Source organism: Geodermatophilus sp. SYSU D00700 (assembly GCF_054050255.1).
In genome coordinates this window covers 1-46,979 of record NZ_JBJGZA010000036.1, presented here as the reverse complement: position 1 = coordinate 46,979, position 46,979 = coordinate 1, and the positions used below count along the sequence as shown (strand labels likewise).

General features: G+C 76.4%; 43 protein-coding genes and 1 pseudogene. 26 read left to right on the top strand and 18 right to left on the bottom strand.

What is annotated here, in order from left to right; all coding sequences use genetic code 11:
- Positions 1-121: 121 nt before the first annotated feature.
- Positions 122-2,851, bottom strand: a complete 2,730-nt coding sequence (locus tag ACI79V_RS19940; protein ID WP_456892035.1) for a SpoIIE family protein phosphatase — start codon at positions 2,849-2,851, stop codon at positions 122-124.
- Between the two features lie 174 nt (positions 2,852-3,025).
- Here ACI79V_RS19940 and ACI79V_RS19935 point away from each other — a divergent pair, with 174 nt between their 5' ends.
- Positions 3,026-4,120, top strand: coding sequence for an EAL domain-containing protein (locus ACI79V_RS19935; protein WP_456892033.1), 1,095 nt, complete (start codon positions 3,026-3,028; stop codon positions 4,118-4,120).
- A 78-nt stretch (positions 4,121-4,198) separates the two neighbouring features.
- Here the strand turns inward: ACI79V_RS19935 and ACI79V_RS19930 are convergent, their stop codons facing one another.
- A complete protein-coding gene (locus tag ACI79V_RS19930; protein WP_456892031.1) occupies positions 4,199-5,122 on the bottom strand; it encodes an aldo/keto reductase in 924 nt (307 codons plus the stop codon).
- A gap of 236 nt (positions 5,123-5,358) precedes the next feature.
- Here ACI79V_RS19930 and ACI79V_RS19925 point away from each other — a divergent pair.
- Positions 5,359-5,664, top strand: a pseudogene (locus tag ACI79V_RS19925) (HU family DNA-binding protein); the annotation flags it as partial.
- A gap of 207 nt (positions 5,665-5,871) precedes the next feature.
- Positions 5,872-7,128, top strand: a complete 1,257-nt coding sequence (locus tag ACI79V_RS19920; protein WP_456892029.1) for a serine hydrolase domain-containing protein — start codon at positions 5,872-5,874, stop codon at positions 7,126-7,128.
- Between the two features lie 51 nt (positions 7,129-7,179).
- Here the strand turns inward: ACI79V_RS19920 and ACI79V_RS19915 are convergent, their stop codons facing one another.
- The gene (locus tag ACI79V_RS19915; protein WP_456876209.1) at positions 7,180-7,641 is read right to left on the bottom strand and encodes a MaoC family dehydratase; all 462 of its coding nucleotides are present in this window, start codon (positions 7,639-7,641) and stop codon (positions 7,180-7,182) included.
- Between the two features lie 74 nt (positions 7,642-7,715).
- Here ACI79V_RS19915 and folP point away from each other — a divergent pair, with 74 nt between their 5' ends.
- The 4 genes from folP to ACI79V_RS19895 all read left to right on the top strand — a co-directional run bounded on the left by folP (position 7,716) and on the right by ACI79V_RS19895 (position 11,527).
- Positions 7,716-8,576 (top strand): dihydropteroate synthase, encoded by an 861-nt coding sequence (folP, locus tag ACI79V_RS19910; RefSeq protein WP_456892027.1) that lies wholly within the window; start codon positions 7,716-7,718, stop codon positions 8,574-8,576.
- A 238-nt stretch (positions 8,577-8,814) separates the two neighbouring features.
- On the top strand, positions 8,815-9,393 hold the full coding sequence (locus tag ACI79V_RS19905; RefSeq protein WP_456892025.1) for a universal stress protein: 579 nt from the start codon (positions 8,815-8,817) through the stop codon (positions 9,391-9,393).
- Between the two features lie 27 nt (positions 9,394-9,420).
- Positions 9,421-9,843, top strand: a complete 423-nt coding sequence (locus ACI79V_RS19900) for a PaaI family thioesterase (protein ID WP_456892023.1) — start codon at positions 9,421-9,423, stop codon at positions 9,841-9,843.
- 85 nt (positions 9,844-9,928) lie between these two features.
- Entirely contained in the window at positions 9,929-11,527 is a 1,599-nt protein-coding gene (locus ACI79V_RS19895) for a 4-coumarate--CoA ligase family protein (RefSeq protein ID WP_456876827.1), read from the top strand.
- 43 nt (positions 11,528-11,570) lie between these two features.
- Here the strand turns inward: ACI79V_RS19895 and ACI79V_RS19890 are convergent, their stop codons facing one another.
- The gene (locus ACI79V_RS19890; protein ID WP_456892021.1) at positions 11,571-12,188 is read right to left on the bottom strand and encodes a hypothetical protein; all 618 of its coding nucleotides are present in this window, start codon (positions 12,186-12,188) and stop codon (positions 11,571-11,573) included.
- A 71-nt stretch (positions 12,189-12,259) separates the two neighbouring features.
- Positions 12,260-13,243 carry an AraC family transcriptional regulator gene (locus ACI79V_RS19885; protein WP_456892019.1) on the bottom strand — a complete coding sequence of 328 codons (984 nt, stop codon included), beginning with the start codon at positions 13,241-13,243 and terminating at the stop codon, positions 12,260-12,262.
- Positions 13,244-13,404: 161 nt separating this feature from the next.
- Between ACI79V_RS19885 and ACI79V_RS19880 the strand changes: the two genes are divergently transcribed.
- Positions 13,405-14,097 (top strand): NAD(P)-dependent oxidoreductase, encoded by a 693-nt coding sequence (locus ACI79V_RS19880; RefSeq protein ID WP_456892017.1) that lies wholly within the window; start codon positions 13,405-13,407, stop codon positions 14,095-14,097.
- A gap of 10 nt (positions 14,098-14,107) precedes the next feature.
- A complete protein-coding gene (locus ACI79V_RS19875) occupies positions 14,108-15,100 on the top strand; it encodes an NAD(P)H-quinone oxidoreductase (RefSeq protein WP_456892015.1) in 993 nt (330 codons plus the stop codon).
- Positions 15,101-15,115: 15 nt separating this feature from the next.
- Here the strand turns inward: ACI79V_RS19875 and ACI79V_RS19870 are convergent, their stop codons facing one another.
- A complete protein-coding gene (locus tag ACI79V_RS19870) occupies positions 15,116-16,342 on the bottom strand; it encodes a cysteine desulfurase-like protein (RefSeq protein WP_456892013.1) in 1,227 nt (408 codons plus the stop codon).
- Positions 16,343-16,441: 99 nt separating this feature from the next.
- Here ACI79V_RS19870 and ACI79V_RS19865 point away from each other — a divergent pair, with 99 nt between their 5' ends.
- Both ACI79V_RS19865 and ACI79V_RS19860 read left to right on the top strand, forming a co-directional pair.
- Positions 16,442-16,981, top strand: a complete 540-nt coding sequence (locus ACI79V_RS19865) for a bacterial proteasome activator family protein (protein WP_456892011.1) — start codon at positions 16,442-16,444, stop codon at positions 16,979-16,981.
- A gap of 155 nt (positions 16,982-17,136) precedes the next feature.
- A complete protein-coding gene (locus ACI79V_RS19860; RefSeq protein WP_456892009.1) occupies positions 17,137-18,144 on the top strand; it encodes a hypothetical protein in 1,008 nt (335 codons plus the stop codon).
- Between the two features lie 117 nt (positions 18,145-18,261).
- Here the strand turns inward: ACI79V_RS19860 and ACI79V_RS19855 are convergent, their stop codons facing one another.
- The 4 genes from ACI79V_RS19855 to serS form a co-directional block, all read right to left on the bottom strand.
- Complete coding sequence (locus ACI79V_RS19855) at positions 18,262-19,881, bottom strand: methyl-accepting chemotaxis protein (RefSeq protein ID WP_456892007.1); 1,620 nt, start codon at positions 19,879-19,881, stop codon at positions 18,262-18,264.
- 71 nt (positions 19,882-19,952) lie between these two features.
- Positions 19,953-20,756, bottom strand: a complete 804-nt coding sequence (locus tag ACI79V_RS19850) for an HAD-IIB family hydrolase (protein ID WP_456892005.1) — start codon at positions 20,754-20,756, stop codon at positions 19,953-19,955.
- Positions 20,749-21,663 (bottom strand): HAD family hydrolase, encoded by a 915-nt coding sequence (locus tag ACI79V_RS19845; RefSeq protein ID WP_456876818.1) that lies wholly within the window; start codon positions 21,661-21,663, stop codon positions 20,749-20,751. The genes ACI79V_RS19850 and ACI79V_RS19845 overlap by 8 nt, the downstream gene beginning before the upstream one ends.
- Complete coding sequence (gene serS, locus ACI79V_RS19840) at positions 21,660-22,961, bottom strand: serine--tRNA ligase (protein WP_456892003.1); 1,302 nt, start codon at positions 22,959-22,961, stop codon at positions 21,660-21,662. Before serS ends, ACI79V_RS19845 begins: the two co-directional genes overlap by 4 nt.
- Positions 22,962-23,077: 116 nt before the next feature.
- Here serS and ACI79V_RS19835 point away from each other — a divergent pair, with 116 nt between their 5' ends.
- The 4 genes from ACI79V_RS19835 (at position 23,078) to ACI79V_RS19820 (ending at position 26,075) form a co-directional block, all read left to right on the top strand.
- Positions 23,078-23,809, top strand: a complete 732-nt coding sequence (locus ACI79V_RS19835; protein ID WP_456892001.1) for a hypothetical protein — start codon at positions 23,078-23,080, stop codon at positions 23,807-23,809.
- Between the two features lie 67 nt (positions 23,810-23,876).
- Positions 23,877-25,307, top strand: coding sequence for a GuaB1 family IMP dehydrogenase-related protein (locus tag ACI79V_RS19830; protein WP_456891999.1), 1,431 nt, complete (start codon positions 23,877-23,879; stop codon positions 25,305-25,307).
- Positions 25,304-25,651 carry a metallopeptidase family protein gene (locus ACI79V_RS19825; RefSeq protein WP_456891998.1) on the top strand — a complete coding sequence of 116 codons (348 nt, stop codon included), beginning with the start codon at positions 25,304-25,306 and terminating at the stop codon, positions 25,649-25,651. The genes ACI79V_RS19830 and ACI79V_RS19825 overlap by 4 nt, the downstream gene beginning before the upstream one ends.
- 88 nt (positions 25,652-25,739) lie before the next feature.
- On the top strand, positions 25,740-26,075 hold the full coding sequence (locus ACI79V_RS19820; protein WP_456876813.1) for a GroES family chaperonin: 336 nt from the start codon (positions 25,740-25,742) through the stop codon (positions 26,073-26,075).
- 76 nt (positions 26,076-26,151) lie between these two features.
- On the opposite strand, the gene ACI79V_RS19815 is transcribed toward ACI79V_RS19820, so the two are convergent.
- Positions 26,152-26,604 carry a MarR family winged helix-turn-helix transcriptional regulator gene (locus tag ACI79V_RS19815; protein ID WP_456876812.1) on the bottom strand — a complete coding sequence of 151 codons (453 nt, stop codon included), beginning with the start codon at positions 26,602-26,604 and terminating at the stop codon, positions 26,152-26,154.
- 57 nt (positions 26,605-26,661) lie between these two features.
- On the opposite strand from ACI79V_RS19815, the gene ACI79V_RS19810 reads away from it, so the two are divergent.
- Positions 26,662-28,770, top strand: a complete 2,109-nt coding sequence (locus tag ACI79V_RS19810) for an MMPL family transporter (RefSeq protein ID WP_456891996.1) — start codon at positions 26,662-26,664, stop codon at positions 28,768-28,770.
- Between the two features lie 78 nt (positions 28,771-28,848).
- On the opposite strand, the gene pheA is transcribed toward ACI79V_RS19810, so the two are convergent.
- Positions 28,849-29,784 (bottom strand): prephenate dehydratase, encoded by a 936-nt coding sequence (gene pheA, locus ACI79V_RS19805; RefSeq protein ID WP_456891994.1) that lies wholly within the window; start codon positions 29,782-29,784, stop codon positions 28,849-28,851.
- A 109-nt stretch (positions 29,785-29,893) separates the two neighbouring features.
- On the opposite strand from pheA, the gene ACI79V_RS19800 reads away from it, so the two are divergent.
- The 3 genes from ACI79V_RS19800 (at position 29,894) to yczE (ending at position 35,071) form a co-directional block, all read left to right on the top strand.
- The gene (locus ACI79V_RS19800; protein WP_456891992.1) at positions 29,894-31,597 is read left to right on the top strand and encodes a diguanylate cyclase; all 1,704 of its coding nucleotides are present in this window, start codon (positions 29,894-29,896) and stop codon (positions 31,595-31,597) included.
- A gap of 113 nt (positions 31,598-31,710) precedes the next feature.
- Complete coding sequence (locus ACI79V_RS19795) at positions 31,711-34,305, top strand: diguanylate cyclase domain-containing protein (RefSeq protein WP_456891990.1); 2,595 nt, start codon at positions 31,711-31,713, stop codon at positions 34,303-34,305.
- 154 nt (positions 34,306-34,459) lie between these two features.
- Entirely contained in the window at positions 34,460-35,071 is a 612-nt protein-coding gene (gene yczE / locus ACI79V_RS19790; protein WP_456891989.1) for a membrane protein YczE, read from the top strand.
- A gap of 14 nt (positions 35,072-35,085) precedes the next feature.
- Here the strand turns inward: yczE and ACI79V_RS19785 are convergent, their stop codons facing one another.
- Complete coding sequence (locus ACI79V_RS19785) at positions 35,086-36,201, bottom strand: MFS transporter (RefSeq protein ID WP_456891987.1); 1,116 nt, start codon at positions 36,199-36,201, stop codon at positions 35,086-35,088.
- Positions 36,202-36,520: 319 nt separating this feature from the next.
- Between ACI79V_RS19785 and ACI79V_RS19780 the strand changes: the two genes are divergently transcribed.
- Positions 36,521-37,120, top strand: coding sequence for a TMEM165/GDT1 family protein (locus ACI79V_RS19780; protein ID WP_456876806.1), 600 nt, complete (start codon positions 36,521-36,523; stop codon positions 37,118-37,120).
- Between the two features lie 61 nt (positions 37,121-37,181).
- On the top strand, positions 37,182-38,636 hold the full coding sequence (locus ACI79V_RS19775; protein ID WP_456891986.1) for a diguanylate cyclase domain-containing protein: 1,455 nt from the start codon (positions 37,182-37,184) through the stop codon (positions 38,634-38,636).
- On the opposite strand, the gene ACI79V_RS19770 is transcribed toward ACI79V_RS19775, so the two are convergent.
- On the bottom strand, positions 38,617-39,186 hold the full coding sequence (locus tag ACI79V_RS19770; protein ID WP_456891984.1) for a TetR/AcrR family transcriptional regulator: 570 nt from the start codon (positions 39,184-39,186) through the stop codon (positions 38,617-38,619). The genes ACI79V_RS19775 and ACI79V_RS19770 overlap by 20 nt on opposite strands.
- Before the next feature lie 76 nt (positions 39,187-39,262).
- Here ACI79V_RS19770 and ACI79V_RS19765 point away from each other — a divergent pair, with 76 nt between their 5' ends.
- From ACI79V_RS19765 to ACI79V_RS19755, 3 genes are read left to right on the top strand one after another with little or no spacing between them, the layout of a single operon-like run.
- Positions 39,263-39,652, top strand: a complete 390-nt coding sequence (locus ACI79V_RS19765; RefSeq protein WP_456891983.1) for an antibiotic biosynthesis monooxygenase family protein — start codon at positions 39,263-39,265, stop codon at positions 39,650-39,652.
- 42 nt (positions 39,653-39,694) lie between these two features.
- Positions 39,695-40,663, top strand: coding sequence for an ABC transporter ATP-binding protein (locus tag ACI79V_RS19760; protein ID WP_456876802.1), 969 nt, complete (start codon positions 39,695-39,697; stop codon positions 40,661-40,663).
- Positions 40,660-41,490, top strand: coding sequence for an ABC transporter permease (locus ACI79V_RS19755; protein WP_456891982.1), 831 nt, complete (start codon positions 40,660-40,662; stop codon positions 41,488-41,490). The genes ACI79V_RS19760 and ACI79V_RS19755 overlap by 4 nt, the downstream gene beginning before the upstream one ends.
- On the opposite strand, the gene ACI79V_RS19750 is transcribed toward ACI79V_RS19755, so the two are convergent.
- Both ACI79V_RS19750 and ACI79V_RS19745 read right to left on the bottom strand, forming a co-directional pair.
- On the bottom strand, positions 41,487-42,161 hold the full coding sequence (locus ACI79V_RS19750) for a response regulator transcription factor (RefSeq protein ID WP_456891980.1): 675 nt from the start codon (positions 42,159-42,161) through the stop codon (positions 41,487-41,489). The two genes, ACI79V_RS19755 and ACI79V_RS19750, sit on opposite strands and share 4 nt — an antisense overlap.
- Positions 42,152-43,903 (bottom strand): sensor histidine kinase, encoded by a 1,752-nt coding sequence (locus ACI79V_RS19745; RefSeq protein WP_456891979.1) that lies wholly within the window; start codon positions 43,901-43,903, stop codon positions 42,152-42,154. Before ACI79V_RS19745 ends, ACI79V_RS19750 begins: the two co-directional genes overlap by 10 nt.
- Positions 43,904-44,037: 134 nt before the next feature.
- On the opposite strand from ACI79V_RS19745, the gene ACI79V_RS19740 reads away from it, so the two are divergent.
- On the top strand, positions 44,038-44,511 hold the full coding sequence (locus ACI79V_RS19740) for a hypothetical protein (RefSeq protein WP_456891976.1): 474 nt from the start codon (positions 44,038-44,040) through the stop codon (positions 44,509-44,511).
- A gap of 25 nt (positions 44,512-44,536) precedes the next feature.
- Here ACI79V_RS19740 and ACI79V_RS19735 read toward each other — a convergent pair whose 3' ends face one another.
- A complete protein-coding gene (locus ACI79V_RS19735) occupies positions 44,537-45,022 on the bottom strand; it encodes a VOC family protein (protein WP_456891974.1) in 486 nt (161 codons plus the stop codon).
- A 52-nt stretch (positions 45,023-45,074) separates the two neighbouring features.
- Positions 45,075-45,965 carry a haloalkane dehalogenase gene (locus tag ACI79V_RS19730; protein ID WP_456891973.1) on the bottom strand — a complete coding sequence of 297 codons (891 nt, stop codon included), beginning with the start codon at positions 45,963-45,965 and terminating at the stop codon, positions 45,075-45,077.
- Between the two features lie 107 nt (positions 45,966-46,072).
- Between ACI79V_RS19730 and ACI79V_RS19725 the strand changes: the two genes are divergently transcribed.
- Entirely contained in the window at positions 46,073-46,825 is a 753-nt protein-coding gene (locus ACI79V_RS19725; RefSeq protein WP_456891971.1) for a MerR family transcriptional regulator, read from the top strand.
- The last annotated feature ends 154 nt before the right edge of the window (positions 46,826-46,979 follow it).

Here is a 46,979-nt window from a genome sequence, read left to right as displayed (position 1 = left end):
CCCCCCCGCCGCGCCGCCCGCGCCCCGCGCCCCCCCCGCCCCCCCCCCCCCCCCCCCCCCCCCGCCCCCGCCCCCCCCCCCCCCCCCCCCGCCCCCCCCCCCCCCCCCCCCCGGACGGGTGTCACGACACGCGGACGGCGAGCAGGGCGACGTCGTCCTCGGCGTCGGGGAGGAACAGCCGCTGCAGCACCCGGTCGCACAGCCGCTCGAGCGGCAGGCCCGCGGTACCCCGCAGCACGTCGAGCAGCTGCTCGGTACCGGCCTGCAGGTCCCGGTCGCGTCGCTCGACCAGCCCGTCGGTGTGCAGCAGCACCGTGCTGCCCGCGGCCAGGGCGGCGGTGTGGTCGGTGCGCGGGCGGTCGGGGTCCACGCCGAGCAGCAGGTCGGCCGGCTCGGACCGCAGCACCCGCACGCTCCCGTCGGGGTCCACGACCACCGGCGGCGGGTGGCCGGCGCTCGACCAGTGCAGCACGGCCCCGTCGGCGCCGGTGCGGTCCAGCCGCGCCACCAGCGCGGTGGCCATGGCACCCAGCGCCAGGCCGTCGGCCGCGCGGTCGAGCTGGCCGAGGATCGCGGCCGGTCCGGCACCGCTGGCGTGGCTGATGCCCCGCAGCAGCCCGCGGAGCTGGCCCATCACCGCGGCGGCATTGCGGTCGTGCCCGACGACGTCGCCGATGACGAGCACCGTGCCGCCCAGCACCCCGGGGAAGGCGTCGTACCAGTCCCCGCCCACCTCGGCGCCCTCCGACGCCGGGACGTAGCGGACGACGATGTCGAGCCCCTCCGGCCGCGGCGGCGCGGTGAGCATGCTGCGCTGCAGGGCGTGCGCCAGCCCGCGCTGCTGCTCGAACAGCCGCGCGGTCTGCAGCGCCAGGCCGGCCCGGCGGCCCACCTCGGCGGCGGTCTCGACCTCCCCCGGCGTGTGCGGGCCGCGCTCGGCGTCGTTGGCCGTGCCGAGGGCGCCGATGACCTCCCCGCGTGCCACGAGCGGCACGATCAGGGCCGCGTGCGGCGCCAGCCGCAGCAGCGCCTCCTGGGCCACGGGGTCGTGCAGCGCCCGCCTGATGCGCTCGACGTCGACCTCGGGCACCACCAGCGGCCGGCCGGTCCGGGTCACCACCCGCGCGGCGTGCTCGTCGGTCATCCCGTGCACCATGGCCCCGACGTACTCGGCCACGTCCGCCCGGCGGGCGGGGTCGCGGTGGGACCAGGCCATCTCGTGCAGCCGGCCCTGCTCGTCGGTGACCACGATCCAGCACCAGTCCGCGAGGGCCGGCACCACCAGGTCGGCCAGCCGGCCCAGCTGCTCGGTGATCTCCAGGCTCCCGGACAGCACCCGCCCGGCGTCGGCGAGCAGCTGCAGCCGCTGGTTGGCCTCGGCCATCGCGGCGACGGCGGCGGCGCGCTCGTCGTCGGCCCGCAGCCGGGACACGCTCAGGGCGATCTGCGCGGTCAGCGCGTCGAGGAGCTCGACGTCGGCGTCCTCGAAGGCGTGCTCGGTGTCCCAGACGACGACGAAGCTGCCGAGCAGCCCGGCCTCCACCCGCAGTGGCAGGGCGGCCATGGCGCGCAGGCCCAGGGCCGGGCCGACCTCGGCCATCTGCGGGAAGCGGGCGACGGCCTCGTCGAGGTCGGTGAGCAGCACGCGCTCGCCGTGGCGGGCCGCGTACTGGGTGGGCAGCGCGTCGTCGAGCTCGATGGCCAGCCCCTCGGGCGGGGCCTCCACCTCGGCCTCGGCGGCGGCCGCGGCGACGGTGTCGGCGAGCTGCCGGGCGAGGTAGATCCGCAGCACCCCCTCGCCGTCGAAGGCGGCCAGCGCGCTGGAGGACGCGCCGAGCAGCCGGGCGCCCCGCAGCGTGATGTCGGCCAGCTGCGACAGCGCGGTCGCGTTGGCCAGCTCCGCGGCGACCTCGGCGACGGCGGCGGCGCGCTGCACCGCGGCCATCCGGCGGGCGGCCTGCTCGCGGGCGTCGGTGACGTCGACGACGGTGCCGAGCACCCGCACCGCGTCGCCCCAGGAGTCGCGCACCACGCGGCCGCGCGAGACCGTCCAGCGGGTCGAGCCGTCGGTGTGCATCGCCCGCGCCTCGACCACGTACTCCCCCGTGCCGGCCAGCGCGTCGGTCATGGCCGAGCGGACGGCGGCGTGGTCGTCGGGGTGGATCCGGGCGGCGATCATCGCGTCGACGTCGGTGATCACGAGGGGGCCGGACAGGCCGTGGATGGCCGCGCAGCGCTCGTCCCAGTGCAGGACGCGGGTGCGCAGGTCGTGGTCCCAGATGCCGATCGCCCCGGCCTCGAGGGCGACCTCGAGGCGGACCCGGGAGGCGCCGATCGCCGACCGGGCCGCGGCGAGCTCGAGCTCGGCGACCACCGAGGCGGCCAGGTGCTCCAGCAGCGCGACGTCGTCGTCCTGCCACGTGCGCCGCCGGCCGTCGTAGACGGCGAGGACGCCGATCACGTGCCCCGAGGCGGAGACCAGGGGGCTGCCGAGGTAGGCGACCACCTCCCCGGACACGACGGCGGGGAGGGCGGACACCCGCGCGTCGGCGGGGGCGTCGGGGACCACCAGGGGGCGGCCCTCCCGGACGACGCAGGCGGAGAACTCCCCGGTGAGCTGCGCGCGACCGCCGACGACGCCGGGCGGCAGGCCGTGCCCGCCGACGACGGTGTCCTGGTCGGTGAACACGGTGACCTTGGCGTGCCCCGCGTCGAGCAGGCGCGCGGCGAGTCCGGAGAGCCGGTCGTAGGCCGCGGGCCCGGACACCTCGAGCAACAGCCGGCGCGCGGCGGCGACGCGGTGGGCGTCGTGCAGCACGTCGGCGGCAGGCGACGGCGCGGGGACGGACACGGCCCTCCTCGGCCAGGCGCGGCCCGGGCGGCCGCAGCCGACCATGCTGCCACGCTCCGCGCGGAACGGAATCGACCGTCCGCGCTCCTCCCCCCGGACGGGTCGTCCCCCGGGCGGGTGAGCCCCGCCGGGCGCCCGGTGGAGCGGCTCCCGGACCGGGCCGATGGACCGCGCATGACGGGGATGCTGACGCGGGCGCTGCCGGACTGCCGGCCGCTGCTCGCCCACCCGGACGACCTGACCCTGGTCTTCCAGCCGATCGTCGACCTCGCGCGCGCCCGGGTCGCCGGCTACGAGGCCCTGGCCCGCTTCCCCGGTACCGCCGGCCCCGACGTGTGGTTCGCCGCGGCCGCCGACGCCGGGGTCGCCGCCGAGCTCCAGGCCCTCGCGGTCGGCAAGGCGCTGGCCGCGGTGCCGGACCTGCCCGCGGACACCTTCCTCGCCGTCAACGTCGGCCCGCACCTGCTCGGCACCCGGCCGGTGCAGCAGGCGCTGGCCACCCGCCCGGACCTGCGCCGCGTCGTCGTCGAGCTGACCGAGCAGGGGCCGGTGCCCGACGTCGCCGCGCTGCGCGTGGAGGTCGCGGCGCTGCGGGCCCGGGGTGCGCTGGTGGCCCTCGACGACACCGGCTCGGGCTGGTCGGGCCTGCGCCGGCTCGCGGCGCTGCGGCCCCAGCTGGTGAAGCTGGACCGGTCGCTGGTGGCCGGCGCCGACACCGACCCGGTGTGCACGGCCGTGGTGGAGATGGTCGGCGGGTTCGCCGGCCGCATCGACGCCTGGCTGGTCGCCGAGGGGATCGAGACGCGCGGCGAGCTGACCGCCGCCTGCCGGCTCGGGGTGCCGCTGGCCCAGGGCTGGCTGCTCGGCCGCCCGGCACCCGGCTTCGGCGGGCTGTCCCCCGAGGTGGTCGGGCTCGTGCGCGGCTGCACCGCCCGCGCCCGGCAGCGGGCGACCGTGGCGGGCCTGCTGCGCCCGGTCCGCCAGGTCGAGGTGAGCGAGCCGCAGCCGGGCCTGCCCCCGGTGGTCCTCGTCGGGCCGGACGGCGAGCCGCTGGCGCTGCGACTGGCCGATCCCCGCACCGGCGCCGCGCACACCGCACCGGTGTCGCTGCGGGTCGGCCCGGCCGACGACGTCGTCGCGACGCTGCACACGGCCCTGACCCGCCCGCCGGCGCACCGCTTCGACCCCGTCGTCTGCACCGACGCCACCGGCACCGTGCTCGGGCTGGTGCGGGTCGAGGACCTCGCCTCCGCGGCCGCCGCCCGCTGAGGTGCCTTCATCGCTACAAGGGCACCCCTCCGGACGTCGGTGAGGTGCCTTCATCGCTACAAAGGCACCTCGGAGGGGCTACTCGGAGGCGGCGGTGAGGGCGGCGCGCTCGTCGTCGGTGAGCACGAGGTCCTGCACCGGCAGCAGGTCGGCGAGCTGGTCGACGTCGCGGGCGCTGGCGATCGGCGCGGTGACCGTGGGCTGGTCGGCCAGCCACCGCAGGGCGACGGCGGCCTGGCTCACCCCGTGCGCGGACGCCACCTCGGCCAGCGCCGCGAGCACCCGGTCGCCGCGCTCGCCGAGGTAGGCGCTCGCCCGCTCGGCGCGCGGCGAGTCGACCCGCTCGCCGGCGCGGTACTTGCCGGTCAGGAAGCCCCGGGCCAGGCCGAAGTAGGGCAGGCAGCCCAGCCCGTGCGCCGCGACGACGTCGCGCAGCCCGTCCTCGTAGGCGGGCCGCTCGAGGAGGTTGTAGAGCGGCTGCAGCGCCACGTACCGCGTGGTCCCGAGCCGCTCGGAGGTCTCCAGCGCCTCGGTCAGCCGCGCCGGCGAGTAGTTCGACGCCGCCACGTGCAGCACCTTGCCGGAGCGAACCAGCTCGTCGAACGCCGTGAGCGTCTCCTCCAGCGGCGTCGTCTCGTCGTCGTAGTGCGCGTAGTAGAGGTCGATCCGGTCGGTCCGCAGGTTCCGCAGCGACCGCTCCGCGGCGGCCCGGATCTCGCCCGCCGCCAGCGGGTGCGCCTTCTGCTGCGGCGAGGCCTTGGTGGCCACCACCAGCCGGTCGCGCAGGCCGCGCTCGGCCATCCAGCCGCCGAGGATCTGCTCGGAGCGGCCGTCGCCGTACATCTCGGCGGTGTCGACGAAGGGCCGCTGGGTGCTGGGGACGGCGTCTACGAAGCGGTCGAGGACGGCCTGCGACGTCGCCGCGTCGGCGGTCCAGCCGAAGACGTTGCCGCCCAGGCACAGGTCGCTGACGACCAGGTCGGTCCCGGAGAGCTGTGGCACCCCCTCACGCTAGGTCGGCCCGCGCCCACCCGCCTGCGCTGGGACGGGTGGTACCGGCGGGTCGGCTGCATGCGATCGTGGCCCTGGACTGGCCAGATCCCCCGCTGTCGTGACACGGTGCCCCGGGCCGGGGCCCCCGCGGGGGGACCGGTCCGTCCCGGACGACCGTCCGGGAGCCGGCCGCGCGCTGCGGCCGGCGCCGTCACCGGCGGCCCGCCGAGACCCGGGCGGGCGCCGACACCCACGAGAGGATCCCCGTGAACAAGGCCGAACTCGTCACCGCCATCTCCAAGCGCGCGGACGTGCCCAGCGCCACCGTGGACGCCGTCCTGGCCGGCCTGCAGGAGGAGCTCGTCGACGCGATCACCCGCGGCGAGAAGGTCGCCGTCTCCGGTCTGCTGACCGTCGAGCGGACCCAGCGCTCGGCCCGGACCGGCCGCAACCCGCAGACCGGCGAGTCGATCGACATCCCCGCCGCCAACACCGTCAAGGTCACCGCTGGCTCGAACCTGAAGAAGGCCGCCAGCAACGTCCCGGTCTGATCCGCCGGGCCCTCGCGACGTCCCAGTCTGATCCGCCGGGTCCCCGCGACGTCCGGTCCGACCGGCGCGTCCCCCGGACGTGACCGCGGGACCCACGCGGTCGCCCGCCGGGGCGGCGCCTGCCTCCTGTGACCCGCCGCACCGGCATGGGTCAGGATGCGCAGGGCAGGCGCCGCCCGAGGGGACGGCACCGGGACGGAGGCACGCGTGACGAGCGGACTGACCCAGGACACCGATCCCGCCGAGGTCGGCCTCGACGGCACCCGGCTGGAGCGCCTCGACCGGCGGCTGGCCCGCTGGGTCGACGACGGGCAGCTCCCCGGCTTCCTCGTCACCGTGTCGCGGCACGGCCGGCTGGCGCACGTCGGCCGCTACGGCTCCCGCGACGTCGAGAACGGCCGGCCGGTCGAGGAGGACACCCGCTGGCGGATCTTCTCGATGACCAAGCCGGTGACCTCGGTGGCGGCGATGATGCTGTACGAGGAGGGCGCCTTCGAGCTCGGCGACCCGATCCAGCGGTGGCTGCCGGAGTTCGCCGAGACCCGCGTCTACGTGGCGGGGTCGGCCCAGAAGCCGGTCACCCAGCCGCAGGTCGAGCCGATCCGCATCCGGCACCTGCTGACCCACACCTCCGGGCTCACCTACGGCTTCCATCACGCCCACCCGGTCGACGCGATGTACCGCGCGATGGGCCACGAGTGGAGCACCCCGCCGGGCACCGACTCCGCCGAGGCCTGCCGGCAGTGGGCCTCGGTGCCGCTGGTGTTCCAGCCCGGCGCGGAGTGGAACTACGGCGTGTCCACCGACGTCCTGGGGCGGCTGGTCGAGGTGGTGTCCGGCCAGACGCTCGACGTCTTCTTCCAGGAGCGCGTGTTCGGCCCGCTCGGGATGACCGACACGTCCTTCGGCCTGCGCGAGGACGACGACGTCGACTCGCTGGCCCGGCTCTACGCCGCCGTCCCCGGGCAGCCCGGCGGCGCGTCCACCGGGTTCGCGCCGATCGACGCCATGGGGCAGGCGGCGCACCACCGGCCGACGTTCCTGTCCGGCGGCGGCGGGCTGGTCTCGACCGCGGGTGACTACCTGCGCTTCTGCGAGATGCTGCGCCGCGGCGGCTCCTACGACGGCGGCCGGCTGCTCGGCCCGCGCACGCTGGCGCACATGGTGCGCAACCACCTGCCCGGCAACGCCGACCTGGAGACCTTCGGCCGGCCGCTGTTCGCCGAGACGCCGCTGCGCGGGGTGGGCTTCGGCCTGGGCTTCTCGATGGTGATCGACCCGGCGCGCTACGGCGTCCTGTCCAACGAGGGCGACTACAGCTGGGGCGGGGCGGCGTCGACGGCGTTCTACGTCGACCCGGTCGAGGACGTCGTCGTCACCTTCTACACGCAGCTGCTGCCCTCGAGCACGCTGCCGATCCGCGCCTACCTGCGGACGCTGGTCAACCAGGCGATCGTGGTCTGACCGTGCACCTCCGCGGATGTGCAGCGGGCACATCCGCGGAGGTGCACGGGGTCAGACGTAGCGGCGGAAGAGGATCGCGGCCACCATCGCCGGCTTGCTCTGGCCCTCGATCTCCATCGTGACGCCGAGGTTCATCTGCACGCCGCCCTCGAACGGCTTGGCCTCGTCGAGGGTGGCCGAGGCGCGGATGCGCGCACCGACCGGCACCGGCGACATGAAGCGGATCTTCTCGGCGCCGTAGTTGACGCCCATCCGGAAGCCCTTCGCCTCGATGATCTGCGCGGCCAGCGCCGAGACCAGCGACAGCGTCAGGTAGCCGTGCGCGATCGGGCCGCCAAAGGGGCTCTCCCGCTTCGCGCGCTCGACGTCGACGTGGATCCACTGGTGGTCGTGGGTGGCCTCGGCGAACTTGTCCACCTGCTCCTGGGTGATCTCCAGCCAGTCGCTGTGCCCGAGGGGCTGGCCGACCTTCGCCAGCACGCCGTCGATGCCCTCCACGGTGGTCTGCGCCATCGCCTGTCCTCCTGTGTGCGGGGTGGTCTGGTTGGCTGACTCCACCACACCGGCGACGGGGACGGAGACGACGGGTGCTGCGACTGGGCCGGCTGGACGTCCCCGACGGCGGCCTGCTGGTGATGGCCATCGTGAACCGCACGCCCGACTCGTTCTACGACCGCGGCGCCACCTACGAGCTGGCGGCCGCCGTCGAGCGGGTGCACCGGGTGGTGGCCGAGGGCGCGGACCTGGTGGACGTCGGCGGGGTCAAGGCCGCACCCGGCGAGGAGGTCGACGCCGCCGAGGAGATCCGCCGCACCGTCGACCTGGTCGCCGCCGTCCGCGCCGCGCACCCCGACCTGCCGATCTCGATCGACACCTGGCGGGCCGAGGTCGCGCGCGAGGCGCTCGCCGCCGGGGCCGACGTCGTCAACGACGCGTGGGGCGGCGTCGACCCGGAGCTGGCGCACGTCGCGGCCGCGGCGGGTGCGGGGATCGTGTGCACCCACGCCGGCGGGCTGCCCCCACGCACCCGGCCGCACCGGGTGCGGTACGACGACGTCGTCGCCGACGTCGTCGCGCGCACGACGGCGCTGGCCGAGGCGGCCGTGGCCGCGGGCGTGGACCCCGAGCGGGTGCTGGTCGACCCCGGTCACGACTTCGGCAAGAACACCCGCCACTCGCTGGAGGCCACCCGCCGGCTCGGCGAGCTCGTGGCCACCGGGTGGCCGGTGCTGGTGGCGCTGTCGAACAAGGACTTCGTCGGCGAGACACTCGACGTCCCGCTGGAGGAGCGGCTCACCGGCACCCTCGCGGCGACGGCGGTCAGCGCGTGGCTGGGCGCCCGGGTGTTCCGCGCGCACGACGTCGCGGCGACCCGGCAGACGCTGGACATGGTGGCCTCGATCCGCGGGGACCGTCCCCCGGCGCGCACCACCCGCGGCCTGGCCTGAGCGGTCGGAGCCGCCGGGGTCCACGCGGTCCGCTCGCCCGGCGCCGTCCCCGCCCCGTGGTGCCCGACCTCACCCCACAGCGCGAGGTCGGGCACCGCACCGCGAGGGCCGAGGGCCGAGGGCCGGTGGGCCCGGGCGGGCGCGACTCAGGACCCTTCCCCCGGCGCGCCGGACGGATCATGCTCAGGACGCCCGCCGGGGCACCCGGTCCCGCGGGGACGGTGCCGAGGAGGCCGTCATGATCGAGCAGCCCGTGCGCGCCGACGAGTCGCAGGCGCGCGGACCCCGGGTGGTGGTGGGCGTCGACGGGTCGGCGGGGGCGCGGGCCGCGCTGCGGTTCGCCGTCGAGGACGCCGCCCGCCGGGGGGTGCCCGTCGAGGCGGTGGTCGCCCACCGCCCGCCCGAGACGTGGATGGACTTCGACGTCGTCGGCGACCGCACCTACGACGAGGCCGAGGCCGCGGCGGTCGCCCGGACCGAGGCCTTCGTCGCCGAGGTGCTCCACGAGGTCCCGGAGCCGCACCCGGTGATCCACGTGACGGCCGTCCTCGGCTCGGCCGCGGACGCGCTCATCCGGGAGTCGGCCGGCGCGGACCTGCTGGTGGTCGGCAGCCGGGGGCACGGCGGGTTCTCCAGCATGCTGCTGGGGTCGACGGGCATGCAGTGCGTCCTGCACGCGCCGTGCCCGGTGACCGTCGTCCACTCGGCCGAGGCACACCGGGAGCGGCTGCACCTGCGCCGTCGCGACGGCGCCGAGCGGGTGCGCACCCAACGCCGGCGCTTCCGGGGCACGAGGGCCGACGCCGCCTCCCGGTGACCCGCGCCGGCGCTACGGTTCCCGCCCGTGGCCGCCACCGGGTTCCTCACCGCCGACGAGCTCAACACGCTCCTGCCGGGCACGCTGCCGGGACTGCTGGGCCTGACGGTCGCCGCGCACGAGCCCGGTCGCCTGGAGGCGGGCCTCGACGTCCGCCCCGACCTGCTCGCGCCCAACGGCTACCTGCACGCGGCGACCGTGGTCGCGCTGGCCGACACCGCCTGCGGCCTGGCGACCCGCGCGCTGCTGCCCGAGGGCGCGACCGGCTTCACCACCATCGAGCTGAAGAGCAACTTCCTCGGCACCGTCCGCGAGGGCCGCATCCAGACGGTGGCCACCAACGCGCACGCCGGCCGCTCCACCCAGGTCTGGGACGCCGTCGTCACCTCCGGCGCCGGGCGGACGCTCGCGCTGTTCCGGTGCACCCAGTCGGTGCTGTGGCCCCGATGAGGTGACCGGCGAGTAACCCCCGTGTCCTGCGACACACCCGGGGTGTGAGACTGGCGCCACTACGCCCCCAACGAGGAGGAGCCCCGTGCCCCTGGCCAGTCGTTACCCCGACGTCGAGATCCCGGACCTCTCGGTCCCCGACTTCGTCCTCGCCGCGGGGCGGGAGAAGCCCGACGCGCCCGCGCTCGTCGACGGCCTGACCGGCGACTCGATCAGCCACGGCCAGCTGGCGACCTACGTCGACCGGGTCGCGGCCGCGCTCGCCGCGCGCGGGCTGCGCAAGGGCGACGTCGTCGCGGTGCTGTGCCCGAACACCATGTGGTACCCGGTGGTGTTCCACGGCATCGCCAAGGCCGGCTGCGTGATGAGCCCGATCAACTCCCTGTACACCGCCCACGAGGTCGCCTTCCAGCTGAAGGACTCCGGCGCGAAGGTGCTCGTCACCGTCTCGCCCTTCCTCGACCGGGCGCTGGAGGCCACCGCGCAGACGCCGGTGGACGAGGTCATCGTCATGGACGGCGCCGAGGGCCACGCCTCGCTGCTCGACCTGATCAGCAGCGACGCGCCGTCGGTGCAGGTCGACATCGACCCGGCGAACGACCTGGTGACGCTCCCCTACTCCAGCGGCACCACCGGCCTGCCCAAGGGCGTCATGCTCACCCACCGCAACCTGGTGGCCAACGTCGCCCAGTGCCGCCCGCTCATCCAGCTGGGCGCGGACGAGCGGATCATCGCCGTCCTGCCGTTCTTCCACATCTACGGCCTGACCGTGCTGATGAACCAGGGGCTGGCCTGGGGCGGCGCCGTCGTCACGCTGCCGCGGTTCGACCTCGAGCAGTTCCTGCGCACCATCCAGGACCAGAGGATCACCCGCGCCTTCGTGGCCCCGCCGATCCTGCTGGCGCTGGCCAAGCACCCGATGGTCGACCAGTTCGACCTGTCCTCGCTGACCTCGATCCTCTCGGGCGCGGCGCCGCTGGACGAGGCGCTGGCTCAGGCGGCGGAGGCGCGGCTGCGCCGGGGCGCCGACACCGGCGTCACGGTGGGCCAGGGCTACGGCATGACCGAGCTGTCGCCGGTCTCGCACACCACGCCCGACCGCGGCGGCGAGCCGGAGGGCTTCTCCGGCGAGGTGCCCAAGGGCTCGGTGGGCCTGGCGATCCCCAACACCGAGTGCCGGCTGGTCGACTCCTCCACGGGCGAGGACGCCGCCCCCGGCGAGCGCGGCGAGCTGTGGGTGCGCGGCCCCCAGGTGATGAAGGGCTACCTCAACAACGCGGAGGCCACCGCCGAGACCCTCGACGCTGAGGGCTGGCTGCACACCGGGGACGTGGCGGTCGTCGACGAGAACGGCTGCTACACCGTCGTCGACCGGGTCAAGGAGCTGATCAAGTACAAGGGCTACCAGGTGGCCCCGGCCGAGCTCGAGGCCGTGCTGGTCGGCAACCCGCAGATCGCCGACGCCGCCGTCATCGGGGTCAAGGACGAGGAGAGCGGCGAGGAGCTGCCCAAGGCGTTCGTCGTGCGGGCCCCGGGCTCGGAGATCACCGAGGACGAGGTCATGGAGTTCGTGGCCTCCCGGGTGGCGCCGCACAAGAAGGTCCGCGCGGTGGAGTTCATCGAGCAGGTGCCCAAGTCCGCCGCCGGCAAGATCCTGCGCAAGGACCTCAAGGCCCGGGCCTGACGGCGGATCCCGTCCCGCGCTGACGCCGTCCTCGCACCGCCGCTCACCCGGCGGGGCCGAGGACGGCGTCGCGCGTCCCGGCGTAGCGCCGGGCGCCGAGCCGCAGGACCAGCAGCTCACCGCGGGACGCGTTCCGCAGCACGTCCGGCAGCTCGGCCGGGTGGCAGGCGTCGAGCAGCCACGGCAGCGCGAACAGGGCCTGGCGGACGGTCCGCCGGCCGGCGGGTGCCGCCGGCCGCGTCCACGCGTCCAGCCGGGCCGCGACCAGGTCGGCGAGGTCGGCCAGGGCCGGCGCGAGCAGCGGCGCGCCGGCGCCCAGCTCGCGGGCGAACAGCGCCAGCGCCCGGTCGGTCCGTGCGAGGACGGCGTCGAGGGCGACGTCCCCGTCGCGTCCGGCGAGCGCCCCGTGCGCGCGGACCTCGGCCACCACGCCCGCGGTCCAGCGCACCAGCTCGCGCTGCCGGCCGGCGCAGCAGGGGTCGTCGAAGGCGATGCCGGTGACCGCGTCCGCGGCCAGCCGGGTCCCCGAACGCAGCGCCCGGGCCGCCAGCGCCGGGGCGTCGAGGAAGGCCACCCGGGTGCGGGCCGGCGCGGTCGGCAGCGTGTCGTGGTCCGGCGTGCGCGGCGCGGGTATGCGGACGGGGGACGTCGTCGTCGTCATGACCGTGACGGTGCCGCCGGGCTCCTGCGACGGGCTTGTGAGCTGCTTGGACGGGTCTCGCAGGTCGCCGGTCAGCCCGCGGACCCCGACGGCACCGGCTCGCCCGCCGCGGTCGGCGGCACGCCGACGACGCGCTTGTAGGCACGGGAGAAGGCGGCCTCCGACTCGTAGCCCAGCCGCCCGGCCAGCTCACCGACCCGCGCGCCCTGCCCGAGGGCGACCGTGGCCAGGTGCATGCGCCAGCGGGCCAGGTAGTGCATCACCGGTTCCCCGGCCAGGTCGGTGAAGCGGGCGGCGAACGACGACCGCGACATCCGGGCCTCCCGCGCCAGCCGGGTCAGGGTCCACGCCGTGCCGGGCTCGCGGTGCAGGAGCGCGACCGCCCGACCCACCTGCGGGTCGCGCAGGGCCCGCAGCCAACCCGGACCCGTCGCCGCGGTGTCCAGCCACGCGCGGACGGCCTGGAGGACGACGACGTCGGCGAGCCGGGTGACCACGGCCTCGGCGCCGGGCCGGTCCTCGGCCGCCTCGTCGGCGAGGACCCGCAGCAGCATCGGCAGCCAGCCGCCGCGGGCCCCGTCACCCCCGTCGACGACCAGCACCGGCGGCAGGAGGCCGAGCAGGTGGGCCGCCCCGGGCCGGTCGGGTTCGACCACCCCGCAGACCATCCCCGTCGCGGCACCGCCGCCGTCGAGCCGCAGGACGGAGTAGTGGTCCCCCAGGTACTGCTGGGGCAGCAGGTCGGCACGGCCGGAGACCGGCGCCTCCGAGGCGCTGCGCAGCAGGTGACCGCGGCCGTGCGGGACCAGGGCCAGGTCGCCGACGCGGAGCTCGCGCCGGTCGCCGTCGACCTCCAGGACGCAGCTGCCCCGGGTGACGACGTGGAAGCTCATGCACCCGGCGAGCGCCGGCATCTCGAGGCCCCAGGGCGCGGTCGCCTCCGCCCGGCAGTAGAAGGTGCCGCGGATCCGCAGGTCGGCGAGCACCCCGCCGAGCGGGTCGACCGGCGTCCACGGCCGGCCGGGGTCCGCGTGGGTCTCCTCGCTCGCGTGCACGGCTCCAGCCTGCTGACCGCCGCACCGGGCGTCCAGGTCCGCCGGACGAACGGGCACGGACGGCGGACGCGCGGTCATGGGCCCGAACCGGCCGGCCCGCCAGTCTCGACGGCGACCGGCCACGAGGGTCGGCGGGACCGGAGGGGTGAGGAGACGTGCGCGTGCTGGTGGTGGGAGCGACGGGTGGGTCCGGACGGGCGGCGGTCGAGGCGCTGACCGCCCGGGGACACGAGGTGACGGCCTTTGCCCGGCGGGCGTCGGCCGCCCGTGCGGGGCGTCCGGGCGTCCGGGCCGTGGACGGCGACGCCACGGTGCCGGCCGACGTCGCGCGGGCGGTCCGCGGGCAGGACGCGGTGGTGGTGACCCTCGGTATCAGCGAGCACCCGCTGCGGGTGCGGCTGCGAGGCAGCCGGGGCACGCCACCGGACGTGCGGTCGCGCGGCACGGCCGCGGTGGTCGCGGCCATGCGCGAGCAGGGCGTGTCGCGGCTGGTCGTGCAGTCGTCCTACGGCGTCGGGGAGACGCGGGACCGGCTGCCGCTGTCGGCCCGGCTGGTGTTCGCGCTGCTGCTGCGCCCTCAGATCGACGACCACGAGCGGCAGGAGCGGCTGGTCCGGGACAGCGGCCTGGACTGGACGATCGTCCAGCCGGTGTACCTCACCGACGGCGACGAGCCGGCCACGACCTCGCCGACCGGGGAGACCGCGGGGATGCACGTCTCCCGGCGCGCGGTGGGCGAGGTGCTGGCCGACCTGGTCGCCGCGGAGGGTGGCGGCAGGTGCGTCACCGTCTCCGGCGCGGTGGCGTCCCCGGCTCTCGCACCGAGCACCCGAGCGGGCGTCCGGCCCTCCTAGGGTCGGGGGCATGCGTGCGGTGACGACCAGCGGACCCGGCGGCCCCGAGGTGCTCGGCTGGGGTGAGGTCCCCGATCCCGTGGCCGGCCCCGGCGAAGTCGTCGTCGACGTCGCGGCCACCGCCGTCAACCGCGCCGACCTGCTGCAGCGGGCCGGGTTCTACCCGCCTCCCAAGGGTGCCAGCGACGTCCTGGGCCTGGAGTGCAGCGGGATCGTCAGCGAGGTCGGCGAGGGCGTCGTCGGCTGGTCGGTGGGCGACGAGGTGTGCGCGCTGCTGGCCGGCGGCGGCTACGCCGAGCGGGTCGCCGTACCGGCCGGGCAGCTCCTGCCCCGCCCCGCCGGGGTCGAGCTGGCCACCGCCGCGGCGCTGCCCGAGGTGACCTGCACGGTGTGGTCCAACGTCTTCCAGCTCGCCGGCCTGCGCCGCGGGGACACCTTCCTCGTGCACGGTGGGTCCAGCGGCATCGGGACGATGGCCATCCAGCTCGCCGTCCGGGCCGGTGCGCGGGTGTTCACCACCGCCGGGAGCGCGGCCAAGCTCGAGTTCTGCCGCGAGCTCGGCGCCGAGGTGACCATCGGCTACCGGGACGAGGACTTCGTCGAGCGGGTGCGCGAGGAGACCGACGGCGCCGGGGTCGACGTCGTCCTCGACAACATGGGCGCGAAGTACCTGGCCCGCAACGTCGACGCGCTCGCCGTCGGTGGGCGGCTGGTGGTCATCGGCCTGCAGGGCGGCGCCAAGGCGGAGCTCGACCTGGGGAAGCTGCTGGCCAAGCGGGCGTCGGTGGCGGCGACGGCGCTGCGCTCGCGGCCGCTGACCGGGCCCGGCGGGAAGGACGCGATCGTCGCGGCGGTGCGCGCCGAGGTCTGGCCCGACGTCGAGCGCGGCGTGGTGCGCCCCATCGTCGACCGCCGGCTGCCGATGTCGCGCGCGGCCGAGGCGCACCGCGTCGTCGAGGCCAGCGAGCACATCGGGAAGGTGCTGCTGCTCCCCGGCACCTGACTACAGCGCGACTGACTACAGCGCGCCCCGCAGCGCGGCCACGGAGTCGATCACGTAGCCGACCTCCTCGGCGGTGTTGTAGTGCGCCAGGCCGAGGCGGACCGCGCCGCCGGCCTCGTTGACGCCCAGCGCGTCGAACAGCTCGCGGGCGTAGAAGTCGCCGTCCCAGGCGCAGATGCCCCGGCGGGACAGCTCGGCGGCCACCTGGCGCGGGCGCATGCCGGGCACGGTGAACGACAGCGTCGGCGTCGTGTGCTCCGGGAAGCCGACCACCTGCACGTGCCGCATGGCGCGCAGGGCCTGGTCGAGCCACTCGAACAGGCCGCCCTCGTACGCGGTGACGGCGGTCATGGAGTCGCGCAGCCGGTCGCGGCGGCTGCCGGCGGTGCTCTCGCACAGGCCGGCCAGGTGGTCGACGGCGGCGGTCACCCCGGCGTAGAGCTCGAACGGCGGGGTGCCGGCCTCGAAGCGGTCGGGCACCCGGTCGGGCGTGGGCAGCAGCCGGTCGGGGTCGAGCTCGCCCAGCAGCGCGGGGTCGGCCACCACGGCGCCGACGTGCGGTCCGCACCAGGTGTAGGCCGAGACGGCGAGGAAGTCCGCGCCCAGGGCGGCCCGGTCGAGGAAGACGTGCGGCGCGGCCTGCACGGCGTCGACGTAGACCAGCGCCCCCACGGCGTGCGCGCGGGCGGCGATCGAGGCGACGTCGGGCCGCGTGCCGATGGCGTTGCTGGCGGCGGTGACCGCCACCAGCCGGGTGCGCGGGGTGATGAGGTCGTCGTACTGCCAGGCCGGCAGCTCGCCGGTCTCGATGTCCACCTCCGCCCACCGGACGACGGCGCCGACCTGGGCGGCCGCGGTGATCCAGGGCCGGATGTTGGCGTCGTGGTCGAGGCGGCTGACGACGACCTCGTCGCCGCGGCGCCAGGTGCGGGCCAGCGCGCGGGCGACGGCGTAGGTGAGCGCGGTCATGCTGGACCCGAGTACGACGCCGGTGGAGACACCGCCGACCAGGTCGGCCACCGCGGCCCGGGCGCTGGCCACCAGGCCCTCGGTCCGCGAGGACGACGGGAACACCCCGCCGCGGTTGGCCACCGGCACCCGCATCGCGGAGGAGACCGCGTGCACGACGCTCTCGGGCAGCAGGGTGCCGCCCGGCGCGTCGGTGTGCACGAAGCCGTCGGAGAGGCCCGGGAACTGCCCGCGGACGCGCGCGACGTCCAGCCGTGGCTCCCCCGGGTGCATGCGGGCGACCCTAGTTGGCCGCCCCGGGCCGCCGTGCCGCCGCACCGGGCGCCCCGTGCCCGGCGTTCCCCCCGCGACCGCGAGGGGCAGGATGGAGACATGACGGCACCCGGCAACGGCAGTGAGCGCCCGCAGCAGGTCCTCGTCGTGGGCCCGGACGGGCGCCCGGTCGGCGCGATGCCCGTGCCGGCCCCCGGCCCGGCCGACGGCGACGGCCCGCCCGGCGTCGGCGAGATGATCGAGCAGCCGGCCAAGGTCATGCGGATCGGCACGATGATCAAACAGCTGCTCGAGGAGGTGCGGGCGGCGCCCCTCGACGAGGCCAGCCGCGCCCGGCTGCGCGACATCCACGCCTCGTCGATCCGCGAGCTCGAGCAGGGCCTCGCGCCCGAGCTCAGTGAGGAGCTGCGGCGCATCACCTCGCCGTTCAGCGAGGGCGAGACGCCGTCGGACGCCGAGCTGCGGATCGCCCAGGCCCAGCTCGTCGGCTGGCTCGAGGGCGTGTTCCAGGGCATCCAGACGGCGCTGGTCGCCCAGCAGATGGCCGCCCGGGCGCAGCTCGAGGAGATCCGCCGGCGCGCCCTGCCCGGGGGTCCCACCACCGGCGAACCCCGCCCCGGCGGCGGCCAGTACCTGTAGCGCGGGGCTCCGCCGGGATCAGGTGACCTGATCCTCGGGCGTCCTCCCTCACGGCAGACGGTGCGGGAGGACGCGCTGCGGTGAGGGAGGACCTCGTCGTCCACAGTTCCGGCCGGGCCGTTCCCCCGGGCGGTGCCCGTCCCGAGACTGACCGCGTGTCCCCCGCTCTCGAGGCCGCGGCGCGACGACGCGGCGGCGTCTTCACCGTCCACGACGCCCGGCGTGCCGGCTACCTCCCCGACGACGTCCGCGGCGCCGTGCGCACCCGGGCCTGGCACCGCCTGCGCCGCGGCGTGTACGTGTCGACGGCGCGGTGGCTGGCGACGGCCGAGGACCCCCGCGCGCGCCACCTGCTGCTGTGCGCCGCCGCGCTCGCCGTCCTGGGGCCCGGTCCGGTGCTGAGCCACACGTCGGCGGCCCGTTTCCACCGCCTCGTCCTACCGCGCGGGGTCGACGACGACGTGCGCCTCACGCAGCCCGACGAGTGGCGGTGCGGGCGGGGCTACCGGATCGCGGCGGCCGCCCTGCCACCGGAGGACGTCGTGGACGCCGGGGCGGTCCGGGCGACCACCGCGGCGCGCACGCTCGTCGACTGTGCGCGCGACTGGCCCCTCGTCGACGCCGTGGTCGCCATGGACGCGGCGATGCAGGGACGGCAGGTGGCACGGGACGCCATAGAGGCCGCCGTCCTGCGACAGACGCACTGGGTGGGCATCGGGGCCGCCGCCCGTGCGGTCGGCCTCGCTGACGGCCGCGCCGAGTCGCCCCTGGAGACGCGGGGGCGGCTGGCGCTGCTGCAGGCGGGACTCCCGCGGCCCGAGTTGCAGGTGGAGCTGCACGGCCCCCGCGGCCTCCTCGGCCGGGTCGACGCCTGGTACGAGGAGGCGGCGCTGGCCATCGAGTTCGACGGCCGCGTGAAGTACGCCGCGCCGCGCGACGGCCGCACGCCGGAGGCGGTGCTGTGGGACGAGAAGCGGCGTGAGGACCGGATCCGCGAGCACGACGTCCGCGTCGTCCGCGTCACGCAGGAGGACCTCGGTCCCTCCAGCCCGGTGCTCGCGCGGGTGGCCCGGCTGCTCGCCCAGCCGCTGGCCGGCCCACGGTCGTTCCGGGTGCACCGGCGCCCCGAGCCGGGACCCGACCCCGAGGACGCCGTCGCCTGAGCGGCCGCGCCACGACGCGCGGACGACGTCCTCCCTCACCGCCGGGCGTCCTCCCTCACGGTGGGCGGTGAGGGAGGACGCCCGATGATCAGGTCACCTGATCCCGGCGGGGACCGCCTACACGGAGAAGCGGCGGACGGCGTCCTGCAGCTCCCCGCTCATCCGGGCGAGCTCCGCCGCGGCCCGGCGGGCGTCGTCGACGCGGGCGCTGGTCTGCTGGGTGCCGTCGGCCAGGCCGGTGATCGCCGCGGCGATCTGGCGGGTGCCGCCGGCGGCCTCGGCCACGTTGCGGTTCATCTCGTTGGTGGTCGCCGTCTGCTCCTCGACCGCCGCCGCGATGGTCGCCTGGAAGTCGTTGATCTCGCCGATCACGGAGCTGATCCGGCTGATCGCCTCGACGGCGCCCGCGGTGTCGGCCTGGATGGCCTCGACCCGGCGGGAGATGTCCTCGGTGGCGCGCGCGGTCTCCTGCGCGAGCTCCTTGACCTCGCTGGCCACGACGGCGAAGCCCTTGCCCGCCTCCCCGGCCCGCGCCGCCTCGATGGTGGCGTTGAGGGCCAGCAGGTTGGTCTGCTCGGCGATGCCGTTGATGAGCTTGACCACGGTGGCGATCTCCTGCGAGGAGTCGCCGAGCTTGCCGACGGTCCGGGTCGTGGTCTCCGCGACGCCCACCGCCTGACCGGCCACGCGGGCGGCCTCGGCGGCGTTGTGCGCGATCTCGCGGATCGCGCTCTCCATCTGCGACGAGCCGGTGGCCACGGTGTCGACGCTGGCGGCGACCTCGCCGGCCGAGGCGACGACGACGCCGGTCTGGTCGGACGCGGCGCGGGAGACCTCGGCGATGCCGCCGGCCGCGGCGTCGAGCTGGGTGGAGGCGCCCTGCAGCCGGTCGGCGGACCCGCGGACCAGCGTGAGCACGCCGCCGAGGGCGTCGAGGGTCTCGTCCAGCGAGCGGGCCACCTCGCCCAGCTCGCCGCCGCCGGTGGCCCCGGCGCGCACCGTCAGGTCACCGCCGGCGACCTCGGCGAGCACCTCGCGGATCCGCTGCACCGGCCGGGTCACGCTGCGCGCCACCAGCAGCGCGAGCACGACGGAGACGACCAGGCCGAGCCCGACGACGACGAGCGTGAGGGTGCGGGCGGCGGCGTAGGCGTCCTCGGCCTCGGTGACCGTCTCCCCGGCGGACGCGGCGGCCGCCGCCGTGGCCGCGGTCAGCGACTCCTCGATCACGTCCTCGTTCTGCGACATGGTCTGCAGCAGCGGCAGCGCGCTCGGCGAGGTCGGCGGCAGGGCCTGCAGCTGCGCCAGCGCGGTCAGGTAGGTCTCCGACGCGGTCCGGTACTCCTCGAACCCGGCGCGGGCCTCCCCGGACAGCGGCATCCCGGCCACGGCCTCGGCGTCGGTGACCATCGCCTCGCCCGCGGCGGCCGCGGACTCCCGCGCCTCCTGGACGGTCGCCGCCGGCAGCGTCGGGATGTTGGCCCGGGCGGTGTGCGCCGACAGCTCCCACCAGTCGACCTGCAGCCGGCGCAGGCCGTCGAGCGGCACGGCGCCCTCGTCGTGGACCTGGTCGGCCTTGTCCGCGAGGACCGACATGCGCTGGATGCCGAACAGCCCGACACCCAGGGTGGTCAGCGCGACGACGAGGATCGCGCCGAGCAGCCTCGTGTGCAGGCTCCACCCGGAGGAGGTGGGCTCGGCGGGCGTCGTCGGGACGCGGGCAGGGGTCTGGCTCATCGATCGCCTTCCGTGGCGGGGTGCCGGTCGCTCCGACACATCGGCAGGGAAGGGCCGATCTCAAGCCGGGGCTACAGAGCTGAGAGGAAGGTCGCGACGCCGTCGTCGTCGTTGCCGACGGTGACGTCGGTGGCGGCGGCGAGCAGGTCCGGGTGGGCGTGGGCCATGGCCACGGCCCGCCCGCCGGCCTCCCGCACCCAGTCGAAGGCGGCGATGTCGTTGGGCATGTCCCCGAAGACGACGACGTCCTCGGGACCGACGCCGTGCCGGGCGGCGACCCGGGCCAGCCCGCTGGCCTTGGTGACCCCGTGCGCGGAGATCTCGGCGAGGGCGTCGGAGGAGGAGTTGGTGACCGTCGCCCGGTCACCCACCACGCGCTCCACCAGCGCGACGAAGGAGTCGCGGTCCATGTCCTCGTGCCGGGCCAGCAGCTTCGCCGCGGGCGCCGCGACCATCTCCTCCAGCGGGGCCTCGGCGACGCCGGGCGCGTCGACGTCCCACCGCGGCCGGTACACCGGCTCGTGACGGAACTCCAGGCCGTACTCGACGGCGAACCAGGTGTCCGGCTGCTCGGCACGCAGCCCGGCGGTGATCTCGGCCAGCACCGCCGGGGGCAGCGCCTCCTCCTCGAGGATCTCGAAGCGCCCGAGGTCGAGCAGCACCGCTCCGTTGCAGCAGACGGCGGTGCCGGTCGTGACGACCTGCCGGATTCGGTGCATCCAGCGGGGCGGCCGGCCGGTGGCGAGGACGACGGGGACGCCGTCGTCCTGCCAGCGGCGCAGCTCGGCGACCGTGGCGTCGCTGACGGTGTCGTCGGAGCGCAGCAGCGTGCCGTCCATGTCGCTGGCGATCAGCCGGGGGCGCCAGTCAGACACCGGCGAGCACCGCCTCGAGGTAGGAGGCGACGCCGTCGGCGTCGTGCCCGCCGGTGAGCGCGCCGGCCGCCGCCCGGACGGCGGGGTGGGCGTTGGCCACCGCGACCGCGCGGCCGCCGGCCTCGGTGACCGCGGTGATCATCGGCAGGTCGTTGGGCATGTCGCCGAAGACGAGCACGTCGGCGAGCCCGACGCCGTGGTGGTCGAGCGCGACGGCCAGCCCGGTGGCCTTGGTGACACCCGGTGGCAGCACCTCGATGAAGCCCAGCCCGGCGTGGGTGACCTCGGCCTCGGCCGGGTCGACCACCCGCCGGGCGCGGGCCAGCAGCTCGTCCTGGCCGAGGGAGGACGAGCGCAGGAACACCTTGAGCACCGCGCCCTCGGGGATCACCGCGTGCCGCGGCAGCAGGTGCGCCGGCTCGGGATAGGGCCAGTCGAAGCCGTGCTGCACCCGCAGCGGCGCGAGCGCCTCGGCCTGCTCGGCGGCGTCCTCCACGGCCAGGATCAGGTCGCCGGCGACCGCCTCGATGCGCGCGATGACGGCCTCGGCCTGCGAGCGCGGCAGCCCGACGGTGCGCAGCACCTCGTCGCGCTCGAGGTCGACGACGTAGCCGCCCTGCGCGAGCACCGCGATGCCCCGACCGTCGAGCGCCGTGCGGACGCTGTCGAGCAGCCGCGGCCCGCGCCCGGTGACGCCGACGACCGGGATGCCGGCGGCCCAGCAGGCGTCCAGCGCGGCGCGGGTGCGCGGGCTGACCACGCCGGCGGAGGTGAGCAGGGTGCCGTCGAGGTCGGTGGCCACCAGCCGCGGGCGCCAGCTCCCGAGGTCGCCGGGCTCGACGACCCGGTCGGCGTCCGGGGAGGGGACGTGCCCGGAGAGGACGGCGCGGGGCGCGGGCCCGCTCATGCGGCCGCCGGCGGCACCGGTGCGGCCAGCGTCATGCCGGGTGTGAGCACCTCGTGCCCGCCGAGCCAGGGCCGCAGCGCCACCGGGACGTGCACCGACCCGTCGGCGCGCTGGTGCACCTCGAGCAGGCAGGCGATGGTGCGGGCGATCGCGCACAGCGTGCCGTTGAGCGTGGCGGCCGGCTGCGGCCTCCCGTCGGCGTCGCGGTGGCGGATGGCCAGCCGGCGGGCCTGGAAGGTGGTGCAGTCCGACGTGCTGGTCAGCTCCCGGTAGGTGCCCTGGCTGGGGAACCACGCCTCGATGTCGTACTTGCGGGCGGCGCTGGTGCCGAGGTCGCCGGCGGCGATGTCGACGACGCGGTAGGGCAGTTCGAGCGCCTGGAGGAACTCCTCCTCCCAGGCCAGCAGCCGCAGGTGCTCGGCGGCGCTGTCCTCGGGGCGGCAGAAGCTGAACATCTCGACCTTGTCGAACCAGTGCACGCGGATGATCCCGCGGGTGTCCTTGCCGTAGGAGCCGGCCTCGCGGCGGAAGCAGGACGACCAGCCGGCGTAGCGGCGGGGGCCGGAGGAGAGGTCGAGCACCTCGTCGGCGTGCATGCCGGCCAGCGCGACCTCGGAGGTGCCCACGAGGTAGAGGTCGTCGCGCTCGATCCGGTAGACCTCCTCGTCGTGCTCGCCGAGGAAGCCGGTGCCCTCCATGGCGTGCGGCTTGACCAGCGCCGGGGCGACGACGGGGGTGAAGCCGGCGGCCACCGCGCGGGTGATCGCCAGCTGGGCGAGCGCGAACTCCAGCAGCGCCCCCGGGCCGGTGAGGAAGTAGAAGCGGGCCCCGGAGACCTTCGCACCGCGCTCCACGTCGATGGCGCCGAGGGCCTCGCCGACCTGCAGGTGGTCGCGGACCTCGAAGTCGTAGCGGGGCACCTCGCCGACGGTGCGCAGCGTCACCGCGTCGTCCTCGCCGCCGGGCGGGACGCCGTCGGCGACCACGTTCGGGATGGCCAGGTGCGCCTCGCGCAGCGCGGCGTCGGCCGCGCGCTGGGCCTCCTCGGCCTCCTTGACCTGCGCCGCGAGCGCCTTGGCGCGCTCCAGGACGGCGGGCCGCTCCTCCTTGCTGGCGCCGCGCACCGCCTGGGAGGCCGCCTTCTGCTCGGCCCGCAGGTCGTCGGCGCGCCGGACCGCCTCGCGGCGGGCGGCGTCGGCGGCCAGGAGCGCGTCGACCCGGGACTCGTCGGCGCCGCGGGCGCGCTGGCTGGCACGGACGACGTCGGGGTGCTCGCGCACCAGGCGCAGGTCGATCACCCCCCGATCGTAGGAGCGCACCGCGGCGGGCACCCCGGCGGCGCGGGGCGGCCTCCCGCATCCGGGTGGGTCCGCGCGGCCGAACACCGGGTACAGGCGTCCGGGAGGAGGTCTCCGTGGCCCGACCCGCGCCCGGCAGCCGGGGACGCTGGCTGCTGCTGGCCACCGCCGTCGCCCAGGCGGCCGCCCCGCCGCTGGCCGGCTTCGAGCAGGGCTCGGGCAGCGACCCGGTGCTGGTGCCGCCCGGACCGTTCTTCGCCATCTGGGGGCCGGTCGTCCTCGGCTGCCTGGCCGCGGCGGTGTACGGCCTCCCGCTGCGGCGCGCGACGGCGGACCCCTGGCGCCGCGTGCAGGTGCCGCTGTCGCTGGCGCAGGTCGGCTTCGTGCTGTGGCTGGTAGCCGCGGCGGCGGCGCCCGCCCTGACCGTCCCCGTCTTCGCGGCGATGCTCGCGGCGCTGCTGGTCTGCCTGCGGACGGTCGTCGCGACGCCGGCCGACCGGACCACCCGCCTGCTGCTCGGCGGCACCGTCGGCCTCTACGCCGGGTGGACCAGCGCCGCGGTCTGGGTGAACACGGCCACCGTCCTGCCCGGGCGGCTGGTCGACGGCACCGTAGTCCCCGCGCTGTTGCTGGCCGGCGCCGCGGCGACCGCTGCCGCCGTCGCCTGGCGGGTGCACGGGCAGCCCGCCTACGTGGTCGCCGCGAGCTGGGCGCTGCTCGGCGCGCTCGTCTCCACCCTCGGCGCCGGGGCGACGGCGCTCGGGCTGGTCGCCGGGACCGGGCTGGCCGTGGTGGTCGCGGTCGCGCTGGTGTCCGCCCGCCGTCCCGCGCCGCGGGCCGGGCGCTGAGCAGCGCGGTCCCGGGAGACACGCGGAGGGACCTCGCCCGCGCGGCCGCTGCGGGACAATGGGGTCCATGCGCTTCATCGGCGGCAACCGCCCGGCCACCGACCTCACCTATGCCGACGTCTTCATGGTGCCCAACCACAGCACCGTGGGCTCGCGGCTCGAGGTCGACCTGACCACGCCGGACCGGGTGGGCACCACCATCCCGGTCGTCGTCGCCAACATGACGGCGATCAGCGGCCGCCGGATGGCCGAGACGATCGCCCGCCGCGGCGGCCTGGCGGTGCTCCCGCAGGACATCCCGGTCGACGTCGTGACCGAGGTCGTCTCCTGGGTGCACGCCCGCCACCCGGTCTACGACACCGCGATCACGCTGGCCCCGACGTCGACCGTCGGCGAGGCGCTGTCGCTGATGACCAAGCGGGCGCACGGCATCGTCGTGGTGGTCGACGACGGCGTGCCGGTGGGCGTGGTCACCGACGGCGCCTGCCGCGGCGTGGACCGGTTCAGCCAGCTCGGCCAGGTCATGGCCGAGCACCCGCTGACCATCCCCGCGGGCACCGACCTGCCCAAGGTGTTCGACGTGCTCTCCGGTGAGCGGGTCAGCGCCGCGCCGGTGGTGGAGGGCGACCGGCTGGTCGGCGTCATCACCCGCAAGGGCGCGCTGCGCTCGACGCTCTACACCCCGGCGGTCAACGCGACCGGGCAGCTGCTCACCTCGGCCGCCGTCGGCATCAACGGCGACGTCGCCGGCAAGGCGTCGGCGCTGCTGGCCGCCGGTGTCGACGTGCTCGTCGTCGACACCGCGCACGGCCACCAGGAGAAGGCGGTCGAGGCGGTGCGCGCGGTGCGCGCGGTGGCCGGGTCGACGCCGGTCGTGGCGGGCAACGTGGTCACCGCCGAGGGCACCCGCGACCTCGTCCAGGCCGGCGCCGACGTCGTCAAGGTCGGCGTCGGGCCGGGCGCCATGTGCACCACCCGGATGATGACCGGCGTCGGGCGGCCGCAGTTCTCCGCCGTCGAGGAGTGCGCCGCCGAGGCCCGCCGGCTCGGCCGGCACGTGTGGGCCGACGGCGGGGTGCGCCACCCGCGCGACGTCGCGCTGGCCCTGGCCGCGGGCGCGGCCAACGTGATGGTCGGTTCGTGGTTCGCCGGCACCTACGAGAGCGCCGGCGACATCCACGACGACGGCGGCCGGCTGTACAAGGAGTCCTTCGGCATGGCGTCGGCGCGCGCGGTCAAGGCGCGGACGGCGGCGCAGAGCGGCTTCGAGCGGGCCCGCGCCGGGCTGTTCGAGGAGGGGATCAGCTCCTCGCGCATGTACCTCGACCCGGCCCGGCCCGGCGTGGAGGACCTGGTCGACGGCATCGTCGCGGGGGTGCGCTCGTCGTGCACCTACGCCGGTGCCCGCACCATCGACGAGCTGCACGAGCGGGCCGTGGTGGGGGTGCAGAGCGCGGCCGGCTACGAGGAGGGCCGCCCGCTGCCGACCAGCTGGTGAGGCCGCTCCCCCGCGAGGTCTTCGAGTCGCTGGTCGCCGATGCCCTCGACGCGGTCCCGGCCGAGCTCATGGCGCTGCTGGACAACGTCGTCGTCCTGGTCGAGGACCGCAACGAGGACGAGCCCGACCTGCTGGGCCTCTACGAGGGCTACGCGCTCACCGAGCGCGGCTGGCAGTACGGCGGGACGCTGCCCGACCGGATCATGGTCTACCGCGAGGCCATCTGCGACATCTGCGAGACCGCCGAGGAGGTGGTCGAGGAGGTGACGGTGACCGTCGTCCACGAGATCGCCCACCACTTCGGCATCAGCGACGAGCGGCTGCACGAGCTCGGGTGGGGGTGAAGGACCTCCTCGCCCCCCACCGCTCGCGAGCTCGCGGCGGGCCCCTGCGAGGGAGCCGTTCCAGTACGTCACCACGTACGGTGACCGCGTGCCATCCGACGTCGCCAAGGGCAGCGGACTGCCGATCAAGATGCTGCACGACCGGATCCTCGTGTCGCTGCGCAGGGAGGACGGCGAGCGGCGCTCGACCGGCGGCATCCTCATCCCGGCGACCGCGCAGGTGGCCAAGCGGCTGGTGTGGGGCGAGGCGCGCGGGGTCGGCTCGAGCGTGCGGCAGGTGAAGGTCGGCGACCAGGTGCTCTTCTCCCCCGAGGACCAGCACGAGGTCGAGGTGCACGGCGAGGAGCTGGTCATCCTCCGCGAGCGCGACGTGCACGCCGTCGCCGCCGAGCGGATCGAGGAGTCCACCGGCCTGTACCTGTAACGCCGAGGCATAGGAGGCTTTCCGCACGTCTCGGGCGCCGAGACGTGCGGAGAGCTTCCTATGCCTGGAGAAGCGCTCAGCGGTGGGCCACCACCACCTCGGTCACCGCCGTGAGGAACCGGCGGACCACCGCGACCTCGGCGTCGGACATGTCCGCCATCGCCCCCACCACGTCGCGCTGCAGGCCGCCGAAGAACGCGGCGCCGGCGGCCATGGTCGGCTCGCTCATGTGCAGGACGACGCGGCGCCGGTCCTCGGGGTCGCGCACGCGGTGCACGTGCCCGGCCCGCTCGAGCCGGTCGACCAGCGCGGTCACCGACGCCGAGCTCAGGCCCACCGCCGCGCCGAGCGCGCCGGCCGTGAGCGGCTCCCCGCGGCGGGTGGCGTCCAGGATGGCCACCACGGCCCGCACGTCGGTGCGGCCCAGACCGTGCGCGTCGGCGAACCGCTGCCCGACTGCATCCACCTCCACGGTGAGACGCCGAAGGAGGAGTGCGACCTCCACCCGCTGGCCGTCGTTGCGCTCCATGTCCCACCCCCGTAATGTCTCGAACGTCTAGATTATCGCTGGTCGAGAGGAATGACCATGGCCCGTCGGGTCCGCTGGCTGCTCCCCCTGCTCGTCGTCCTCGCCTGGCTCGGCGCGGCCGCCCCCCTCGGTTCCCTCAGCGGCCAGCTGACCGGGCTCCAGGAGAACGACACCGCCGCCTTCCTCCCCGACAGCGCCGAGTCCACCCGGGTCGCGGAGCTCGCCCAGGCCTTCTCCCCCACCGAGGCCATCCCGGCGATCCTGCTCTGGGAGGGCGACGGGCCGCTCGACCAGGCCACGCTCGGCGCGGTCGGCGAGGCGGTGCAGGAGGCCACGGCCGTCGCCGACGAGGCCGGCGCCCTGGTGGCGCCCGCCTCCCCGCCGATCCCGTCGGAGGACGGCGAGGCGGTGCAAGCGGTGCTGCCGCTCAGCCCGGAGCTCGGCGACGAGATCGTGACCGTGGTCGAGGACATCCGCGCGGCGATCGCCGTCGACGGCACCGACTCCTTCGTCACCGGGCCGGGCGGCATCTTCGCCGACTTCGCCAACGGCTTCGCCGGCATCGACGGGCTGCTGCTGCTCGCGGCGTTCGGCGTGGTCCTGCTCATCCTGCTGGTGGTCTACCGCAGCCCGATCCTGCCGTTCCTGGTCATCGGCACCGCGGGCCTGGCGCTCACCGCGGGCAACGCCGTCGCCTACCTCCTGGCCGACGCCGACCTGATCACCGTCAACGGCCAGAGCCAGGGCATCGCGGCGATCCTGGTCGTCGGCGCGGCCACCGACTACGGCCTGCTGCTCGTCGCCCGCTTCCGCGAGGAACTGCAGCGCGAGCACTCCCGGTTCACCGCGATCCGGGTGGCCCTGCGCCGCTCGTGGGAGCCGATCGTGGCCTCGGGCGCGACCGTGGTCCTCGGCGTCCTCTGCCTGCTGTTCTCCGACCTGGCGTCCAACCGCGGGCTCGGGCCGATCTCGGCGGTCAGCGTCTCGCTCGCCGTCGTCGCGGCGCTGACCTTCCTGCCGGCCGCGCTGGCGCTGCTCGGCCGCGCCGCCTTCTGGCCCTTCCGCCCGCACGTCGGCCAGCGCCCGCGCGAGGGCCGTGGCTGGCAGCGGGTCGCGGCGCTGGTCGGCCGCCGGCCGCGGCGGGTCCTGGCCCTGAGCACGCTGGCGCTGGTGGCCGCGGCCGTCTTCGCGCCCACCTACGACGCGGACGGCATCACCTTCAGCGACGCCATCCGCGGCGAGTCCAACGGCGTCGACGGGCAGGAGGCGCTGGCCCGCCACTTCGACGCCGGCTCCGGCAGCCCCACCGTCGTCATCACCCCGGAGGGCAGCTGGCAGGAGGTGGCCGAGACGGCGGCCGCCGTGGAGGGCGTGGCCTCGGTCGCGCCGTTCACCGGCACCGACGGGCCGCCGCAGCCCGGTGCCGACCCGGCCGTCGTCGACGGGCAGGTCCGCCTCGACGTGACCCTCGCCGTGGCCGCCGACAGCACCGAGGCGATCGACGTCGTCCAGGAGCTGCGGACGGCGCTCGACGACGCCGACCCGGCCGCCCTGGTCGGCGGGGACACCGCGGCCAACCTCGACGCCCGCGAGACCGCGGCCCGCGACCTGCGGGTGATCGTGCCCAGCGTGCTGGTGGTCATCACCGTGGTGCTGGCCCTGCTGCTGCGCTCGCTGGTGGCCCCGCTGCTGCTGCTGGCCAGCGTCGTGCTCAGCGTCGGGGCGACGGTCGGCGTGGCCGCGCTGCTCTTCGACAGCGTGTTCGGCTTCCCCGGCAGCGACCCCGGCATCCTGCTCATCGGGTTCGTGTTCCTCGTCGCCCTGGGGATCGACTACAACATCTTCCTCATGACACGGGCTCGCGAGGAGTCCGAGAAGCACGGCACCCGCGACGGCGTCCTGCGGGCCCTGGCAGTGACCGGCGGGGTCATCACGTCGGCCGGGATGGTGCTGGCGGCCACCTTCGGGGCGCTGGCGGTGCTGCCGCTGCTGTTCCTGACCCAGCTGTCCTTCCTCGTCGGCTTCGGCGTCCTGCTCGACACCTTCGTCGTCCGCTCGCTGGTGGTGCCCTCGGCGGTGCACCTGCTGGGCGACCGCACGTGGTGGCCCAGCGCGCTGTCCCGCCGGCGCGCGCCCGAGCCGGAGCGCGAGCTGGAACCGGCCTGACGAAGGACCCTCCTGCCCCCCGCCACTCGCACGCTCGCGGCGGGCCCCTGCAGGAGGGCCGATCGCACGGGCCTTCGCCTACACCTCACCGTTTCGCACACGGGCCAGCCACTGCCCGGCCTCGGTGAAGGCCGCGTCGGCCGACTCGTCGGGGACCGGGCGGTTGGTGCGGCCGTCGGCCCGCGGGTAGGAGCCGAGGAAGCGCACGTCCTCGCACACCCGGTGCAGCGCGGCCAGCGCCTCGCCCACCCGGGCCTCGGCGACGTGGCCCTCGCAGTCGAGGGAGAAGGAGTAGACCCACAGCCGGTCGCGGGTGGGCCGCGACTCGATGCGGGTGAGGCTGATCCCGCGGACGGCGAACTCGCGCAGCACGTCGAGCAGGGCGCCGGTGCGGTCGGTGACGACGACCACCAGCGAGGTCTTGTCGTTGCCCGTCGGCGCCGGCAGCGCGCCGGGCCGGGAGACCAGCACGAAACGGGTGACCGCGCCCGGGTGGTCGGCGACGTCCTCGGCCAGCGGCACCAGCCCGTAGCGCTCGGCCGCGATCGGCGCGCAGACGGCGGCGTCGTGCTCGCCCTCGGCCACGGCGCGTGCGGCGGCCGCCGTCGAGGAGGCCGGGAGGGTCGGGACGCCGGGCAGCAGGCCGGCCACCGTGCGCGCGGTCTGGGCGAGCGCGTGCGGGTGGCTGACCACGCTGCGCACCCGGTCGGGGGTGGTGCCCGGGCGCACGGCGAGGACGAAGGAGACGGTCAGGAACACCTCGCGGACGACCACCAGCGGGTCGCCCTCGGCCAGGCCGTCCATCGTCGCGGGGACCGAGCCCTCGACCGAGTTCTCCAGCGGCACGAGGGCGGCGTCGGCCTCGCCGGCGCGCACCGCGGCCAGCGCCGCCGGGACACTCGCCGCCGGCTGCCGGACCCCCTCGCCAGGGGCGACGGCCCTGCTGAGCGCGGCTTCGGCGAAGGTACCCTCGGGCCCGAGATAGGCGAACCGCGTCGGAGGGGTCTGCAGCACCCGACGAGGGTAGTGCGGTCGGACGGGGATCCCCGGTCCCGTCCGGGGAGGACCGCCTCGCCGCCGGTCGAGCCGTGGCCGGACGTCCGGTGTCGAGGAGGAGGGATGCGTGCCCCCCAGCCCTGCTGCCCTCACCGACGGTGACCTCGACGCTGCGCTCCGACGCCTCCTGGCGGCCAGCTCGCGGGAGGACGCCGACGCGTTCCGCGCCGAGCTCGACGACGCCGAGGCCGCGCTGGCCGCCGTCGGGGACCCCGGCTGGGCGGCCTGGCGCGGGGCGCTCGCGGCCCGTCGCGGGCTGGTCGACGGCGACCGGGACGCCGTCGCGGCCGGCACCGCTGCCGCCCGCGAGGCCCTCGGCGCGTGCCCGGCCTCGGCGTCGACGGCCCTGGTGCTGGCCTACCTCGCCCACGTCGAGGCCGCGGCCGACCACCTCGACACCGCGATGCTGCTGGCCGTCGACGCCAGCCTGCTGACCGAGCAGGTCACCGCCGCCGACCCCGCTCCCGGTGAGCCGCCGCGCGCGCTGCACCAGGCCCACCTGTGGCTTTCGCTCACCCTCACCGCGCTCGACCTCGAGGAGCTCGCCGTCGCCCAGGCCGAGCAGGGCCACGCCGTCGCGGCCCGGCTGCCCGACCTCGTCGACCGCTGGCAGCTGCTGCGGCTGTGCGCGCAGCAGAACGTCGAGCTGGCGCAGACGCTGCGCCGCCGGGGGCAGGCCGGGCGGGCCCGCGAGCTGGCCGGCACCGCGATCGCCGCGGCGCAGGACGCCCGGGCGCTGGCCGTCGAGCCCGAGCCCGGCGACCAGGACCTGCTCGACGTCGTCCAGGCGTGGGCGCTGTCCTGCCACGACGATCTCGACGACGCCCTCGGCCCGCTGCGGTCGGTGCACCGGCGGGTCCACCGCACCGGCAGCACGTGGCTGCGCGGCTTCGCCGACCTCGCGCTGGCCCGGCTGCTGACCCGGCTCTCCCAGGCCAACACCGGCGGCGGGGGCGGCGAGGAGGCCGCCGACCTGCTCGTCGACGCCTCCGGCGCGTTCGCCGCCTCCGCCGACCGCCGCCGCTACCGGCAGTGCCTGCTCGAGCTCGGCCAGGCCACCGCGGCGATGGGCCGCCCCGCCGAGGCGCTGTACTGGCTGGAGGCCTACCGCGCCGACACCGGCCGGGCGCACGCGCGCAGCCGGGAGCTGTGGGCGGAGATGTTCGTGCGGCGCAGCCGGCTGCGCGAGACCGAGCGGCAGGCCGCCGTCCTGCGCCGGCACGCCCTGGAGGACCCGCTCACCGGGCTGGGCAACCGGCGCAGCGCCGAGCGCCGTCTCGCGGGGCTGCGGCCGGGCGCCGAGCCGCTGTCGCTGGCCGTCGTCGACGTCGACCGGTTCAAGGAGGTCAACGACGACACCTCCCACACGCACGGCGACGAGGTGCTGCGGCGGGTCGCGGCGCTGCTCCGCGACCACAGCCGGGCCGGTGACGAGGTCTACCGGTGGGCCGGGGACGAGTTCCTCGTGGTGCTGCCGTCGTCGACCCCGGCGCAGGCGCTGGCCGCGGCCGAGCGGCTGCGGGCCGCCGTCGCCGACGCCGACTGGGGCGACCTGCCGCTGTCCGAGCCGATCACCGTGAGCATCGGGGTGGCCACGGCGCCCGCCGACGACCGCGCCGCGCCGGCCGGCTGGCGCGCGCTGTTCGACACCGCCGACCTGCACCTGTTCTCCGCCAAGCGCGGCGGGCGCAACCGGGTGCGCGCGCCGGGCCTCGTCGACGACCCCGACGGCAGCGCCGACCTCGACGACCTCGACGGGGCGTCGGCGTGACGCAGCGGCCCGCCTGGGGCGCCAGTGACGGGACGGACGACCGCGTGGACGGCCCCCGGCGCGCCGGTGCCCCAGCGCTCGACTCCCCCGCGGACGACGTGCACAGTGCGCTGGTGCCACCGGGAGCCCTGCACCACCGGGTGACCGCCGCCCTCGCCAACTGGCAGCTCGACGACGCCGAGCGGCTGCTCTCGGTCGCCGACCCCTCCTCGCCCTACGCGGCGCCCTCGGACACCCCCGACGGCGACACGTCCGGCCTGGGCCGCGCCTGGGCCGACACCCTCCGCGCCGAGCTGCTGGTCCGCCGGCTGCGGGTCGCCGGGTTCACGCTGGTCGGCGAGCCCCTCGACGCGCCGGGGGTCACCGAGTCGCTCGACCTGCACGCCGGCGTCGCCGACGTGCTCGACCGCGGGGTGGGCGCGGCGGCCGGGCCGGGCGGCGGGGACGGCGACCCGCGGTCGGAGTCGGCCGCGCACGCCGCCCTCGCGATCGCCCTGGTGCGCTCGGCCAAGGCCGCCTTCGACGCCAGCGACGACGACCTGCAGCGCGCCGCGGGGCTGGCCCGGCACGCCCGCATCGAGCTGCTCTCCCGCCGGATCGACGCCGCGATGGACGAGGCGGTCGAGGCCGCGAGCCTGCTCGACGCGGGGCTGCCGCCGAGCGCCCTGCTGGTCGACACGCTGGGCACGCTCGCCGGCGTCCTGGCCGACCTCGAGCTGATGCCGCTGGCGCTGGACTACCAGCGCCGCGCCCTGGAGACGGCGACCGCGGCCGCCGGGGCCGGCGTCCTCGGTCCCGACGACCCCGACGTGCTCGTCGCGCGTGCGGCCACCTGCCTGGGCGAGCTGTGCGCCGAGTTGGGCGAGGCCCTCCTCGACGACGGCGACCCCGCGTCCGCGCAGCCGCGCTTCGCCGAGGCGCGCGAGCTCGCCGAGCTGGCGCTGGCCCAGCTGCCGCCGGACGCCGCGGGCGTCGTCGCCGCTCAGGTGGTGCACGGCTGGGCGCTGGTCGGCCTGGGCGAGCACGCCGCGGCCACCGGCCCGCTGCGCGCCGCCGTCCGCACCGCCAGCGCCCGGGGCGACCGCGCGTTGCTGGCCTCGGCGATGCTGGCGCTGGGCCGCGCGCTGCGGCGGCAGGGCGACGGCCGGGGCGCCGACCGGCAGCTGGCCAAGGCGCTGGCGCTGGCCACCGAGCACGGCCTGCCGCGGCTGCGGCGGGCGGCGCTGCGCGAGCTGTGCACGCTGCACGCCGAGCTCGACGACGCCGGCCGGGCGCTGCCCTACCTGCAGGCCTACCTCGCCGACGAGCTCGACCGGGTCGACGAGCGGCGCACCCGCTGGGTGGAGCTGTTCGGCCGGCGCAAGAGCCTGCTGGAGAACGAGCGGGCCGCCGGCCAGCTGCGCCGCCAGGCCTACGAGGACCCCCTCACCCACCTGCCCAACCGCCGCTACGCCGAGGCGCGCCTCGACGGGCTGCTCAGCGCGGGCACCACGCCGGCGCTGGCGGTGGTCGACGTCGACCGGTTCAAGGCGATCAACGACGCCGTCGGGCACCCCGGCGGGGACGCGGTGCTGCGCGCGGTGGCCGACCTGCTGCTGGCCGGCTGCCGCGACACCGACGAGGTGTGCCGGTGGGCCGGCGACGAGTTCGTCGTGCTGCTGCCCGACACCACCGCCGAGCAGGCCGAGCACGCGCTGGAGCGGGTCCGCCGCGCCGTGGCCGCCCACGACTGGGCCGCGCTGGGCCTGCGCGTGCCGGTGACCATCAGTGTCGGCATCGCCTCGGCCACCCGCGGTGACGACCGCCGCACGCTGTTCGCCGCGGCCGACGGCGTGCTGTACGACGCCAAGCGCAGCGGACGCGACCGCGTCGTGGCGCTGTCCGCGCTCACCCAGACCCGCGCTCCCGGCACCGCGCCCGACGAGGCGCCGCCCGCGGCGGCGCGGCCGGTCCCGGCGGCGAGCTCGCCGCTGGACCCCGTCGGCGGCTTCTCGCCGCTGCTGGCCGACCCCCCGCTGTCCCTGGGCAGTCCGGGCGAGCCGCCGCTGACGCCCGGGCCCGCGCCCGCCGCACCCCCGGCCGCGCCCCCGGCGCCGGCCGAGCCCGACGTCATCTGGGGCGTGGGCCGCTCGACCGAGCAGGTCCTCGCGCTGGTCCGGGAGACCCGCGCCGCGCACCCCGACCGGCCCGCGCTGGTCGTCCGCGCCAGCGCCGACACCCTCGTCGCGCTGGCCTCCGCGCACCCCGGCTCCACGGTCGACGCGGCGGCGATGTCGGCCGCGGTCGGGCCGGTCCCCGACCCGGTCGGACGGGTGGGTGTGCTGTGCGCCGGCACCGCCGACGCGTCGGTGGCCGCCGAGGCGGCGTTCGTCGCGCGGGTCACCGGCACCGAGGTGGTGCGCGTCGACGACGTCGGCGCCGGCCGGCTGCGGCCGCTGCTCACCGACCGCACCCTGCTCGACGACGTCGACTGCCTGGTCGTGGTCGCCGGGCTCGACGCCTCGCTGGCCGGGACGGTCGGGGCGATGACCGACGTGCCGATCGTCGCGGTGCCCACCTCGACCGGGCAGCCGGGGTCGTTCGGCGGTTTCGGCGCGCTGCTGACGATCCTCACCTCGGCCTCGCCCGGCGTCGTCGTCAGCAACATCGACAACGGCCACGCCGCCGGCGTCTTCGCCGCCCGCATCGCCCGCCGCGCCGCGAGATAGGTGCCTTTAGCGCTACAAAGGCTCCCTGGGGGCCTTTGTAGCGCTAAAGGCACTTCCCGGGGTCCGGGACCGGACCGCAGGCAGGGCCGGGGCGCAGACCACTCGCCCGGATTGGCCTGTGATCGGCGGGCCGGCCCTGTCGCAGGATCGGGTCGTGCGCCAGTTCCCCGGACCCCGCCGCCTCGCTCAGCTCTACGCCGGGCTGGTGCTCTACGGCCTGTCGATGGCCCTGCTGGTGCGCTCGGGCCTGGGGGTCATGCCGTGGGACGTGCTGCACCAGGGACTGTCCCGCCAGCTCGGCTGGTCCCTCGGCGTGGTCACCATCGTCGTCGGCGCGCTGGTGCTGCTGGCCTGGGTGCCGCTGCGCGAGCGGCCGGGGCTGGGCACGGTCAGCAACGTCGTCGTCATCGGCCTGGCCTTGGACGCGGCGCTCGCCGTCCTCCCCGAGCCGGGGTCCCTGCCCGTCCGGGTCGCGCTCGTGCCGGCCGGCATCCTGCTCAACGCCGTCGCGACCGCCGCCTACATCGGCGTGCACCTCGGCCCGGGTCCGCGGGACGGGCTGATGACCGGCCTCGTCCGCCGCACCGGGCGCTCGGTGCGTCTGGTGCGCACGTCGATCGAGGTGGCGGTCGTGGCCGTGGGCTGGCTGCTCGGCGGCACCCTCGGCGTCGCCACCGTGCTCTACGCGCTGGCCATCGGGCCGCTGGTGCACGCCCTGCTGCCCCGGCTGTCGGTGCGGCCGCCCGTCCCGGCGGTGCCCGCGTAGCCCACCCGGCCCCTCTAGCGCTGACGGCCGGCCACCACCCGGGGAGCGAGACCGCGGGCGGTCACCGGGACGACGGCGACGAACAGCACCGCCACCGCGACCGCCCCGCCCAGCGCCCACGCGGCGAACACCAGCAGCGCGGCGGCCTCGATGCCCAGGCCGGCGACCGAGGTGACCGTCGCCCGCACCGCGGCGGGCACCTGCTCCTGCAGCCGCGTCTCCCCCACGACGAGCACCGCCAGGTACAGCCCGTAGGACACCGCGACCGCGGCGACGGCGGCGGGGTGGTCCACCGCCGCACCGGCCGCGAGGAGCGCCGCCGACAGCAGCAGCAGGAGCGGCAGCGCCCGCGAGGGCAGCCGCGCCGCCCGGCCGGCCAGCGCCGCACCCGCCGCCCCGGCCAGCGCGACGACGAGGACGGCGGCCGGCACCAGCTCCGTCGTCACGCCCTGGTCTCGGGCCATGACCGGGAAGTACTCCTCGATCGCGTCCAGCCCGCCGAGCAGGGCGACGGCGACGACCACCACCCGCACGCGCGGGCGGCGCAGCGCGGTGCCGACCGCCCTGCGCAGCGGGACCTCCGGCTCGTCGTCGTCGGCCGTGCGCGGCGGCTCGGGGAACCGGGTGGCCAGGACCGCGGCGGCCAGGCAGACGACCACGCTGACCCAGCCGACCAGGGCGTAGCCGCCGGCCTGCACCAGCACCCCGGCCAGCAGCGCGGTCGGCACCTGCACCAGCAGCTCGGCCGCCGTCGTCGCGCCGTGCACGCGGACGTAGGCGTCCTCCGCGCCGACGGCGGCCAGGCCGTCGTAGACCAGCGCCTCGGCCGCGCCGGAGGCCAGCGCACCGCCGACGCCCCAGACGACGAAGCCGGCGGCGAAGCCCGGCAGGCCGGGCGCGACCGTCCACAGCACGAAACCGGCCGCCTCCAGCACGCCGGCGAGGACGAGCGCGCCGCGGCGGGACCAGCGGTCGGCGAGCACGCCGGTGGGGACCTCGGCCAGCAGGGCGGTCACCGACCACAGCGCGAACAGCGCCGACACCTGCGCCTGCGACAGCCCCGTGTCGAGGAACAGCAGCGCGTACAGCGGGTAGACCGGGGCGAGACCGGACAGCGCGGTCCAGGCCACGGCCAGGCGGGCCAGTGGCCGGGCGGCGGCCGGCAGCGGGGAGCGGGACGGGCGTCAACGGAAGGGCACGGGCGGACCGTAACCGGAGCCACACCCGCGCGCACCGGGTTTACCGCGGGCCCTCGGCTAGGGTGGGCGGCCGAGAAGGGGAGTAGCCCCCCGTCCGCTGGTCGACACGCTGGCGCCACCGCGGTGGCGCCCGGTCAGCGGGCCCGCGCCCCGCGCGGGTGGGCGAGACCTTCGACCGAGCAGTCGTCGCACTGCCGGTCGGAGGCGTGCGCCCCCGCCCGGCCGTGCCGAGCGGAAGTGAGTCCCACCCGTGATCGTGCTGTCCGTCGTCGCGACGGCGTTCCTCCTCGTCCTGCCGGTGGAGCTGCCGGACAAGACGCTGTTCGCGAGCCTGGTGCTGGCCACCCGGTTCCCGCCGCTGCCGGTGTTCGTCGGCGTCGGCACCGCGTTCGGCCTGCAGGTGGCCATCGCCGTCACCGCCGGGAGCCTGCTCTCGCTGCTGCCCGAGGCGTTGGTGGCCGGGGTCGTCGCGGTGCTGTTCCTCGTCGGCGCGGTGCTGCTGTGGCGCAGCGCCTCGGAGGGGCCCGAGGACGGCGGGGAGGCCGCGGAGGCCCGGGAGCGGACGTCGTTCCTGCGGGCGGCCGCGATCTCCTTCGGCGTGCTCTTCGCCGCCGAGTGGGGTGACCTCTCCCAGCTGGCGACCGCCGGGCTGGCCGCCCGCTTCGACGCCCCGGTGTCGGTGTTCCTCGGGGCGTGGGCCGCGCTGCTCACCGTCTCGGCCCTGGCGGTCTTCCTGGGCAGGACGCTGGCCGACCGGCTCCCCGTGGCCCTCATCCGCCGGGCCGCCGCGGTGCTGTTCGTCGTCTTCGCCGTCTTCGCCGCCGTGGAGGCCGTGCGCGCGCTCACCTGATCGGGGGACGCCCCCGCCCGGTGGCTGCAGCCGGCCCCCGGCGGGGCCGATCCCCGGTGCCATGCGCGTCTGCACCCCGCCCGAGGAACTCGCCGAGCTGCGTGCCCGGCAGGCCCGGCTCCTGCACGACCTCGGTGTCCTGGACGCCACCGAGGACGCCGACCTGGCCGCCGTCGTCCGGGTCGCCGCGGCCGTCACCGGGGTGCCCTGCGCGACGGTCAACCTGCTCGACACCCGCTGGCAGCACCAGCTCGCGCCCCACGGCTTCACCGGGGCGAGCACGCCGCGCGAGGAGTCGCTGTGCGCGACCACGACCGCCGGCACCTCGCGGCCGGCGGTGTACGACGACCTCGCCAGCGTGCCCGCGTTCGCCGGCAACCCGTGGGTCGACGGCCGCCGCGCGCGGGTGCGCGCCTACGCCAGCGCCCCCCTCGTCCTCGACGGGGCGACGGTGGGCACGCTGTGCGTCTTCGACGAGGCCCCGCACGCCTTCGCCCCGGACGCCGGCGAGCGGCTGGCCGACCTGGCCTCGGTCGTGGTGGCGCTCTTCCAGCGCCGCCGGCAGGCCCGCGCGCTCGCCGACCTGGCCGTGGCCAACGCCGCCGCGCGCGACCAGGCGGAGACCGCCGCCGCCCACGCCGGCCGCTCGGAGGCCTTCACCCGCGCACTGCTGGAAGCGCTGCCCGTGGGCGTGGTCGCCGCGGACGCCGACGGCGGGATCACCCTGGTCAACCGCGTCGCCCGCGCCTGGCACGGGCTCGACGCGGCGTGGACGCCCGACACCCTCACCTCGAGCCCCGCCGTCGCCGCGGCCTTCGGGCTGACCGCCGCGGACGGCCGGCCCCTGGCGCAGGACGAGCTGCCCGTGCGGCGCGTGCTCGCCGAGGGCCGGGTCCGCGACGCCGCGGTGGCGATCACCAAGGCCGACCGGCCGACGCGGCAGCTGCGCGCCTCCGGCGACCGGGTGGTCGACGCCGCCGGGCGGATGACCGGCGCCGTCGTCGCGATGATGGACGTCACCGCGCAGGGCGAGCTCGAGGCCCGGCTGCGCGAGGCGGCCCTGCACGACGCGCTGACCGGCCTGCCCAACCGGGCGCTGCTGCTCGACCGCATCGCGCAGGCGCTGCGGGTGCAGGCGCGCGAGGGGCTGCCGGTCGCGCTGCTCTACTGCGATCTCGACGACTTCAAGACCATCAACGACACGCTCGGGCACGCCGCCGGCGACGCCGCGCTGCTGCGCACGGCGCGCACGCTGACCGCCGTCGTGCGCCCGGGGGACACCGTGGCCCGCATCGGCGGCGACGAGTTCGTCGTCCTGTGCCCCGGCACCGCCACCACCGCGGCGGCACACGCGCTCGCCGACCGGATCGGCCAGGCCCTGGGCGACCCCGCCGACGGCGGCCCGCCGCTGCGCTCGAGCACCGGGGTGACCCTCTCCCGGCGCGGCGACACCCCCGACACGCTGCTGCGCCGGGCCGACGCGGCGATGTACGCGGTCAAGCGCTCGCGCCGCTGACCCCGGGCGGGACCAGCGCCAGCCGCGTCACCAGCGCGCCGACCTGCTCCTCGGGGTCGGCCCACGGCCGGGCCCGGCTCCCCGCCCACAGCGTCACCAGCCCGTGCAGCGCCGTCCACACCAGGGCGGCGTCGGCGCGCGGGTCGGTGCTGGCCGACCGGCCGGCCTCCACGCAGGCGGTGACGGCGCGGACCAGGACGGCGAAGGCGCGGTCCCCCGCGGGCACCTGCCGGCTGCCGAACATGGCCCGGTAGCGGCCCGGAGCGGCCAGCCCGCTGCGCACGTAGGCCCGGCAGCCGGCCAGCAGCCGGTCGACGGGGTCGGCGACGCCGTCGGTGGCCGCGGCGATCCCGGCCACCAGCTCGGTGAACCCCCGCTCGACGACGGCGTCGAGGAGGGCGTCGAGGTCGGCGAAGTGGCCGTAGACGGCGGGCGCGCTGACCCCGGCCTCCCGGGCGACCCCGCGCAGCGTCACCGCGTCGGCCGAGCCGGTGCGCTCCAGCAGGGTCGCCGCGGCGGTCAGCAGGTCGCTGCGGAGGTCGCGGGACACGGAATCGCACTTTACACGCGTTAAGTCGCGGGTCTACGGTGGCTTTACACCTGTTTAGTCGCCGAGGAGGACCCCCGTGCCCGCCATCCCCGACCTGCCCTGGACCGCCGGCTGCGCGGTCGAGGGCCCCGGCGTCGTCCTCCTCACCGAGCTGCGGCTGCGCCGGTTCACCGACGTCCCGGCGTTCTTCGCCTCGGCGCTGGCGATCCGTCGCCAGGTGGCCGCCTCCCCGGGCGCGCGCTCGCTGCTGCTGCGCGCCCAGCCGCTGGCCCGGACCTTCACCACCGTGTCCTGGTGGGACGACGAGGCCGCCGTCCGCGCCTTCGCCCGCACCGACCCGCACCGGTCGGCGATGCGCCGCTGGGCACCCCGGCTCCGCACGTTCGGCAACCACACGCTGCCCGGCGACGGCTCCGCCCCCACCGTCGACGGCGCCCGCACCGCGGCGGCCGCGCCCCCGGCGTGACGGCGGCGGCACCGTCGGCAGGAGGTGGCACCATCGCCGTCGATGGACGCCGCGGTCGAGGTCGCCGAGCTGGTCAAGCGCTACCCGGGCCGGCCGGCGAACGCCGTCGACGGGGTGTCGTTCACCGTCGACCGCGGTGAGGTCTTCGGGCTGCTGGGCCCCAACGGCGCGGGCAAGACCACGACGATCGGCGTCCTGACCACCCGCGTGCTGCCCACCGGCGGGACCGCGCGGGTGGCCGGGGTCGACGTCGCCGCCGACCCGGTCACCGCGCGCAGCCGGCTGTCGGTGGTGCCGCAGCGCTCCAACCTCGACCGGTCGCTGACCGCCCGGCAGAACCTGGTCTTCCACGCCGCCTACCACGGTGTCGGGCGCGCCGAGCGCAACCGCCGGGCCGACGAGCTGCTCGAGCGGCTGGGCCTCGGCGACCGCGGCGGCGACCGGGTGGACGACTACTCCGGCGGCATGGCGCAGCGGCTGCTCATCGCACGGGCACTGATGCACGCCCCCCAGGTCGTCTTCCTCGACGAGCCGAGCACCGGCCTGGACCCGCAGGCCCGGCTGTTCGTGTGGGAGCGGGTGCGGGAGATGCGCGACACCGGCGTCACGGTCGTGATCACCACGCACGACATGGAGGAGGCCGCGGCGCTGGCCGACCGGGTCGGGATCATGGACCGCGGCCGGCTGCTCGCGCTGGACACCCCGGCCGCGCTCACCCGGTCGCTGCCGGGCAGCGCCACGCTCGAGGTCGACGTCGAGCGGGCGCCCGCGGACAGCGACGAGGCGGTGCTGGCCGCACTCGGCGCACTGCCGCAGACCGAGCGGGTGGAGCCGGTGGCCGACGCCGCGGGCCTGCGCGCCCGGCTCTACCTCTCCGCCGACGCCGCCTCGACGGTCGGCCCGGTGTCCGACGCGCTGACCGCGCGGGGCGCCCGGCTGACCGGGGTGCGGATCGGCGAGCCGAGCCTGGAGGACGTGTTCCTCAGCCTGACCGGACGGGAGCTGCGATGACCACCGAGGCCACGGGCCGGGCCGCGGCCGTGCTCGCGCCGCCGCGGTCGACCCGGCCGGACGTGGGGCGGGCCTTCACCGCGCTGCTGTGGCGCGACCTGTTCGTCACCGGCCGCGAGTTCGTGCCGTTCCTGCTGCAGGTGGTGCTGCAGCCGGTGTTCCTGCTGTTCGTCTTCGGCAAGGTGCTCGTCGAGCTCGGCTTCGCCTCCACCGCCTACTCCGGGGTGCTGCTGCCCGGGGTCATCGCGCTCGCGGCCTTCCTCACCGCGCTGCAGAACACCGCCTTCCCGCTGGTCATCGACTTCTCGTTCACCAAGGAGATCGAGGACCGGCTGCTCGCGCCGCTGCCCACCGCGCTGGTCGCCGTCGAGAAGATCGTCTTCTCGACGGCGCGGGCGCTGGTGGCGGCGGTGGTCATGTTCCCCATCGGCTGGTGGGTGCTCGGCTCGCTGCCGGTGACGTGGGGCGACGTGCCGCTGCTGGCGGCCTTCCTCGTGCTGGGCTCGCTGGTCGGCGCCGCGATGGGCATGGTGCTGGGCACCTTCGTGCGGCCCAACCGGATCAACGTCGTGTTCGCCGTCGTGCTGACCCCGCTGCTGTTCACCGGCTCCACCCAGTTCCCGTGGCCGGCGCTGGACCAGCTGCGCTGGTTCCAGGTGGTGTGCGCGGTCAACCCGCTCACCTACCTCAGCGAGGCGCTGCGCGCAGAGATGACCCCGGACGTGCCGCACCTGCCGCTGCCGGTGTGCGCGCTCGCCCTGGCCGGGTTCCTCGCGGTGTTCGGCGTGCTGAGCCTCGTCGGCTTCCGCCGCCGCGCCCTCGACTAGGGCCCGCTCCCTCGCCGGGCCGGCAGGCTGTGGTCGAGGTGGACGAGGACCGCGAGGACCCGGCGGTTGTCGTCCGGTCCCGGCTCGAGCTCAAGCTTGGCGAAGACGGCGGCGATCACCCCCTCGACCGTCTTGACCGCGACCTCCAGGCGCTCGGCGATGGCGCGATTGGACCGCCCCTCCGCCACGAGGCGCAGGACGCTCCGCTCCCGGCCGGTCAGGCGGACGAGACGGTCCTGCCGCCGCCGGGTCCGGACCAGCTCCTCCACGACGGCCGGGTCGACGGCCGTCCCGCCGGCACCGACGCGCTGGGCGGCCTCGACCAACTGGCCGCCCTCCGCGACGCGGTCCTTCAGCAGGTAGCCGACACCGCCGACCCCGTTCCCGAGCAGGCGCAGGGCGTAGTCCGGCTCCAGGTACTGCGACAGCACCAGGACGCGGACGTCGCCGTCGTACCGGTCCCTGACCTGCACCGCCGCGTGCAGTCCCGCGCTGCCCCCGGGAGGCATCCGGATGTCGACGACGGCCAGCTCCGGCCGGAGGTCGGCCACCGCACGGAGCAGCTCACCGGCCGTCCTGGCCTCGGCGACGACGTCCATCCCGGCGCCGGCCAGGATGCGGACGACACCGGCCCGGATCACCGCCGAGTCGTCGGCCACGATCACCCGCACGGGATCTCCGCCCGCAGCCGCGTCCCGCCGCCCCGGGGACTCACCACCCGGACGCTGCCGGAGAGCGCGTCCAACCGGTCGGTGAGGCCCTCCAGCCCCGATCCGCGCGCGGGGTCGGCCCCGCCGGCTCCGTCGTCGGTGACCTCGATGACGAGGTGCCCGGCGTCCCGGGAGATGGAGACGGCGGCGCCGCTGGCGCGGGCGTGCCTCGTCACGTTCGTCAGCGCCTCCGCGACGACGTGGTAGGCGGCGGCCTCCACCCCCGCGTCGAGCCGGCCGCACCGGACGTCGAGGTCGACGGGCACCGCCGCGCGCCGGGCCAGCCCCGCCACCGCGGGCCGGAGTCCCTCCTCCGTGAGGACGGTCGGGTGGATGCCGCGCGCCAGCTCCCTGAGCTCGACCACCGCGGCCCGCAGCTCCTCGGCGGCCTCGTCGAGGCGGCCCACGACCTCGGTGCCGGCACCGGCCGCCCGGGCGGCGTCCCTGGCCTGCTGGAGGCACAGCGCCACGCCGACGAGCCGCTGCTGCGCCCCGTCGTGCAGGTCCCGCTCGATGCGGCGGCGCTCCCGGTCCCCCGCTTCGAGGAGGCGGGCGCGTGACGCCCGGACCTGCTCCAGCCGGGCACGGTCGAGCTCGGTCAGGCGCTCGTTCTCGACGGCCAGGCGGAGGACGGCGGTGGCGGCGGCCACCAGCCCGGGGTCCTCGCGCAGGGCGGGGTCGTGGACGACGGCGGCAACGGGCCCGTGCCGGCCGGCCAGCACCGTGCGGGCGGTCCGGTGGTCCTCGGGGGGGAGGTCGGTCGGCTGCCCCGAGGAGGTCGTCCACGTGCCCGTCGGCTCCCGCAGGTACAGGCGCAGGGCGGGATCACCCAGGGCCACCCGGAGCGCGTCGCGCAGCCGGCGCGGATCCGCTCCGCCGTCCAGTTGGAGGGCCAGCCGGGCGATGGCACCGCGCCGGAGGCGCAGCCGCAGGGCGCCGGCCAGGAAACCCAGCGGCACGAGGGCGACGGCACCGAGGATCGTCCACGCGGCGATCTCCCGCCAGGGCTCCTCGAACGGCAGCAGTGGGTACCGGCCGAGCACCAGGGCCACGATCTCCGCGGCGTCGTAGGCGGCCACGAGCGCGGCCACCGTGCCCGCGAGGACGACCGGCCGCAGGATCCGCCGTGCCGCCGGGGCGGCGGAGCGGAGGCGCCGCAGAGCCCGCACGACGACCCCGAGCGAGGCGAGCACGACGAGCGCGCTCGTCCACAGCTGTGCCTGCTCGAAGAGCACCTGGTGCTCGACCACCGCGAACGGGTTCTCGGACCCGGTGCAGGGACAGCCCACGAGGAGCCTGGACGCGGTCCGGACCAGGTACCCAGCGGCCAGGGCGGCGAGGACGATCCGGTCCCACCGCCGCAGGCGGGCGTCCGGGAAGGTCAGGGTCAGGAACGCGAGCAGCAGGTCGTAGTAGCGCTCGAAGGCGAACCCGAGCACCGCCCACGGCACCAGGCCCGCCGGGGCGTAGGACCCCACGGACCACAGGACGGCGGAGGCGACCAGCAGCGGACCGGTCCGCACCTCGGGCCGTCGTTCCCAGGCGACCAGCCCGGCCGCGACGAACAGCAGACCCAGGCCCGTGTCGAGCAGCAGGAACCGGGCGGGCGCCCCCTGCGACGCCCCGACCGCCGCGGTGACGGCGGTGAACGAGGCCGCGCCGGCTGCCGCCAGCCGGCGCCTCGACGGCCCACGGGCGAGCACGACGGCAGCATCGCACGCCGACTTCCCCCTGTGGTCAGGGAAAACCCTCCCCTCCGGACCGGGCTGGCTCCCTACTGCGCGGCGCCGCGCCTCCCTAGCGTCCGGCGCGTCCCCACCGCCGTCCGGGAGGAACGATGAACCGCACCGCGTCCTGCAGCCTCGTGATCGCGACCGCCCTCGGTCTCACCACGGTGCCGGCCACCGCCGCCTCCGCTGCTCCGCCCGTGATCGAGCGCGGCAGCTTCGTGGACACCTTCGACGACGAGTTCATCCTCGACCTCTGCGGCATCGTCACGCGGACCACGCTGACCCAGCGCTGGTCCTCGACGGTGTACCCGGACGGCTCCGAGACCGTCCACGTCGTCCGCACCTTCGTCCCCGAGGACCCCCGGGTGCCGGTCGAGAAGGGAGCGGGGACGACCTTCATCGCGGCGGACGGCACCCGCCGGGTCGTCGGCAAGCCGATCCAGCTCTTCGATCCGGACGGCGGTGTGCGGTTGCTCGACGCCGGGTGGGTGGAGTTCGACCCCGACGGGACCGTCTCCCGCACCCGCGGCCCGCACCCGTCGCTCGACGTGGACCTCCGCGAGTACTACTGCCCCAGCTGACGGCGAGGATGCCGGCAGGGCGGGCCTAACCCTCCAGCCCGCCGGAGGACGCCCACTCGGACAGGCGGCGCTCCCCCTCCTCCGGGCTGACGTCCTCGACCCGGGTCATGACCGCCCAGCGGTGGCCGAACGGGTCGTGGACCGAGGCGAACCGGTCGCCGGTGACGAAGGTGGCCGGCTGCTCGCGCACGGTCGCGCCCCGCTCGACGGCGGCGGCGAACACGGCGTCGACGTCGGGGACGTAGAGGCAGGTCGAGCCGCTGACCCGGTCCTCGGCCTGCCCGGTGGGCGCCACCAGGCCGTACTGCGGGTTCGGGTCGGACAGCTGCAGCCGGCCGGAGGGGAACTGCAGCTCGGCGTGGGCGACCGTGCCGTCGGGGGCGTCCATCCGGCTGACCGTGGTGGCGCCGAAGACCTCCTCGTAGAAGCGGATCGCCTCGGCCGCGGGCGAGCAGACCAGGAACGGGGTCAGGGAGGTGTAGCCGTCGGGACGGCCGTCGGTGATCGCCATGCGCCCACCCTGGCCCGCCGGGACGGCGCCGTCTTGAACGGACCCGACAGCGTCACGGGAGCGTCGGGATCCACTCGGCCAGCGCCTCGCCGACGGCGTGCGGCGAGTCCTCGGGCACGAAGTGCGCGCCGGGCACGGTGACCTCGGTGATCGACGGCCACTTGCGGACCAGCGCCCGCGGCCTGCCGACCAGCAGCCAGCCGGGCTCGGCGTTCAGGAAGAGCTTGGGGACGGCACTGCCGCGCAGCCAGACCCCGTACTGCGCGACGACGTCGCGGACCCGCGGCGGCACGTTCTCCAGCGGGATCTGCCGCGGCCACTCCAGCGTGGGCCAGCGGTCCGCGGGGGTGCCGAAGGGCTGCCGGTAGCGCTCGTGCGCCTCCGGCGTCAGCCCGCGCAGGGTGGACGCGGGGAGGATGCGCTCGACGAAGACGTTCTTGTCCAGCACGACGGTCTCGCCGTCGTCGCCGCGCATGGTGCGGAAGATCTTCCGGCCCGAGGCCGGCCAGTCGGCCCAGGTCATCGGCGTGACGATGGCCTCGGCGAAGGCCAGGCCGCGGACGGCCTCGGGGTGGCGGCGGGCCCAGTCGAAGCCCAGCGCCGAGCCCCAGTCGTGCAGCACGAGGGTCACCCGCCGCTCGACGCCGACCGCCTCGAGGAACGCGGCCAGGTGCTCGGCGTGGGTGGCGAAGGAGTAGGTGCCCCGCTCCGGGTGCGGCAGCTTCCCCGACTCGCCCATGCCGACCAGGTCCGGGGCGATGCAGCGGCCCAGGTGCTGCACGTGCGGGATGACGTTGCGCCACAGGTAGGACGACGTCGGGTTGCCGTGCAGGAACACGATCGGGTCGCCCTCGCCCACGTCGACGTAGGCCATCTCGGTGCCGAGCACCGGCACGCGCTGCCGGGGGAAGGGGTCCTCGGGCGAGACGTCCTCAGCGGCCACCCCGGCATCCTCGCCCAGACACCGGTGCGCCGCCGTCCGGAGATCGCGCTTGACCCTGACGCAGCGTCAGGCTGTGGACTCGTCGCCGTCAGGGAGGAGGGACCCGCGTGAACGTCGGAGAGGTGGCCGCGCTGGCCGGGGTCACGGTGCGCACGCTGCACCACTACGACCGCATCGGCCTGCTGTCGCCGTCGGGACGCACCGCCGCCGGCTACCGCCGCTACTCGGCGGCGGACCTGGACCGGCTGCACCAGGTGCTGCTCTACCGCGAGCTCGGGTTCCCCCTCGATCAGGTCGCGACCCTGCTCGACGACCCGTCCGCCGACCCCGCCGCGCACCTGCGCCGGCAGCACCGGCTGCTGCGGGACCGGCTGGAGCGGACGCGGGCGATGGTCGCGGCCGTCGAGAAGGAGATGGAGGCGAGGCAGATGGGGATCTCACTGACCCCGCAGGAGCGCTTCGAGGTGTTCGGCGAGCACGACCCCGAGCGCTACGAGGCCGAGGTGCAGGAGCGCTGGGGCGACACCGACGCCTACCGCGAGTCCTCGCGGCGCACCGCGGCCTACACGAAGGAGGACTGGGTCCGCATCAAGGCCGAGGGCGAGGACCTCAACCGGCGCATGGCCGCGGCGGTGCAGGCGGGGGTCGCCGCCGACTCGGAGCAGGCCATGGACCTGGCCGAGGAGGCCCGGCAGCAGATCTGCCGCTGGTTCTACGACTGCCCGCCGGAGATGCACGCGGCGCTGGGCCGGATGTACGTCGAGGACGAGCGGTTCACCGCCACCTACGAGGCGGTGACGCCGGGCCTGGCGCAGTGGGTGAGCACCGCCGTGCAGGCCAACGCCGCCCGCCGGGGCTGACCGGCTCCCCTCCGCCGGGGGGGGGGGGGGGGGGGTGGGGGGGGGGGCGGGGGGGGGGGGGGGGGGGGGGGGGGGGGGGGGGGGGGGGGGGGGGTCCGGGTCCGGGGGGGGCCGGAGGTCCCGGGCCTGGGTTGAGTCTTCGGATCAGCGAGCC

Bases quoted from the DNA above. Each gene is read 5' to 3' on its own strand.
- ACI79V_RS19890 (WP_456892021.1), bottom strand. From the start codon at position 12,188: ATGACGACGACGACGTCCCCCGTCCGCATACCCGCGCCGCGCACGCCG.
- ACI79V_RS19760 (WP_456876802.1), top strand. From the start codon at position 39,695: ATGGACGCCGCGGTCGAGGTCGCCGAGCTGGTCAAGCGCTACCCGGGC.
- ACI79V_RS19775 (WP_456891986.1), top strand. From the start codon at position 37,182: ATGCGCGTCTGCACCCCGCCCGAGGAACTCGCCGAGCTGCGTGCCCGG.
- ACI79V_RS19865 (WP_456892011.1), top strand. From the start codon at position 16,442: ATGACGGCACCCGGCAACGGCAGTGAGCGCCCGCAGCAGGTCCTCGTC.
- ACI79V_RS19875 (WP_456892015.1), top strand. From the start codon at position 14,108: ATGCGTGCGGTGACGACCAGCGGACCCGGCGGCCCCGAGGTGCTCGGC.
- ACI79V_RS19830 (WP_456891999.1), top strand. From the start codon at position 23,877: ATGCGCTTCATCGGCGGCAACCGCCCGGCCACCGACCTCACCTATGCC.
- ACI79V_RS19870 (WP_456892013.1), bottom strand. From the start codon at position 16,342: ATGCACCCGGGGGAGCCACGGCTGGACGTCGCGCGCGTCCGCGGGCAG.
- ACI79V_RS19755 (WP_456891982.1), top strand. From the start codon at position 40,660: ATGACCACCGAGGCCACGGGCCGGGCCGCGGCCGTGCTCGCGCCGCCG.
- ACI79V_RS19810 (WP_456891996.1), top strand. From the start codon at position 26,662: ATGGCCCGTCGGGTCCGCTGGCTGCTCCCCCTGCTCGTCGTCCTCGCC.
- ACI79V_RS19845 (WP_456876818.1), bottom strand. From the start codon at position 21,663: ATGAGCGGGCCCGCGCCCCGCGCCGTCCTCTCCGGGCACGTCCCCTCC.
- ACI79V_RS19740 (WP_456891976.1), top strand. From the start codon at position 44,038: ATGAACCGCACCGCGTCCTGCAGCCTCGTGATCGCGACCGCCCTCGGT.
- ACI79V_RS19915 (WP_456876209.1), bottom strand. From the start codon at position 7,641: ATGGCGCAGACCACCGTGGAGGGCATCGACGGCGTGCTGGCGAAGGTC.
- ACI79V_RS19905 (WP_456892025.1), top strand. From the start codon at position 8,815: ATGATCGAGCAGCCCGTGCGCGCCGACGAGTCGCAGGCGCGCGGACCC.
- ACI79V_RS19855 (WP_456892007.1), bottom strand. From the start codon at position 19,881: ATGAGCCAGACCCCTGCCCGCGTCCCGACGACGCCCGCCGAGCCCACC.
- ACI79V_RS19935 (WP_456892033.1), top strand. From the start codon at position 3,026: ATGACGGGGATGCTGACGCGGGCGCTGCCGGACTGCCGGCCGCTGCTC.
- ACI79V_RS19735 (WP_456891974.1), bottom strand. From the start codon at position 45,022: ATGGCGATCACCGACGGCCGTCCCGACGGCTACACCTCCCTGACCCCG.
- ACI79V_RS19815 (WP_456876812.1), bottom strand. From the start codon at position 26,604: ATGGAGCGCAACGACGGCCAGCGGGTGGAGGTCGCACTCCTCCTTCGG.